Source organism: Streptomyces sp. NPDC002690, from assembly GCF_053592415.1.
In genome coordinates, this window is the sequence record NZ_JBSFVR010000018.1 from 1 (window position 1) to 50,254 (window position 50,254).

A 50,254-nucleotide genomic window follows, 5' to 3' on the forward strand; every position below is an offset into this window, starting at 1 on the left:
ACCCGACCTTCCTGCTGGACGGGCTCAGCGCTGAGCCTGCCCACCGGATCCTCTGTCGTGGGTACGCGTACCGAGCAGCGGTCAGCCGGAGAGGCGGACCGGCATGATCAGGTACTTGTACGCGTCGTTCGCCTCGGCGTCGACGGCCGGACGGCCGCTGAGCAGGGCGGGCTTCGTGGAGGTGGTGAAGGAGAGCTGGGCGACCGGGGAGTCGATGGCGCTCAGCCCGTCCAGCAGGAAGGTCGGGTTGAAGGCGATCGAGATGTCGTCGCCTTCCAGCACCGCGTCGACGCGCTCCACAGCCTGTGCGTCGTCCGAGGAACCGGCTTCCAGGATGAGCACACCCTGCTCGAAGCTGAGCCGCACCGGGGTGTTCCGCTCGGCGACGAGGGCCACACGCTTGACGGCCTCGACGAACGGAGCGGTCTCGATCACGGCGACGGAGTTGAACTCGGTCGGGAAGAGCGTGCGGTACTTCGGGAGGTCGCCTTCGAGCAGACGGGTGGTCGTACGGCGGCCGGCCCCCTCGAAACCGATCAGCCCCTCGCCCGCACCGGCGCCGGAGAGCGCCAGGGTGACCGTGTCGCCGCTGGTGAGCGCCTTGGCGGTGTCCAGGAGCGTCTTGGCGGGCACCAGGGCCACGGCGGAGGCGTCCGGGTTCTCGGGCTTCCACTGGAACTCGCGGACGGCGAAGCGGTAACGGTCGGTCGAGGCCAGCGTGACGGTCTCGCCCTCGATTTCGATGCGGACGCCGGTGAGCACCGGGAGGGTGTCGTCGCGGCCGGCGGCGATGGCGACCTGGGCGGCGGCGGAGGCGAAGATCTCGCCGGGCACCGTGCCGGTCGCGGTCGGCATCTGCGGCAGCGCCGGGTACTCCTCCACAGGCAGTGTGTGGAGGGTGAAGCGCGAGGAGCCGCAGACCACGGTGGCGCGCACACCGTCGGTGGAGATCTCCACCGGCCGGTTGGGCAGAGCGCGGCAGATGTCGGCGAGCAGGCGGCCGGAGACCAGGACCGTGCCGTCCTCCTCGATCTCGGCGTCGACGGAGACCTTCGCGGAGACCTCGTAGTCGAAGCTGGAGAAGCTGAGGGCACCGTCCTCGGCCTTCAGCAGAAGGCCCGCGAGGACGGGCGCCGGCGGACGGGCCGGGAGGCTGCGGGCCACCCAGGCCACCGCCTCCGCGAGTACATCGCGCTCCACCCGGATCTTCACCGGAACCGCCTCCTGCTGTTGCTCGCTCGCCCTGCTGGCCTCGTCGTCGATTCGGGTCCGTCGGCCGAGGGGCCGGGGCGGACGCCGGGGTCCAGTCTGACGTACGGCGCCGACACTCGTCGCTGCTCGGGGTCAAGTCGCCCGAAGCGGTCCGAGAGCTCGGCGGGCAGAGTTGTGCACAGCCCCCACTTCGAAGCTGATTCCTGGCTAACTCTGAGGGGTAGTAGTAGTAGGCCCTGTGGAAACCGTGGATAACGTCGTTTTCGCAGGTCAGAACCTGTTTTTTGTCCACCGCCCCTGTGGGTGCGGTCCGTGGATAACCAGGCACTTCTGTGGACACACGGAAGTTCTGCACACCCGATGCACAGGACAGGGGTACTTCTCCCCAGGGCCGTCCCCAGCTTTACCCCGGTTCCCCACAGCCCAATCGACCTCCTTGGTGTGACGGCTTTCACTCTCGACAGTGAGGAGGGGTGTCGTGTTGCCGAACAGTGGACAGAGGTGTGGAGAAGAGGGTTCCTCCTGGGGACAAGAGCACTGATCCTGTGAGTTGGCGGTGGACAACCGGGAGGGGGTGCTGTGGACGGAATTCTTATCCACAGGCTGTGGATCACGGTTGACCACAAATCCCCAGGCAGCTGACCTGGCCTGATGGAGTATCGACAGCGCGCCCTGTGGACGCAATCTGGACAACTTCCTGGTCCCCAGGCTGTGGAGGGAAAATTCCCCGCAGATCTGTGGAGAAGCACCGTGTCTGCGCTTCTGTGACCTGCTGTTCGAACCGCGACAAGCGCCGCACTCGCCCGGAACGATGGTTCCGGACACCCCTGAAACGCCGGAAACGCTCCCTGAGGAGCCCCTCCGGGGGCGGTAAGAGGGGCGCGGAGAGTCGTCGGCGGCTCTCCGCGGACGCTCTGGAGGCCGCTGGGAGAAGCGGGAGTCTCCGGCCGGCCTCCCGCCGGCCTCCCGGGACGAGATCCTGAACGAGACCGCGAACGAGACGGCGAACGAGACGGCGAACGAGACCGCGAACTACGAAGAGGCGCCCCGCCGGACCCTGAAGAGGTCTGGCGGGGCGCCTCGTTGTTCGTTGTCCACTCCCTGTGGGCGGAGTACGCCGGGAGCGGGTGCTCGTACCGCGACTGCCGGCGGGACAGGCGGGACAGACGCTCGGGCGTTCCGGGCGTTCGGGCGCCCGAACGGGGGCGGGACTGCGGGTGTCAGCCGTTCTTGATGCGGTTGGTGAGCTCGGTGACCTGGTTGTAGATGGAGCGGCGCTCCGCCATCAGTGCGCGGATCTTGCGGTCCGCGTGCATGACCGTGGTGTGGTCACGACCGCCGAACTGCGCGCCGATCTTCGGCAGTGAGAGGTCCGTCAGCTCTCGGCAGAGGTACATGGCGATCTGCCGGGCCGTCACCAGCACCCGGCTGCGCGACGAGCCGCAGAGGTCCTCGACCGTCAGCCCGAAGTAGTCGGCGGTGGCCGCCATGATCGCCGGTGCGGTGATCTCCGGAGCGGAGTCCTCCCCGCCGGGGATGAGGTCCTTCAGCACGATCTCGGTCAGGCCGAGGTCCACCGGCTGCCGGTTGAGGCTGGCGAAGGCCGTCACCCGGATCAGCGCGCCCTCCAGCTCACGGATGTTCCGCGAGATCCGGGACGCGATGAACTCCAGCACCTCCGGCGGGGCGTTCAGCTGCTCCTGCACCGCCTTCTTGCGCAGGATCGCGATCCGCGTCTCCAGCTCGGGCGGCTGCACATCGGTGGTGAGCCCCCACTCGAACCGGTTGCGCAGCCGGTCCTCCAGCGTCACCAGCTGCTTGGGCGGCCGGTCGGAGGAGAGCACGATCTGCTTGTTCGCGTTGTGCAGCGTGTTGAAGGTGTGGAAGAACTCCTCCTGCGTCGACTCCTTGCTCGCCAGGAACTGGATGTCGTCGACGAGCAGGATGTCCACGTCGCGGTACCGCTTGCGGAAGGTGTCGCCCTTGCCGTCGCGGATCGAGTTGATGAACTCGTTGGTGAACTCCTCGGAGCTCACGTACCGCACCCGCGTCCCCGGGTAGAGGCTCCGCGCGTAGTGCCCGATGGCGTGCAGCAGATGGGTCTTGCCGAGTCCGGACTCCCCGTAGATGAACAGCGGGTTGTACGCCTTCGCCGGCGCCTCGGCCACCGCCACCGCCGCCGCGTGCGCGAACCGGTTGGAGGCGCCGATGACGAAGGTGTCGAAGAGGTACTTCGGATTCAGCCGGGCATGCGGCTCGCCCGGACCTGGGGCGGGGGACGGCTGCGAGCCGGGTCCCGGCATCCCGCCCCCGTTCCGCCCGGGACGGTGCTGCTGGTCCTGGAGGTCGTGGCGCTCGGACCGCTGGGACTCGTACCCCTGACGCTCCGGAGGCTGCGGGCGGTAGTCGTGCGAGGGCTGCTGCGGACGTCCGGTGCCGTACGGCTCGCGCCACTGGTCCGCCGGCTGTTCGCGGTCCTGGTAGCCGCCGTGCCGCGGTTGCTGCCAGGACAGGTCCTCCTGGGTACGCGGCCAGGCGCCCGGCTCGGGGCGCTGCTGGTACTCCGGGTACGCGGGGCGGGCCGTCGGCATCCCGTCGTCCTGCGGGCGGTGACCGTACGTGTCGTACGGGTCGACGTGGTTCTGCTCGTCGTGCGACGGGTTCGGGTACCGGTGGTTCTGCCGGCCCTGCTGGGTCTGGTGCAGCGGCGGCGCCGGCGGGGTCGGCTCGCCGACCGAGTCGTCGACGGTGATCGCGATCCGGATCGGCCGGCCGCACTCGCGCGTCAGCGTTTCACTGATGAGCGGCGCGAGCCGTCCCTCAAGGACCCGCTTGCCCCACTCGTTGGGTACGGCGAGCAGCGCGGTGTCGGCGACCAGCGCGAGTGGCTGGCAGCGCTCGATCCACTGTTTGTCCTTCGGCTCGATGCCCTGCTGGCCCTCACCGAGGAGATGTTCCAGCACGCGTGGCCACACTGCGGCAAGATCGGCAGGTACGTCAGCCACAAGGCACGCTCTCTCGCATGTCCCACGAATATGTGGTTCCCGGGACGGAATGGGTCGGGTCGGGTCAGGCCCGGCAGGGGGGAACGAAAAGAAACCGGAGTTCAGCCACGGTAGTCACCGCGACCCGCCCGGTTCAAGTTGTTGTCCACAGCCTGTGCATAGCGGGGGGTCGCTCGCGCCGAGTTTGACCGGATGGCGTAGCCGCGCGTACCGTGACCAGGTCGAGTTGTCGATGGCTGCTGCCGCCTGCCTCCGATGGGCAAAGATCACGATCTGTGATTGTGAAGCGGTGCACTAAGGCGTTTACGCGAGTTCCTCGTGGGCGCACGGTGACAGCCAGGCGATGTCCCGCCATCACCCGATTTATTCTGGAGCCCCCGAGTGAGCAAGCGCACCTTCCAGCCGAACAACCGTCGTCGCGCCAAGACCCACGGCTTCCGCCTGCGTATGCGTACCCGTGCCGGCCGCGCGATTCTCGCGAACCGCCGTGGCAAGGGTCGCAGCGCCCTGTCCGCCTGATCACCCACAGGTCATGACGTGCTGCCTACCGAGAATCGGCTGAGGCGGCGCGAGGACTTCGCGACCGCGGTACGACGAGGACGCAGGGCTGGTCGCCCTCTGCTCGTCGTCCATCTACGCAGCGGTACTACGGACCCGCACGTGTCGGGGGAGACCCCTCCCCCACCGCGTGCGGGTTTCGTCGTCAGCAAAGCCGTGGGTGGTGCGGTCGTCCGCACCGCTGTGAAGCGCCGGCTTCGCCATCTGGTCCGGGACCGGCTGGCTCAGCTGCCCCCCGGTAGCCTGGTTGTGGTGCGAGCGTTGCCCGGATCGGGTGACGCCGACCACGCTCAGCTGACCCGAGACCTGGACGTCGCCTTCGAGCGGCTGCTGGGAGGGGGCGCGCGATGAAGTACCCGCTGCTGGCTCTCATCAAGCTGTACCAGTGGACGATCAGCCCACTGCTGGGCCCTGTCTGCCGTTATTACCCGTCGTGCTCGCACTACGGGTTCACGGCGATAGACCGGCACGGGGCGATCAAGGGAACAGCGCTGACCGCCTGGCGCATTCTGCGATGCAATCCGTGGTCGCCGGGCGGTGTGGACCATGTCCCACCGCGCAAGCGTCCGCGCTGGCACGAACTGCTGCGCAACGCGCTGCGCGGTGACAAGGGCGGGGACTCCGCCACTGATGTGCCCCCCGGGGACGCGGCAGCCGCCACAGCGGCGTCGGCCGCGCTGCCGGGCCCGGCCACAGAGACCTCGCCCAAAGCTCAAGGAGCCTGATTAGTGGACACGATTGCCAGTCTGTTCAGCTTTATCACCACACCCGTCTCATGGGTGATCGTCCAGTTCCACAAGGTCTACGGGGCGATTTTCGGTGACGACACGGGCTGGGCCTGGGGCCTGTCCATCGTGTCCCTCGTGATCCTGATCCGTATCTGCCTGGTCCCGCTTTTCGTGAAGCAGATCAAGTCGACGCGGAACATGCAGGTGCTCCAGCCGAAGATGAAGGCGATCCAGGAGCGCTACAAGAACGACAAGCAGCGTCAGTCCGAAGAGATGATGAAGCTGTACAAGGAGACGGGTACCAACCCGCTCTCCTCGTGCCTTCCGATCCTGGCGCAGTCCCCGTTCTTCTTCGCGCTCTACCACGTGCTCGCGGCCATCGCCAACGGCAAGACGATCGGCGTGATCGACCAGCCGCTGCTCGACAGCGCGCGCCAGGCGCACATCTTCGGTGCTCCGCTCGCCGCCAAGTTCATGAACAGCTCGGCCGAGGTGGAGGCTCTCGGTGCCTCCCTCGTCGACGTCCGGGTCGTCACCGCGGTCATGATCGTCATGATGTCGGCCTCGCAGTTCTTCACCCAGCGCCAGCTGATGACGAAGAACGTCGACCTCTCGGTCAAGACCCCGTACATGCAGCAGCAGAAGATGCTGATGTACGTCTTCCCGCTGATCTTCGCCGTGATGGGCATCAACTTCCCCGTCGGTGTCCTCGTGTACTGGCTGACCACCAACGTCTGGACCATGGGTCAGCAGATGTACGTGATCAACCAGAACCCGACGCCGGGCAGCAAGGCCCAGGACCAGTACCTCGGACGACTGCTGAAGAGCGTCACCCAGCACGGCGAGGTCCGCGGCCGGACGCGTCGCAACACCGTCAAGCGCATCTACGCCAAGGGCACGGAGCGCAACGACATCGAGCGCAAGTTCATCAACGGACTCTCCAAGCTGGGCCTCGCCGCCCAGGAGGACGGGACCGTGGCGAAGAGCGAGTCGGCGGTCGCCGAGGCCGAGGGCACCGCACAGCGGCGTCACCAGCCCAAGCGGCAGAGCAAGGCACAGCGGGCTGCCACCGCCGGTCAGACCGAGGCGACCACCGAGCCTGCTGACGGCGACACCCCGGAGGCCAAGACCTCGCTCCAGAAGCAGGACGACAAGTCGAAGCCGGCGGGCAAGCCCGCGTCGGGCTCCTCACGCCAGGCAAAGTCCGGACCGCGCAAGGGCCCGCAGCGGCCCAAGCACCCGTCCAAGAAGTAAGGAGTCCATCCGTGTCGGAAGGCACCATCTCCACGGCCGCCGAGGGCAGCGACACCCTGACCCGCCTTGAGCAGGAGGGCGAGATCGCGGCCGACTACCTTGAGGGTCTCCTCGACATCGCCGATCTCGACGGCGACATCGACATGGACGTCGAGGCGGACCGGGCGGCGGTCTCGATCATCAGTGAGTCGGCCCGTGAACTCCAGAAGCTGGTGGGTCGCGACGGTGAGGTGCTGGAGGCGCTCCAGGAGCTGACCCGGCTCGCGGTGCACCGGGAGACCGGTGACCGCAGCCGTCTGATGCTGGACATCGCGGGCTTCCGGGCCAAGAAGCGCGAGGTCCTGGCGGCGCTCGGCGCGAAGGCGGCGGACGAGGTAAAGAGCTCCGGTGAGCCGGTGCGGCTGGAGCCGATGACGCCCTTCGAGCGCAAGGTCGTGCACGACGCGATCGCGGCGGCCGGTCTGCGGAGCGAGTCCGAGGGCGAGGAGCCGCAGCGCTTCGTCGTCGTCCTTCCGGCCTGACCGGAACGTGTTCTGTCGGCCCCGTCTGTTCGCAGGCGGGGCCGATCTTTGTCAGCCTGATAGTCAGCCATCCACAGTGCGGTAGGGAAGGACGGTCCCCGTGACGGAGGAAGCAGCGCTCCCTCAGGCACCTGAGGCGGCCCAGGCGGTTTTCGGCGAGTTCTTCCCGGAGGCGGTCCGGTACGCGGAGCTGCTCGCGGACGCAGGCGTCAAGCGTGGGCTGATCGGTCCTCGTGAGGTCCCACGTCTGTGGGAGCGGCACCTGCTGAACTGTGCCGTGCTCTCCGAAGTGGTTCCGCAGGACGTGACGGTGTGCGACGTGGGCTCCGGCGCAGGGCTGCCGGGAATCCCGTTGGCCCTGGTGCGGCCCGACCTCAAGATCACGCTGCTGGAACCGCTGCTCCGGAGGACGAACTTCCTCCAAGAGGTAGTGGAGCTGCTCGGGCTCGATCATGTGACGGTCGTCCGGGGTCGGGCCGAAGAGGTCCTGGGCAAGCTTCAGCCGGTCCATGTCGTGACGGCACGGGCGGTCGCACCACTGGATCGTCTGGCCGGCTGGGGTGTGCCTCTGCTGCGCCCGTACGGCGAGATGCTGGCGTTGAAGGGTGACACCGCTGAAGAGGAGATCAACGGCGCGCGTGCCGCGCTGAGCAAGCTGGGCGTCGTGGAGACCGAGGTGCTGCATGCCGGGGCGGGTGTGGTGGACCCCACCACGACAGTGGTCCGAGTGGTCGTCGGTGAGAGCCCGGGCGGTGTGAGGTTCGCCGCAAAGCGGGCCAAGGCGGCGAGGGTGAGCCGGACGCGCCGACGCCGTTGAGTCGGCTTCCCTTGCCGGGATCGGGGCCCGGCAAGGGAAGGAACATCGGCGGGGTCCGGTCTGTCGGCTTGCGAGCGATGCTCCACAGAAGTAGCCCTGCCCCTCTCACGCGGAGTGTCGATGCTGGGTAGTTGCCCCGCAGAGGCATCGTGTTTCACGTGAAACGTCGCTCTCTGTTGCAGGGAATCATCGGCCGTGGCCGTGCGGCTGCCACGCCGCGGGACCGCAACCCCGAACGAGCTACCAAGTTGTCCACATCGGTGGTGCCATCCACAGAACAGCGGGCCTCGCTGGTTCACAACCCCGAAAGCATGGCAGGCTCTGCCTATTGCGAGCCTGAAGTCGAGGAGAGTGAATCCTTGCGGTCCGACGCCAACATCGCGGGACCGATGACCGATCCGGTCCCCGGTCCCCGTACCGAATCCCTGGGGGACGGTGTTTCACGTGAAACACCGCCGCCGATGGATGACACTCCTATTGGTCGTGCGGCCCAGCTGGCGGTGGAGGCCCTCGGCCGTGCCGGCGAGGGGCTGCCACGGCCTGACCGGACGCGCGTCATGGTGGTCGCCAACCAGAAGGGCGGTGTGGGCAAGACGACGTCGACCGTCAACCTTGCCGCCTCGCTCGCTCTGCACGGCGCCCGCGTTCTGGTGATCGACCTCGATCCGCAGGGGAACGCCTCGACGGCACTGGGGATCGATCACCACGCCGAGGTCCCCTCGGTGTACGACGTCCTGGTGGAGAGCATGCCGCTATCCGAAGTCGTGCAGCCCGTCCCGGACGTGGAAGGTCTCTTCTGCGCCCCCGCCACCATCGATCTCGCCGGTGCTGAGATCGAGCTGGTCTCCTTGGTGGCGCGCGAGAGCCGTCTCCAGCGCGCCATTCAGGCTTACGAGCAGCCCCTCGATTACATCCTCATCGACTGTCCGCCCTCGCTGGGCCTGCTGACGGTCAATGCGATGGTCGCCGGCGCCGAGGTCCTGATCCCCATTCAGTGCGAGTACTACGCGCTGGAGGGCCTGGGGCAGCTCCTGCGGAACGTCGAACTGGTGCGTGGTCACCTCAACCCGGACCTCCACGTGTCCACGATTCTGCTCACCATGTACGACGGCAGGACTCGACTCGCCTCCCAGGTCGCCGAGGAGGTGCGCAGCCACTTCGGTAAGGAGGTGCTGCGGACGAGCATTCCGAGGTCCGTACGTATCTCGGAGGCACCCAGCTACGGGCAGACCGTCCTGACGTACGATCCGGGATCGAGCGGATCGCTGTCCTACCTTGAGGCGGCGCGTGAGATCGCGCTGCGCGGCGTGGGCGTGCGGTACGAGCCCCAGCCCGCCCACTTGGGCAATCAGAGCACCCAGCGGAGCATTTCGGAGGGCATCCAGTGAGTGACCGTCGTCGAGGGCTGGGGCGCGGGCTCGCTGCGCTGATTCCCGCAGCTCCTTCGGAGAAGCAGGTGGCGCCCACGGGTGCCGGACAGGTACTGGCGGCGGAGCGAGGAGTGCCGGCCGCGAAGCTGCCCGCTCTGCCGAGCGGGCGCTTGGTCCCCGAGCCGAAGTCGGCGGAATCGTCGGCGGACCCGGAAGTTGTCGGCGCCTACTTCGCCGAACTGCTGCCGGACTCGATCCGTCCCAACCCTCAGCAGCCTCGTGAGGTGTTCGACGAGGCGGCGCTCGACGAGCTGATCGTCTCCATCAAGGAAGTGGGCCTCCTCCAGCCCGTTGTCGTGCGCCAGGTGGGGGCCGACAGCTACGAGCTCATCATGGGTGAGCGGCGTCTGCGCGCCAGCCGGGAGGCGGGACTCGAACGTATCCCCGCGATCGTCCGGGAGACCGACGACGACAAGCTGCTGCTGGACGCGCTCCTGGAGAACCTGCACCGGGCTCAGCTCAACCCGTTGGAGGAGGCAGCCGCGTACTCCCAGCTGCTCAAGGAGTTCAACTGCACTCAGGAGCAGCTGGCCGACCGGATCGGACGTTCGAGGCCCCAGGTCTCGAACACTCTGCGCCTGTTGCGTCTGCCTCTTTCCGTGCGGAGCCGGGTGGCCGCTGGGGTTCTCTCGGCCGGTCATGCGCGCGCTCTGCTCTCGCTGGAAGATCCCGAGCAGCAGGAGGAGCTCGCCCGTCGCATCGTCCGTGAAGGGCTCTCGGTCCGCTCGACCGAGGAAATCGTCAAGGTCATGGAGTCGAAGGGCGACCGCCCCGCGAAGTCGAAGGGGCCGAGGGCGGGAAGCCTGGTCTCACCCGCGCTGAGTGATCTGGCGTCACGACTTTCCGACCGGTTCGAGACACGGGTGAAGGTCGACCTCGGCCAGAAGAAGGGGAAGATCGTCGTCGAGTTCGCCTCGATGGAGGATCTCGACCGCATTCTCGGCAGCCTCGCGCCGGGCGAGGGCCGTGTACTGGACCGCGGCACCTCCGCGAAGCCGGCTGAGGACGAAGCGGCGAGCTGACGGCTTCCCCTCTCCGGCAGCGTGCAGAAGGACGGGCCTCAGGGCCCGTCCTTTGCTCTTTCCCGGGTATGCGCTCCCTGCCTGCGTGGATACGATGCGTTCTGGTAGGGCGCATCTCCCGGGATCGAAGGAAGTGAGGGATCGCCTTCATGGGGCGTCGGCTCGTACCGCTCACCCTGGACAATCTTCCGGATCTCCCCCGGCGCTGTCGGTCGTGTGTCTTCTGGGAGCTGGACCCGGTGAGGGCAGACGCCGCGATCAAGGCGGGTACGACGGATTCGGCCAAGGAATCCTGGCTCTCCGCCGTTCTCCTGGAGTGGGGTTCCTGCGGTCGTCTGGTCCAGGTCGACGACGTGCCGGTGGGCTATGTGCTCTACGCGCCCCCGGCCTATGTACCGCGTTCCATCGCCTTTCCCACCAGTCCGGTCTCGCCGGACGCCGTTCAGCTGATCACCGGGTGGATCGACCCCGCGTACCAGCGGCAGGGGCTGGGGAGGGTCATGGTCCAGACAGTGGCGAAGGATCTATTGCAGCGAGGCTTCAAAGCCATCGAGGCTTTCGGCGAGGCGCGCTGGAAAGAACCCGCCTGCCTTCTTCCGGCGGATCACCTGCTGGCGGTGGGTTTCAAGACGGTGCGTCCCCACCCCGTCCATCCGCGTCTGCGGCTGGATTTGCGTACGACGCTCTCCTGGAGGGAAGACGTCGAGCTGGCATTGGACCGATTGCTGGGAGCGGTGCAGAAGGAACCCGTGCTCCGGCCGCTGTGAAGTGGGGCGGAGGGGCGGGGGTACAGCGAAACGGGTCGGCCTCTTGAAGAGAGGCCGACCCGTTTCACGTGAAACATGTGTCGCGCGCGTGCTGCTCGGCAGCACGGAGCGGGGGTGCTTACTTCGAGACGATGAAGTCCTCGAGGTCGCGGAGGATCGCGGCCTTGGGCTTGGCACCGACGATGGTCTTGGCGACCTCGCCACCCTGATAGACGTTGAGCGTCGGGATGGACATCACACCGTACTTGGCGGCGGTGTCGGGGTTCTCGTCGATGTTGAGCTTCACGATCTCGATCTCGCTGTGCTCAGCCGCGATGGCCTCCAGGGAGGGGGCGATCTGGCGGCACGGGCCGCACCAGGCAGCCCAGAAGTCCACGAGAACGGGCTTGCCGCTCTTCAGGACCTCTTCCTCGAAAGTAGCGTCGGTAACGTTCTTCAGCGCGCCGGCCACGGCGGCCTCCTTTGATGCACAGCGGGTTGGGGTGGGGGTGGAGCAGTTCAGACGGCCGGGGTCTTCTCCGGCTCGGCGAGCTTCTCGTCCGCCAGGGCGGCCAGGAAGCGCTCGGCGTCGAGTGCGGCCGAGCAGCCCGTACCGGCAGCGGTGATCGCCTGACGGTAGGTGTGGTCGACGACATCGCCCGCACCGAAGACGCCCGTGATGTTGGTGCGCGTCGACGGAGCCTTGACCTTGAGGTAGCCCTCCTCGTCGAGGTCGAGCTGGCCCTTGAAGAGTTCGGTCCGCGGGTCATGGCCGACTGCGATGAAGAGGCCGGTGACCGCCAGCTCGGAGGTCTCCCCGGTCTTGGTGTTGCGCAGGGTCAGGCCGGACAGCTTCTGCTCCCCGTGAACCCCGGCGACCTCGCTGTCCCAGGCGAAGTTGATCTTCGGGTCGGCGAAGGCGCGCTCCTGCATCGCCTTGGAGGCGCGGAGGGTGTCACGGCGGTGGACGATCGTGACCGACTTCGCGAAGCGGGAGAGGAAGGTCGCCTCCTCCATGGCGGTGTCGCCGCCGCCGATCACCGCGATGTCCTGATCCTTGAAGAAGAATCCGTCGCAGGTGGCGCACCAGGAGACACCGCGTCCGGAGAGCGCGTCCTCGTTCGGCAGGCCGAGCTTCCGGTGCTGGGACCCGGTCGTCACGATGACGGCCTTGGCCCGGTGGACCGTACCGGCCGTGTCGGTGACCGTCTTGATCTCACCGGTCAGATCCACGGCGACCACGTCGTCGGGGATCAGCTCCGCGCCGAAGCGCTCGGCCTGGGCGCGCATGTTGTCCATGAGGTCGGGACCCATGATCCCGTCCTGGAAGCCGGGGAAGTTCTCCACGTCAGTGGTGTTCATCAACGCACCACCGGCGGTGACGGCACCCTCGAAGACCAGGGGCTTCAACGAGGCGCGAGCGGTGTACAGGGCGGCCGTGTATCCAGCCGGCCCGGAGCCGATGATGATCACATTACGGACGTCGCTCACGGGTGTCTTCCTCGTCTCTGCGGTCTGCCTGCTGTCTGAGGTGGTCGGTTCAACGACTCTCACCCCACCCAACGGATCCTACGGGGCGTGCATTCCCGATCTCCCCGTGTGGCACAGGGCATCTCCGGTCAGGAGCGGGGGTAGGCGTGGGAGAACATCAGGGAGCCCGTTCCTGAGGGATCGGAAGTGGCGCAGCGGGCATCGACGAGGTACGCGGTCACCTGGGCGCTGTCGGTCGGGTGAGGAAGCACGACGAGGTAGGACTCGGTCCCCTCGTATTCACCCGGCTCCGATCCGAGGACGGTGCTGGTGCGTCCGAGCGCCCGCTGGACGCAGGGGGGCACGGCGGGCCCCGCCAGCGGCTCGCCGACCAGAGGCGTTCCGGAGGGCTGGGCCTCCGAATCCGAGCTGTCGGTCCCCTCCGTACGCTCCGTGGGCGCACTGGCATCCAGGAGGTCGCGTACCTGTCCGGGGAGTCCGGCCACGGTGAACTCGCCGGCTGTTTTCGAGTCTGCCGAGGGCTGGGAGTGCGCGGCCGCGGCATCGGAAGCGGCGCCCTTGTCGGACGTCGCGTCGGCCGTCTGGAAGAGGAGGGCGCCCAGGCCCAGGAGCCCTGCGCCGAAGGCAGTCCCGAGGACAATGCGACGGCGAGACCCCGAGGAGCGGCGGCCTGGACCCGTGGAGTCGGGCGACGGGCGGGTGGAGCGGGACGCCGACGGGCCGCTGCGCTGCCGCTGAGCCGCGGTACCCGCACCCGTGACCCGCTCCGCGGGTCGTCCAGCCGACTGCACAGCCGACTGCTCAGTCGTTCCACGGCTCGATGTTTCACGTGAAACATCGAGGCTCTCCGGAGGAGCGACCACGGTGGTCCGGTCCTGGGTACGCATCTCAGCGGCCAGAGCCGCGTCGATACGCGCCGCGACATCGGTCGGCATGGGGGCGGGTGCCGAGAAGGAGCCGAGCAGGGACTCAATCTCGTCGAGGGAGGACCGCACCTCCTCGCAGGGCACGCACGACAGGAGATGGTTGCGGATCTCTGCGGCTCGGGAGGGGGAGAGGAGGCCTTCGCCCAGATCTGCGATCTCCGAGACGTCCGGATGCCGAGTCGTGCCGGTCGTCGATGTCATACGTGTCCTCCTCCCTGCACTGCGGCAGGGTCATGGGCTCCCGCGTCCCTCGGCCCCGCTGCCCGTGGGACGGATGGATCTTGCGACAGGTTCCGTCCGGTGTTCGGCGGGCCCTTGCTCGTCTCTTGCGTGTTCTCGGTGTCACGGCCGCGCAGATGGGCCAGCAGTGGCAGGAGTCTGGCCCGACCGCGGGCGCAACGGCTCTTCACCGTGCCGCTCGGAACGTCGAGGATCAGGGCGGCCTCCGCGACCGGATACCCCTGCATGTCCACAAGGATCAATGCCGCGCGTTGGTCCGGGGGGAGAGTCGCGAGCGCGGCCAGCAGCTCACGGTGCAGATCCTGACGTTCGGCGGGCGCCTCGGCCGATTCGTGCGGCTCCAGGAGCTGATCGAGACGCTCCGCGGTGTCCACCGGCGACGTTCTGCGGGAAGCGGCTTTGCGGGCCCGGTCGAGGCACGCGTTGACGGTGATCCGGTGCAGCCAGGTGGTGACGGCGGACTGTCCCCGGAAGGTGTGGGCGGACCGGAACGCGGAGATGAGGGCGTCCTGGACCGCGTCAGCCGCTTCCTCCCGGTCTCCGAGGGTCCGCAGCGCCACCGCCCACAAGCGGTCCCGGTGGCGCCGCACCAGCTCACCGAAGGCGTCCGGTTCGCCCGCCACGTGCAGCGCCAGAAGCTCCTGGTCACCGGTGTCGGCGAATATGGCCTCGTCCAACGGTGAGCCCCCCGTCCCCCTGCTTACGTCAGCTCGTGACCTTGATCTCGGAGATCTTGCCCCGGTACTGCTTTCCGCCGCCGGGCAGCTCGGTGAGCCAGACGAGAAGGTACCGCGCCTGGACGGGGTTCTCGGGCTTGAGCGTCACGTTCGTTCCCGAGCCTCCGGCCACCTTGGTGAAGCCGTCGGGCATGGACGGTGGGGTGGCGTCTTCCGTGCTGCGTAGTTCCACCGAGGTGGTGCCGTCGAGGAAGGACACGTCGACGGAGCCGACCTGCTGCACCTTGCCGAGGTCGAGTACGACCCCGACGCCCGTCTTGAGGGCGCCGAACTTCGCGGTGTAGTAGCTCTGCGTGGACCAGTAGGTGCTGGAATCACCGTCGTAGGCATTCTTTATCGCCTCGGGCTTCTCGCCGCCGTCGGTGCCGAGCGGGTCGTAGTCCTGGGCTTTCACGATGGTGACGGGCTTGCCGGAGACGAGAGCGTTCTTGTCGGTACTGCCGTTGTCCGTCGTCCGGGTGGTGGCCGGCTCCTCGGCCTTCTTGTTGTCCAGGAGCGTCTCGGCGAGCTGCCAGCTGCCAAGACCCAGGGCAGCGATGAGAAGAGCGGAGACGGCCCACTTCAGGGCCCGGCCGGTGCGGCTCTCCAGCGGGGCCGGAGGCACGGCCATGACGGTCGGCGCCGTCAGTACGGGACGCGCGGACGAGCGTCCGTAGGTCCCTTGCTGGTAGGTGGTCCGCTGGTACTCGGGCGGAGCGGTGAAGGTCGGTTCGGGCGGCAGGATGCGCGGCATCGCGGCGACAGCCTTGGCCAGCTCGTCGGGCGTGGTGCAGGGCGGTTCCTGGCGTGAGGCCGTCGCACCGTCGTTGGCGAGCGCGCGCATGGCGAGCTCCGACAGACCGCGATGAACCCCGGCCCGCACCTGGTCGGGGGCGATGAGGCCCATTCCCTTGGGCAGGCCGGTGAGTCCGTAGGCGTCGCTCTCGTAGGGCCACCGCTGAGTCAGCGCCGCGTACAACAGAGCGCCGATCGCCTCGGTGTCCGTACGCAGCGGACGCTCGGCCGTGACGCCGCGCAGCGCGGCGTCCACGGCGAGGCCACGGATGCGGTACTGCCCCGTGGAACTGCGCAGGACGGCGCCGGGTGTCAGGCGCAGGTGGGCGAGGCCCTCGCGGTGCGCGGCGGCCATGGCCTGGGAGAGCTGGCCCACGAGCTGGAACGCGTCGTGAGCCTCCATGGGGCCGGCGGCGAGCAGAGCGGTGAGCTCGACGGCGTCCGGAAGCCACTCGTGGACGACGTAGACGAAGTCGCCCTCCTCCACGGCGTCCAGCACTTGCACGAAGCGCGGGTCGCCGAGAAGGGCGGAGGAGCGGGCCGCGGCCAGCACGGGCCGGGCGCGGGGATGGTTCGCCGTGAGCAGGTGGACTCCCACCGCGCGCCGCAGCTTCTCGTCCATCGCGCGCCAGCTGCTGAAACCGTCCAGTCGGGTGACGCACTCTTCGAGCCGGTAGCGCTTGGCCAGCTTGTGGCCGCTGTGCAGGTCTGGTGCCGGTGGTTCCGCGGGGGAGCCGGCGTCTTTGTCGTCCACGCCGTCCGGGCTCTCGCCCGCCGCGTTCTTGGCTTCAGCCGTCCCGTCGGTCGTGGCCTCGTCCGCCTTGGCGGCCAGCGGCTCGTCACCGCTGTTGTCGGCCACGTCGACGGCAGCCGTGCTACGTTCCGCCACCGTCGTTCCTGCCTCCCCATCCGTTGCACGATGCCAGCCGGCTCTGCTCACAGTCACGCCAATTGTGCCCACACTCCGGCGCTATGCACGACACACGGAGACCGGCGATGGTTGTGTGCTGCGGCGCTCGCTCAGCGGCCGAGTCGTCCCCGGACCATACCCATCAGCCCGTTCACCTCCTCGATCCGCATCTTCTTGGCCGCGGCGAAGAAGACGCCGAGCAACAACAGCCCGCCACAGATCAGCGCGACGACCGAACCGAGTACACCTTCGCCGAGAAGTTCGAGGAGGGCGACCCCCACCACACCTCCGACGAGTGCGGCAGGGATCGCCGCCAAGCAGAGGCGGGCGTACGTACGGACGACGCGGGTGCCGTCCAGATCACCGCCGAGGCGGTTGCGCAGCCGGCGCCAGGCGACGCCGACTCCGACCGCGTAGGCGAGGCCGTAGGACGCCGCCATGCCGACCACCGCCCAGCGGGCCGGGAGGACGAGGAAGCAGACGACCGAGGCGGCGGCGTTGACGGCCGCCACGATGACCGTGTTGTAGAAGGGGGTGCGGGTGTCCTCGTACGCGTAGAAACCGCGCAGCACGACGTACTGCACGGAGTACGGGATGAGGCCGAGGGCGAAGGCCATCAGGATGAAGCCCATCGACCGGGCGGCCTCGGATCCGCTCGCTCCGTAGAGCAGGGTGCACATCGGCAGACCGAGCGCGAGGAATCCGAAGGCCACCGGCACGATCGCGACGGCGGAGTTCCTCAGCCCCTGGGAGATGTCGTCGCGGACCGCGCCGGGATCGTTGTCGTGCGCGGCCCGTGCGATGCGGGGCAGCAGCGCGGCCATGACGGAGACGGTGATGATGGCCTGCGGCATGCCCCAGATGAGCTGGGCGTTGGAGTAGGCGAGGAAACCGGTGCCGTTCTGGCCGGAGGACTTGCCGGCCGAGGTGGCGAGCTGCGTGACGACCAGGACGCCCGCCTGGTTGGCGAGGACGAACAGCACGGTCCACTTGGCCAGCTTGATCGTCTTGCCGAGGCCGTGGCCCCTCCAGTCGAAGCGCGGCCGGAACCGGAAACCCGCTTCGCGCAGATACGGGATCATCGCCAGTGCCTGCACCGTGAGACCGAGCAGAGTGCCGATGCCCAGCAGGCGCACGCCGTCCGGCGGGATGGTCCGTACACCCATCTGGGATTCTGCCGCGGTGCCGTAGACCCAGATGAACAGACCGAACGTGGTGATCATGACGATGTTGTTGAGGACCGGGGTCCACATCATCGCGCCGAACTTGCCACGAGCGTTGAGGATCTGCCCCATCACGACGTGCACGCCCATGAAGAAGATCGTCGGCAGGCAGTAGCGCGCGAAGGTCACGGCCACACTGTTGGCGTCGGGATCGTTGGCGATGGGCAGGGACATCAGCCGGATGAGCAGCGGGGCGGCGAACACCGCCGCGGCCACGATCAGGCCGAGCGCGACCATCACCAGGGTGAGCAGACGGTTGGCGTACGCCTCGCCGCCGTCCTCGTCGTCCTTCATGGAACGGACGAGCTGAGGGACGAACACGGAGTTCAGGCCGCCGCCGACGGTGAGGATGTAGATCATCGTCGGCAGCGTGTAGGCGATGGTGAAACTGTCGCCGAGCAGGACCGCGCCGAGCGCCGCCGTGATGACGAGGCTCCGGACGAATCCGGTGAGCCGTGAGACAAGGGTTCCGGCGGCCATCAGCGCGCTGGACTTGAGCAGTCCCGACGCCCGTCCTCCGGACTTCTGCGGCGCGGGTGCCTTGGCGGGCTCGGGTTCGGGACTGCCGGCGTGCCGGCCACCGCCGGAGCCTTCCTGGTCCCGGAAGAGGTGGGCGAACGCGTCCGGCTCCACCTCGTCCTCCGAGGCGCGAGTGACGAGGTCGTCGACACCGACGAACTGGGTCGTCAGCGCGTCCTCGCCGTAGGGAAGGTGCCGGGAGGGCCCTGCGGGCTCCGGTGCGGGCGTCTGGGCCCAGAACCGGGGGTCCGGGGGGTACTGGGCCGCGGGAGGCTGCTGGTAGAGCGGCTGTGGCTCCTGATACGTGCCCGGGGGCGGCGGCGGATGGGAGGCCCGGTCGTACAGGGCTTCACCGACCGGGTCCTGGGCTTGGAGGTCCCGCGCCCGGTAGGGGTCGTGGTCGTAGGCGTGCTGGAGGTACGGGTCGACCGGGGCCATCCCGTCCGGTCCCGTCTCCGGGGGCACACGGTCGGCGCCCGTCCCGCCCGCGCCATGCACGCGGTCACCGTCGTACGGCGCGTTCATCGAAACCCCACCTCATCGTCCCCGGCCGACCGGCCTCGACAGACATCGCTCAACGGTCCACTTTCTCACCCGTCCCGGACGGGTCCCCGCTTTCCGGCCCGGTGTCCGGTGTCGGGTCACTCGGCTGCTCGGGTTCGCCGCCGCCGCCTTCCGACGTGTCGCTTGCGACGGCGCGCTTCCGGTGGTTGTACATCCTCACACCTGCCAGGACGAGAAGCAGCAGGCCGCCGGCGATCACCAGCAGAACGGTCGGCGTCAGCTCGGAGACCTTCACGGTGAAGGTCATCTCGTCGCCGTAAGGAGTCCCGTCCTGCGTGAAGAGGCGGGCCTTGATCTGGACCTGACCGTTGACGTTGGCGTCCGCGTCGAACTTCACCGACTGGCTGTGTCCGCCCGCGATCGCCACCGGCTGCTGCGCGACCGCGCCCCCGTCGTTGAGCTTGAGACGCGTGGCGTTGTCCGAGGTCAGCCGGAGTACCAGATGGTCGACCCCCTGCAGCAGCTGGTTCTGCACGGTGACCGGGATCGTAGCGCTACGTCCGGAGAGGGTGACGTCCGACTTGGTGATCAGGTTCACCTGGCCGACGAGTCCCTGGAGGTAGGTCCGTACCGCGTCACGGTATTTCTGGGCCTCCAGAGGCTTTCCCCGCCAGGAGGTCGACATGGAGCGGTTGATGGCGTTGCCGAACGGGGTCACCACCCGTTCGGGCTGGGTCAGGATCACCTGGAAGCTGTTCAGCGAGTCCTGGGTCCCCCTGATGTCCTGGAATGCCTGAGTGGGCAGTTCCTGACTGCGGAGCTTCTTCGGGTACGCCGACGAGCCGGGCACCTTGGTGGTCGCGTCGGCGTCCGGTTTCACCTCGGCGGCGGCCACCAGGTCCAGCGGCTCCGTCCAGCGGTCGTCGTCCAGCGCCTGGAGGGCTCGCGCCATGGTCTGCGCCTGCGCGGCGGTGGGCATCCGCTGAGGGGCCACCACGATGCTGCGTTCCTTGTCCTCGTCCTGCTTGGTGAGAGCCAGGGTCTGGGAGAGGAAGTTCTGGACGGCGAGAGTGGAACGTTCGCCCCCCGTCATGTCGCCGCCGAAGACGGTGGAGAGACGGTAGTCGGCCACCACGGCGCTCGTACCGCCACCGATGGGCCGGGCCGCTGTCGGCGTGTAGAGCAGGTTGGCGGTCTCTTCGAGGCTGTCGCTGCGGGCGATCACCTTGTGGGCTCCGGCCGAGGTGGCGACGTCGACGATCGACGGATCGATGGCACCGTCCACGGGCCATGCGAAGTCGGTGGTCGGCGTGGTGTGCAGGACCGTCTCCACCGTGGTCGTCGCCGCTTCGGTGGCGGTCTGCAGATGGCTGAGGGTGCCCGAGACGTTCTTGCCCCGGTGCGCGATGGACGCGAGGTCGGGGTCGGCGAACGGGAGGGCGACGATCTTGTCGCCGTTCACGGCCTTCTGCAGGGCGTCGAGCCACTTCTTCGCGACGTCCTGGTGGGTGCCCGGGACCGTGGTGTCCCCGGACTTGACCCGGTAGGTCCCCGCCATCGCGTCGACGCTCGCCAGCAGGTCCGGATCGATCACCCAGGTCACCGGCAGATCGCTGCCCAGGGAGACGAGCTGTTCCAGCCGGCCTCCGGGCTCCAGTTCGTCCGCCAGCTCGTCGTCCTGGAACACCGGGGTCTGCTGCTCGTCCGAAGCGGTCTCGGCCGTGATGTGCGCGGAGGCGATCAGCGGCCAGAGAAAGGTGAGCTTGGACTTGGCGTCACTCTCCTCCGGCTCCCAGGGGAGGAACGTGCGCTGAATGCCGAGGACGCGCTCGTAGGAGCTGCTGGACGTCTGGCCCGTCAGGGAGACGGCCAGCTGGTAGACGCCGGCGGAGTCCAGCGGCAACTTGTCGACGGGGACGGAGATCGAGAAGTCCTGGCTGACGCCCTTGCGGAGCGAGGACACGTCGAGGGTGTACGGATCACCGAGCGGTTCCGCGTCCACACCCGGCAGATAGCCGGTCCGCTTGGCGTTCGCATCGATGGAGGAACGCCCGGAGAGCCTTGGACCGACGCGGAGGTCCACCTCGGCGTCGTCGATCGTCTCGCTTCCCCTGTTGGTCAGAGTGCCGGAGACGACCAGTGTGTCCCCGTCCACCGGAGCGCTGGGGGAGAGCGAGTTCAGTGAGACGTCGACCGTGCTGGAGACGGCGGGGGCCTTCTCCGCCGGGCCGGTGGGCGGAGCCGCTGCCGCCGGACCGGCCAGCAGACCGGTCACCAGGGGCACCCCCAGCATCACGGACGCTGTACGCCTCATCCACCGGCGAGCAGGAGAGGGAGGTGTCCCCTGAGAGTCTGCCGCCTCGGCCACGCGTGTACCCGTCCCTCGTCGTCGTCAGCTGGGGTGTCGATCGCTGTCGGTTCTGCGTCCCCGCATGGTAACGAGGTGCGCTGTGGCGGAGTGCTCCGGACCGCCCCTCATGATCGGCAGAGTCTCGCAGGGCTCCCGGAAACGATGACGCCCGGGCCGGTCGGTGCACGTACCCTTTTCTGTTGTGCCGAACGCCAACGAAGACAAGTCCAGCGCCCTGAGCCAAACGGAGCCCCGTGGGGCGGGCGAACCGCTGCGGGTCTCCCCCGTCGCCGATGAGCTCGCCCGCCGCTTCGAGGAAGCGGGGTTCGCCCTCGCCCTGGTCGGTGGCTCGGTCCGGGACGCGCTGCTCGGGCGGCTCGGGAACGACCTCGACTTCACCACCGACGCGCGCCCGGAGGACGTACTCAAGATCGTCCGCCCCTGGGCCGACTCGGTCTGGGAGATCGGGATCGCGTTCGGCACGGTGGGCTCGCAGAAGGACGGTTACCAGGTCGAGGTCACGACCTACCGCTCCGAGGCGTACGACCGGGCCTCCCGGAAACCCGAGGTCTCCTACGGAGAGTCCATCGAGGACGATCTGGTCCGCCGGGACTTCACGGTCAACGCGATGGCCGTCGCGCTTCCGCAGAAGGAGTTCATCGACCCGCACGGCGGAATGAAGGACCTCGCCGACCGGGTCCTGCGTACTCCTGGAACCCCGGAAGCTTCTTTCTCCGACGACCCGCTCCGCATGCTGCGGGCCGCACGGTTCGCCGCGCAGCTCGATTTCGAGGTGGCTCCCGAGGTCGTCGAGGCCATGACGGAGATGGCGGAGCGCATCGAGATCGTCTCGGCGGAGCGCGTCCGGGAGGAGCTCAACAAGCTGCTCCTCTCCGAGCACCCCCGCAAGGGGCTGGGGCTGCTGGTCGACACGGGACTGGCCCGGTACGTGCTGCCGGAACTGCCGGCGCTCCGGCTGGAAAGTGACGAGCATCACCGTCACAAGGACGTCTACGAGCACTCCTTGACCGTGCTGGAGCAGGCGATCGACCTGGAGGAGAACGGCCCGGACCTCGTACTGCGGCTGGCCGCCCTTCTCCACGACATCGGCAAGCCCCGGACCCGGCGCTTCGAGAAGGACGGCCGCGTCTCCTTCCACCATCACGAGGTGGTCGGCGCCAAGATGGTCAAGAAGCGGCTGACGGAGCTGAAGTACTCCAACGACATGGTCAAGGACGTCTCACGGCTGGTCGAACTCCACCTGCGCTTCCACGGCTACGGCGACGGTGAGTGGACCGATTCCGCGGTCCGCCGGTACGTGCGCGATGCGGGTCCCCTGCTGGAGCGCCTCCACAAGCTCACGCGTTCGGACTGCACCACCAGGAACAAGCGCAAGGCGAACGCGCTCTCGCGGACGTACGACGCTCTGGAGGAGCGCATCGCACTGCTCCAGGAGCAGGAGGAACTGGACTCCATCCGCCCCGACCTGGACGGCAACGCGATCATGCGGATTCTGGATGTCGGCCCGGGGCCCGTCATCGGTCAGGCGTACGCGTTCCTGCTGGAGCTGCGACTGGAGAACGGCCCGATGGGCGAGGAGGCCGCTGCCGCGGCTCTCGTCGAGTGGTGGAGGACCCAGGGCTGAGCCCACGCCCCGCCTTCGTGGCTGTGTTTCACGTGAAACATGAAACGTGAGACACAGCCACGAACGGTGAGGCCGGTCGGACGGCGATGTTTCACGTGAAACACGAGCTGGACGCGCTCTGTCAGGAGGCGGTGGCGGTAGTGCGTCGCCATCGGAACATCGTCACGGCGACGACCGCGTACAGCACCGCCACTCCGGTCACCACGAGGACGGACCTGCCGTCGGGCGGCAGCAGGAGCGCGGAGACGCCCGCCGCGCTCACGAATGCCACGTTGAACAGCACGTCGTAGAGGGAGAAGACGCGCCCTCGGTACGCGTCGGCCACCGACGTCTGCACCACCGTGTCCGTCGCGATTTTGGAACCCTGAGTCGCCACGCCGAGCACGAACGCGGCGACCATCATCGGAGCGAGAGCGAAGGGCAGGCCCAGAGCGGGCTCCAGAACGGCTGCGGCTCCCGCGCAGGCGACGATCCATCCGTACCGGCCAAACCGGCTCACGGCCCAGGGCGTCACGACCGCGGCGATGAAGAACCCCGCTCCGGAGATCCCCAGCGCCAGCCCGAGCAGCGCCAGCCCCTCGGACTCGTCGTCCGACCAGGTGTAGCGGCAGAGCATGAGCACCATGACGGTCAGCGCCCCGTAGCAGAAGCGGAGAACCGTCATGGCGATCAGCGCACGGCCCGCGTCTTTGCGATCCACCAGATGCCGCATCCCCGCGACGAGCCCGCGTGCGGTCACGCCCATCGCAGCGCGCAGGCGCATCACGCTCTCCCGGGCGTCAGGTCCCAGTAGCTTCCGGGGCAGGGTCAGGGAGACCAGAGCCGAGAACAGATAGAGCAGCGCGCCCAGCAGGACCACCGCGGCGTCGGAGTCGTCGGCCAGCAGACGGACGGCGAAGGCCAGTCCGCCGCCTGCCGTGGCCGCCAGCGTTCCGGCGGTCGGGGAGAGCGAGTTGGCGAGGACGAGGCGGTCGGCGTCGACGACGCGGGGCAGGGCGGCGGAGAGCCCGGCCAGGACGAAGCGGTTGACCGCCGTGACGCAGAGCGCCGACGCGTAGAAGAGCCACTCGGGCACCGAGCCGAGGATGAGCAGCGCGGTACAGCAGGCGAGGGCGGCTCTGAGCAGGTTTCCGTGGAGGAAGATCTGGCGGCGCGGCCAGCGGTCGAGCAGTACGCCGGCGAACGGACCGACGAGGGAGTAGGGAAGGAGCAGGACCGCCATGGCCGAGGCGATGGCACCGGCCGACGCCTGCTTCTCGGGTGAGAAGACGACGTGTGCGGCCAGCGCGACCTGGTACACGCCGTCCGCGGCCTGGGAGAGGAGCCGCACGGCGAGGAGGCGACGGAAGTTCCGAAGGCGCAGGAGTATGCGCAGATCACGCGCGACAGCCATGTGAGCAAGGGTCACATACGCCGAAGGTCCCCGAGCGCGCGGGCTCGGGGACCTTGTACGTCAGGCGTGTGAGGAGGCGTTACCGCACCCGCTCACGGCCGCGCTGTCAGCCGTTCGGCCGGATCAGCGCTCGACCTCGCCGGCGATGAACTTCTCGACGTTCTCACGGGCCTCGTCGTCGAAGTACTGGACCGGCGGGGACTTCATGAAGTACGAGGACGCGGAGAGGATCGGGCCACCGATGCCCCGGTCCAGGGCGATCTTCGCGGCACGGACGGCGTCGATGATGACACCGGCCGAGTTCGGGGAGTCCCACACCTCGAGCTTGTACTCGAGGTTCAGCGGGACGTCGCCGAAGGCACGGCCTTCGAGGCGGACGTACGCCCACTTGCGGTCGTCCAGCCACGCCACGTAGTCCGAAGGACCGATGTGGACGTTGTCGGCACCGAGCTCGCGGTCCCGGATCTGCGAGGTGACGGCCTGCGTCTTCGAGATCTTCTTGGACTCCAGGCGCTCACGCTCGAGCATGTTCTTGAAGTCCATGTTGCCGCCGACGTTCAGCTGCATCGTGCGGTCCAGGACGACGCCCCGGTCCTCGAAGAGCTTCGCCATCACACGGTGCGTGATGGTCGCGCCGACCTGCGACTTGATGTCGTCACCGACGATCGGGACACCGGCCTCGGTGAACTTGTCCGCCCACTCCTTGGTGCCGGCGATGAAGACCGGGAGGGCGTTGACGAACGCGACCTTGGCGTCGATGGCGCACTGGGCGTAGAACTTCGCCGCGACCTCGGAACCGACGGGGAGGTAGCAGACGAGAACGTCGACCTGCTTGTCCTTGAGGACCTGGACGATGTCCACGGGGGCCTCGGTGGACTCCTCGATCGTCTGGCGGTAGTACTTGCCCAGACCGTCGTGGGTGTGGCCGCGCTGGACGGTGATGCCGGTGGTGGGCACGTCCGCGATCTTGATGGTGTTGTTCTCGCTGGCACCGATGGCGTCCGCGAGGTCGAGGCCGACCTTCTTCGCGTCGACGTCGAAGGCAGCGACGAACTCGACGTCGCCGACGTGGTACTCGCCGAACTGGACATGCATCAGACCGGGCACCTTGCCGGCCGGATCGGCGTCCTTGTAGAACTCGACGCCCTGCACCAGTGAGGCGGCGCAGTTGCCCACGCCGACGATGGCTACGCGAACCGAACCCATTCCGGTTGCTCCCTGTGTGTAATGGTGGTCCCGACGAAGTCTCCCGCGATGTGCGGGGACTTCATCAGGCGGTGTCATCGGACGGATCCGGCGGGGTGTCAGCCCGGCGCCGGGGCAGGCCGCCCGTTTCCTCTGCTGTGTCCTGCTGAGGGAAGCCCCCGGGGGCGGACCGTCGCCGGTCCCGTCCCGAGCGCTCGCTCTCGATGAGCTCGTTCAGCCAGCGCACTTCGCGCTCCACGGACTCCATGCCGTGTCGCTGCAGCTCAAGTGTGTAGTCGTCGAGTCGTTCACGGGTGCGGGCGAGAGAGGCTCGCATCTTCTCCAAGCGCTCTTCCAGCCTGCTGCGCCGGCCTTCCAGGACGCGCATCCGTACATCGCGTTCCGTCTGGCCGAAGAAGGCGAAGCGAGCGGCGAAGTGCTCGTCTTCCCAGGCGTCCGGCCCGGTGTGCGAGAGCAGCTCCTCGAAGTGCTCCTTGCCCTCCGCCGTCAACCGGTACACGATCTTCGCCCTGCGCCCCGCGAGTGAAGAGGCGGGCGCCGCGAGATCGGCCGGGGCGGTGCTCGGCTCCTCGATCAACCAGCCACTGGCGACAAGCGTCTTGAGGCAGGGATAGAGAGTGCCGTAGCTGAAGGCACGGAAGATACCCAGCGAGGTGTTGAGGCGTTTGCGCAGCTCATAGCCGTGCATCGGGGACTCGCGGAGCAATCCGAGGACAGCGAATTCGAGGATGCCGGAGCGCCTGCTCATCTTCGCCTCCTCCGCTGCCGGGTGGTCCCGTGATGTCCGACCGGCTTACTTATGCCGCCCTGATGTATCGACTCGATACATCAGCACGATAGATCGGTCCGCAGGGTTCGACAAGGGCTACCTTCGTGAACGGCGTCACATCGCTAATTCGTAGCAAGCGACTTGCGTCATTTGGGGTGAAGTTCGGCCCTAGATGGGTTTTGACCGTGCGTAGTCTGTCCGGCATGCAGATCACCGGAACCGTGAGGCGTCGCCGTGCGTCAGTCTTCGCGGACTGCCGGATGTACTGCGGGTGAGCCTTCCGCAGGGCCTGTCCGCAATTCGGGGGGACCGGATCTCACCTGCCGCTTCCAGGCGCTCTCGCCTGCCCGAGGAGTAGTCGTTCGATGAGCGAGCACCGTCGTAAAACGCCTCAACCGCAAGACGGGGGGCGTGCCGCGGCCCGACGAGCCGCGCCGCAGTCAGCAGGACGCCGCACCGAATCATCACACAGAGTGACGGACGAGTCACCTTCCGGCTCATATCCCGAAGAACGACCGCCAGGCGGCCGCGCCGAAGCGCGTCGTGCCGCTCAGCGTGGGGGCCGGCGGCGCGGGGCCGAGGGGCCCGGTACCGGAGGTCCGGGCGGAGGAGGAGGTGGCCGACGCCGCGGCGGAGGTGCCGAGGGCGGCCCCGGTCGAGGCCGCGGGGACGGGCGGCCGGGCAAGAAGCGGATCATCGACTACCCGCGCTACGGCAAGTACGGGTTCAGGCGTTGGGTGCCGTCCTGGAAGCTGGTCTCCGGCCTCTGCCTCGGTTTCCTCGGGATGCTCATGGGCATTGCGGGCGTCTCGTACGCGCTGGTGGAGACCCCCGAGGTCAGCTCGGCGGCCAAGGCGCAGAACAACGTCTACTACTGGGCCGACGGCTCGCAGATGGTCGCGACCGGCGGTGAGGTGAACCGCCAGGAGATCAGCTACGCGCAGATCCCGGCGGCGATGCGCAACGCCGTGATCTCCGCCGAGAACAAGTCGTTCGAAACGGACCACGGCATCGACCCGATGGGTATCGCCCGAGCCCTGTTCAACATGGCCAAGGGTGGTGAGACCCAGGGCGGGTCGACCATCACCCAGCAGTTCGTGAAGAACTCGATGCTCACCCAGGAACAGACGGTCAGCCGCAAGTTCAAGGAACTCTTCATCACGCTCAAGGTGGGCAGCAAGATGAAGAAGAACGACGTGATGGCGGGGTACCTCAACGTCTCGTACTACGGCCGGGGAGCCTCCGGACTCCAGGCAGCGGCACGCACGTACTACGGCAAGGACGCCACCGAGCTGAATCCGAGCGAGTGCGCCTTCCTGGCCACCCTGCTCAAGGGCGCCAGCTACTACGATCCTGCCGGTGCTCCCGAGGTGGACTCGGTGCAGGCGACCGCCGAGAAGAACCTTGAGCGCGCCACGAAGCGCTGGAGCTGGATCCTCGACGAGGAAGTCAAGGACGGCAGCCTTGCCGCGGCGGAGCGGGCCAAGTACACGAAGTTCCCGATGCCGGACGAGCCGAAGAAGAGTGCGCAGCTCAGCGGTCAGACCGGCTACCTGGTGGACCTCGCCAAGAGCTACTTCCTGAGCAACAACACGAGGGGCATCGACTCCGACACCCTGGCCCAGGGCGGCTTTGAGATCCACACGACCTTCGACAAGAAGAAGGTCCAGCAGCTCAACACCGCCGTCAAGAAGGTCTACGACGAGAACATCGACCCCAAGAAGCGCCCCACGAAGGACAGCCACGTCCAGTTCGGCGGCGCTTCGGTGGACACCGCCACCGGTGCCATCATCGCCATCTACGGCGGTGAGGACGCGACCAAGCACTACACGAACAACGCCAACCCCACGGGTGCGCAGGTCGGCTCGACCTTCAAGCCGTTCGTGCTCGCGGCCGCCATGGAGTACGGCAAGCGAGACCCCGATCTGGGGGAGCAGCAGAGCGACGCCGAGCGCACCCCGGTCTCCCCGAAGAGCATCTACAGCGGCAAGAACGAGCTGAAGATCGAGAACTACAAGGGGACGCCCTGGGAGGACGAGGACGGCAAGCAGTGGCTCCAGACCAACGACGACCACATCTCCTACGGCGACGTCGACCTGCGGTACGCCATGCAGGAGTCGATCAACTCCCCCTTCGTCCAACTCGGCATGGACGTCGGTGGGGACAAGGTGAAGGAAGCCGCCATGGCGGCGGGCCTGCGCGACGACGAGTACATGGCCAACGACAGTGTTCCGTCGTTCTCCATCGGTACTTCCTCGCCGAGCGCGATCCGCATGGCCGGTGCGTACGCCACGTTCGCCACCAGCGGCAAGCAGAACGAGCCGTTCTCGGTCACTGAGGTCAAGCAGGGCGGTGAGGTCGTCTACCAGCACGCGAAGAAGACCAAGACCGCCTTCGAACCCGCCGTCGCCGACAACGTCACCGATGTCCTGAAGAACGTCGTCGAGAGCGGCACGGGTACTTCCGCGCAGCTTCCCGGCCGTGCGGTGGCGGGTAAGACCGGCACCACCGACGACAACGTCTCGGCCTGGTTCGTCGGCTACACCCCGCAGATCTCGACCGCCGTCAGCATGTACCGCCTGGACGACAACGAGAAGCACAAGGACCGTACCTTCGAGTCGATGTTCGGCACCGCCGGCAAGGAAAAGATCCACGGAGCCTCGTTCCCGGCGCAGATCTGGCACGACTACATGGTCGGCGCGGTGAAGGGCACGAAGGTCGTGGACTTCCCCAAGCCCGACCCCATCGGTGAGAAGGTCTACGGCGGCGGCGCGAGCCCCAGCCCGACCCCCTCGCCGAGTGCCAGCAGCGCGTCGCCCACGCCGTCCGAGACGCCGACGGTGGAGCCGACGCCGTCGACCATGTCCCCCACGCCGTCGCCCAGCGACACCTGTACCACCTGGGGCTGGAACACCTGCGCTCCGGACGCGGCGACCGGAACGGGGGCGGACGGCGGTACGGACACGACCGGTACGACGGACGGCAGTGATACCACCGGGACGACGGACGGCAACGCCGACACCGGCACGAATTCCAGTTCCAACGGCAATGGCAACGGCAACAACTCCAGCAGCTCCACCGGGTTCATCACCACGGGAGGCGGCGGATAGCCGAACCCGCCTCCGGGCCCGGACCCGGGCCGTGTGCGAGGGCCGTCCTCACCCAGCCGGTGCGGGCGGCCCTCCGCCGTGTCCGGCGGTCTCCCGCCTCCCGCACAGCCCGGTACGGCAGGATGTGGCGCATGCCAAGCGCAGAAGAGACCACCGAGGACCAGGAGCGTCCCGTCGCACCCACCCGGCAGGACGAGATCGCCGCCGCCGGGGCCGGGTTGATCGGCGGACCGGCGGGCCGGTTCGCGCGGTTCGGCGGTGGAGGACTGACGGCCGTGCGGGTGGTCGCCCTGGTGGCGATCGGGATGTTCGCGCTCGGCATGGTGCAGAAGCTCCCCTGCTACAACTGGGCGTGGTTCAGAGGCACCAGCTCGCAGTACACCCATGCCTGCTACTCCGACATCCCCCACCTCTTCGTCGGCCGGGGCTTCGCGGACGGGCTACTGCCGTACTTCGACCAGTTCGGCGGCGACATGCAGTACCTCGAATACCCGGTCCTGACCGGGTTGTTCATGCAGGTCGCCTCGTGGCTCACGCTCACCCCGGACAGCGACCCGATGCAGCAGCGCGAGCAGATGTACTGGCTCGTCAACGCCGGCCTGCTGATGATCTGCGCGGTCGTGGCGGCCGTGTGCGTCGCGCGCACCCACCGCCGCCGTCCCTGGGACGGGCTGCTGGTCGCACTGGCGCCCGCCTTCGCGCTCACCGCCACGATCAACTGGGACTTGCTGGCCGTCGCCCTGACCGCGGCCGCGATGCTCATGTGGTCGCGGGGGAAGGTGGTCGCCTTCGGTGTCCTGATCGGACTGGCGACGGCGGCGAAGCTGTATCCCGCCCTGCTGCTCGGACCGCTTCTGTTGCTCTGCTGGCGCGCGGGCAAGTGGCGGCCGTTCCTCGTCGCCGCGTTCTCGGCCGCGGTCGCCTGGCTGGTGGTGAACCTGCCGGTGATGCTGTACGCCTTCGACGGGTGGAAGAAGTTCTACACGTTCAGCCGCGAACGCGGCATCGACTTCGGGTCGTTCTGGCTGATCATCACGCAGCGCGCCGGGCGGCCCATCGAAGCCCCCGTCGTGAACGTGGCCTCGGTGGTGCTGATGGGGCTCTGCTGCCTCGGCATCGCGTCCCTGGCGCTGGTCGGGCGACGCAGGCCGAGGTTCGCCCAGCTCGCGTTCCTCGTGGTGGCGGCCTTCGTCCTGACGAACAAGGTCTACTCGCCGCAGTACGTGCTCTGGCTGATTCCGCTTGCCGCGCTGGCACGACCGCGCTGGCGCGACTTCCTGATCTGGCAGGCGTGCGAGGTGCTGTACTTCCTCGGCATCTGGATGTACCTCGCGTACACGAGCAGCGGGGACAAGCACCAGGGACTGCCGCAGGACGGCTACCAGTTCGCCATCGCCCTGCACCTGCTGGGCACGCTCTACCTCGTCGCCCTGGTCGTGCGGGACATCGTCCTGCCGGACCGGGACGTCGTACGGCAGGACGGCGCGGACGATCCCTCGGGCGGAGTGCTCGACGGGGCGCCGGACGTGTTCGTACTGGCGCCCATGGGCACTCGGGAGATCGAGGACGAGGCGTTCTGGGGCGAGCCGGCCGACTGGGGAGCGGTACGCGGCGGCGGGTCCGGCGACTGACCGGTCCCGCCGCGGAGGACCGCCGGCGCTCAGGCCGTGTCTGAACCTTTCCCGTCGGGCGGGCGGTGCCCGGCACGGCCCGGGCCGTGCCGGGGGTCCGTCAGCGCTCGACGAGACGGTCGAACTGCGTGGTGGTGTGCCGCAGGTGCGCCACGAGTTCGTCGCCGACCCGCGGTTCCTGGGCGTCCGACGGCACGAACAGGATCGACACCTGCATGTGCGGCGGCTCGGCGAACCAGCGCTGCTTGCCCGACCAGACGAACGGCGACAGGTTGCGGTTGACCGTGGCCAGTCCGGCCCGGGCGACGCCCTTGGCGCGCGGCATCACGCCGTGGAGTGCCTTGGGAGCCTCGAGGCCGACCCCGTGCGACGTGCCGCCGGCGACGACCACCAGCCAGCCGTCCGACGCCGCCTTGCCCTGCCGGTAGCCGAACCGGTCGCCCTTGACGACGGGCGTCACGTCCAGCACGGCACCGCGGTACTCGGTGGCCTCGTGGTCGCCGAGCCAGAGCCGGGTGCCGATACGTGCGCGGAAGCGGGTCTGCGGGAACTGCTGCTGCAACCGGGCCAGTTCCGCCGCCTTGAGGTGGCTGACGAACATGGTGTGCAGGGGCAGCCGGGCGTTGCGCAGCCGGTCCATCCAGCCGATGACCTCTTCCACCGCGTCCGACCCGTCGGTGCGGTCCAGCGGGAGGTGCAGTGCGAAGCCTTCGAGACGTACGTCCTCTATGGCGGAGTGGAGCTGTCCCAGCTCTTCCTCCTTGACCCCGTGGCGCTTCATCGAGCTCATGCACTCGATGACGACCCGGGCGCCGACGAGGCCGTGCACCCCGTCGACGGAGGAGACCGAGCGGATCACGCGGTCGGGCAGCGGGACCGGCTCCTCGCCCCGCCGGAACGGCGTGAGGACGAGCAGGTCGCCGCTGAACCAGTCCTTGATCCGGGCGGCCTCGTACGTCGTCCCGACCGCCAGCATGTCCGAGCCGAAGCGGATGGCCTCGTCGGCCAGACGCTCGTGCCCGAAGCCGTACCCGTTGCCCTTGCAGACCGGCACGAGCCCCGGGAACTGATCGATCACGGACTTCTGGTGCGCCCGCCAGCGCGCGGTGTCGACGTAGAGGGAGAGCGCCATGGCCGGCCCGGAACCTTTCTGGTGGCTGCGGTGTGTCTGAGATCGCAGAACGTACGGAGATGTCAACGGAGCGGACGGGGCCGGTCGTTCGCCGGGCCCGGGTGCGTCAGCGGCGCGACATGTAGATGTCGAGTGCCTTGTGCAGAAGCTTGTTGAGCGGGAAGTCCCACTCACCGACGTACTCGACGGCTTCCCCGCCCGTACCGACCTTGAACTGGATCAGGCCGAAGAGGTGGTCGGTCTCGTCCAGGGAGTCGCTGATGCCGCGCAGGTCGTAGACGGTCGCGCCCATCGCGTACGAGTCGCGCAGCATGCGCCACTGCATGGCGTTGGAGGGCCGGACCTCGCGGCCGATGTTGTCGGACGCGCCGTAGGAGTACCAGACGTGTCCGCCGACGACGAGCATCGTCGCGGCGGAGAGGTTGACCCCGTTGTGGCGGGCGAAGTACAGCCGCATCCGGTTGGGGTCCTCGGAGTTGAGGACGGACCACATGCGCTGGAAGTACGAGAGGGGGCGCGGACGGAAGTGGTCGCGCACGGCGGTGATCTCGTACAGCCGCTGCCACTCGGCGAGGTCCTCGTAGCCGCCCTGGACGACCTCGACACCGGCTTTGTCGGCCTTCTTGATGTTGCGGCGCCACAGCTGGTTGAAGCCCTTGAGGACGTCCTCCAGGGAGCGGTTCGCGAGAGGCACCTGGAAGACGAAGCGGGGCTGCACGTCGCCGAAGCCGGCGCCGCCGTCCTCGCCCTGCTGCCAGCCCATCTTGCGCAGCCGGTCCGCGACCTCGAAGGCACGCGGTTCAATGACCGTCGCCTCGACGTCCCGCAGGCGCTTCACGTCCGGGTCCTGGATGCCGGCCTTGATCGCGGTGGAGTCCCAGCGTCGGATGACGACCGGCGGCCCCATCTTCACCGAGAAGGCGCCCTGCTGCTTGAGGTGGGCGAGCATCGGCTGGAGCCAGTCGTCCAGGTTGGGCGCGTACCAGTTGATGACCGGGCCCTCGGGGAGATAGGCGAGGTACCGCTTGATCTTCGGGAGCTGTCGGTACAGCACAAGTCCGGCGCCGACGATCTGACCGTTGTTGTCGAACCAGCCGAGGCTCTCCGACCGCCACTCCGTCTTCACGTCAGCCCACGCCGGGACCTGGCAGTGACTGGCCGCGGGCAGGCTCTGGATGTACGCCAGATGCTGCTCGCGGCTGATGGTCCTCAGGGTCAGGCTCATGCGGGGCGCTCCTCGGCAGGTGTGTCCCCATCGGTCAGGGGCTCCGGCTCTCGCGCCGAAGCCTACTGTGAGCGGGGAGCGCCCGTTCTGGCCCGTACGGCACTTGGCCGCGAGCCGGTGGCGTACGGGCCCCGGCGGAGCTGCCGCCGGGGCCCGGGTACGACGTGACGGGTCAGCTGATCACGCTGCCGAAGAGGCCTCCGTGGGCCATTCCGAGGTAGAAGCCCACCGCGGAGGAGCCCAGCCCCATGATCAGGGCGAACCGCTCCCAGGTGGTCCTGGACACCCACATCCCGTAGCCGCCGGTCAGAATGCCGATGAGCCCGGCCCACGAGCTGAGCAGGTGCAGGTTGTGGAACATGGCGGTCACGAAGGCGAGGACACCGAGAACCCCGGTCACCACCATCAGGGCGTCCTGGAGGGGATGGGGCCTGCCGTCCGTGGCGAAGAGGGAGCCGGTGGGGCGGTTCCGCGGGCGGGTATGCGCTACCTGGGCCATGAAAATGCCTCCTGCCGAAGGGGCGGCGCGCTGAGACGCCGCTCACATCCGATATGTACAGATTGCGCATCCTTGGCCCAGGATTTCAACCCGGGGGTTCATGGCAGGTAGTCTGTACGGTCTGCACCGGTGTCTGCCTTGAGCCTGCCCGGCGGCCCTCCTTCCGAGGCGCCTGTCGAGCTCGCTGTTTCACCCGACGGACACCGATGCGTACGCATCACGACCCTCCTGCCACGGAACGACCGTGGCCGCTGAGTCCAAAGGAGGTGGGTTCCACATGCGTCACTACGAAGTGATGGTCATCCTCGACCCCGATCTGGAAGAGCGCGCTGTCTCTCCCCTGATCGAGAACTTCCTCTCCGTCGTCCGTGAGGGCAACGGAAAGGTCGAGAAGGTCGACACCTGGGGCCGTCGTCGGCTCGCCTACGAGATCAAGAAGAAGCCCGAGGGCATCTACTCGGTCCTCGACCTGCAGGCCGAGCCTGCGGTCGTCAAGGAGCTCGACCGACAGATGAACCTGAACGAGTCGGTCCTCCGGACCAAGGTCCTCCGTCCCGAGACCCACTGAGCTTCTAGCTCAGCGGTCATCGGGTTCGAGTAGCAGCCAGCAAGCAATCCCCGCCGAGAGGTTCATCCATGGCAGGCGAGACCGTCATCACGGTCGTCGGCAATCTCGTCGACGACCCCGAGCTGCGCTTCACCTCTTCCGGTGCGGCGGTCGCGAAGTTCCGTGTCGCGTCCACACCGCGCATCTTCGATCGGCAGACCAATGAGTGGAAGGACGGCGAAGGCCTGTTCCTCACCTGCTCGGTCTGGCGTCAGGCGGCGGAGAACGTCGCGGAGTCGCTTCAGCGAGGCATGCGCGTCATTGTGCAGGGCCGGCTGAAGCAGCGGTCCTACGAGGACCGTGAGGGCGTCAAGCGCACGGTCTACGAGCTGGATGTCGACGAAGTCGGCCCCAGCCTGAAGAGCGCCACGGCCAAGGTCACCAAGACCGCCGGTCGCGGTGGTCAGGGTGGCCAGGGCGGCCAGGGTGGATACGGCGGCGGCCAGCAGGGCGGCGGCAACTGGGGCGGCGGTCCCGGTGGCGGTGGCCAGCAGGGCGGCGGCGGCGCTCCCGACGCCGACCCGTGGGCAACCGGCGCACCCTCCGGCGGCCAGCAGGGCGGGGGCCAGGGCGGCTGGGGCGGAAGCTCCGGCGGTTCCAGCGGCGGCGGCTACTCGGACGAGCCTCCTTTCTAGGTCCGGCTCGTACCCCCACTTCTTGATCACACAGGAGAAACACCATGGCGAAGCCGCCTGTGCGCAAGCCTAAGAAGAAGGTCTGCGCGTTCTGCAAGGACAAGACCCAGTACGTGGACTACAAGGACACGAACATGCTGCGGAAGTTCATTTCCGACCGCGGCAAGATCCGTGCCCGCCGCGTTACGGGCAACTGCACTCAGCACCAGCGTGACGTCGCCACGGCAGTCAAGAACAGCCGTGAGATGGCGCTGCTGCCCTACACGTCCACCGCGCGATAAGGGAAGGGTGACGCAAAAATGAAGATCATCCTCACCCACGAGGTCACTGGCCTCGGTGCCGCCGGCGACGTCGTCGACGTCAAGGACGGATACGCTCGCAACTACCTGGTCCCGCGTGGCTTCGCCATTCGCTGGACCAAGGGTGGCGAGAAGGACGTGGCGCAGATCCGCCGCGCCCGCAAGATCCACGAGATCGCGACGATCGAGCAGGCCAACGAGATCAAGGCCAAGCTCGAGTCCGTGAAGGTTCGTCTGGCTGTTCGCTCCGGCGACGCCGGCCGCCTCTTCGGCTCCGTCACCCCGGCCGACGTCGCTTCGGCGATCAAGGCTGCCGGTGGCCCGGAGGTCGACAAGCGTCGCGTCGAGTTCGGTTCGCCGATCAAGACGCTTGGCGGACACCAGGTGTCCGTGCGCCTGCACCCTGAGGTTGCGGCGCAGCTCGGCGTCGAGGTCGTCGCTGCCTGAGGCAGTGCTCGTACGAGTTAGGTGAAGGGCCGTACCCCGCGGGGTACGGCCCTTCGTCGTCCCACGTCTCATGGCTCACGTTTCATGTTTCGCGTTTCACGTGAAACGTGCGCTTCTGCGTGGGCTGCCGGTGTTTCACGTGAAACATGGCGTTTCACCCGTGTGTCCGGCGCTCCCCCGTGCACCCGGTATCTCCTGCGTCCCGCGCCCTGGATCAGCGGGTGGCACCGGTGACCAGCCACCGACCCGAGCGGGCTCGCAGCCACAAGGTGATGAGCCGCACGGCCATCATCAAGTCCATGGCCCACCAGAGTGCGGTGAGCCCGCCCCCGAGGGTGGGGATCAGCAGGGCGACCGGGGCGAAGACGGCCAAGGTGACGAGCATGGCCAGAGCCAGATAGCGCCCGTCCCCGGCGCCCATGAGGACGCCGTCCAGGATGAAGACGACACCGGCGATCGGCTGGGAGACCGCCACCACCAGCAGTGCGGGCAGCAAGGTGTCCCGTACCGACGAGTCGCTGGTGAACAGCGGGATGAAGAGCGGCCGGGCGAGAACGATGAGCGCGCCGAGCACCACCCCTGCGGCGAGGCCCCACTCCACCATTCGCCGGCATGCCTCCCTCGCGCCCTTCGTGTCGTCGGCGCCGAGGTAGCGCCCGATGATCGCCTGGCCGGCGATGGCGATGGCGTCCAGGGCGAAGGCTGTGAGGGTCCAGAGCGAAAGGACGATCTGGTGGGCCGCGATGTCCACGTCCCCGAGTCTTGCGGCGACCGCGGTGGCGATGACCAGGACCGCGCGCAGGGAGAGCGTACGGATCAGCAGCGGAACCCCGGCCCGAGCGCTCGCGCGGATGCCCGCCGCATCCGGGCGGAGCGATGCCTTGTGCCGATGGGCGCCCCGGACGACCACGACCAGATAGGCCGCGGCCATGGCCGTCTGCGCCATCACAGTGCCCCAGGCCGATCCCGCGATGCCCAGGTCGGCGCCGTAGACCAGGACTGCGTTGAGGATCGCGTTGGCGGAGAACCCGCCGATGGCGACGTACAGCGGAGTCCGGGTGTCCTGGAGTCCGCGCAGGACCCCGGTTGCCGCCAGAACCACCAGCATGGCCGGTATCCCGAGAGTCGAGATGCGGAGATAGGTGGTCGCGTAGGGAGCCGCTGTCCCGGAGGCGCCGAAGAGGTCGACGATCCATGGTGCGGTGGGAAGTACGGCGGCGACCACCAGGGCGCCGAGGAGGAGGGCGAGCCAGATACCGTCCATGCCCTGCCTGATGGCGGAGGCGAGATCACCTGCTCCGAGGCGGCGGGCGACGGCGGCGGTGGTGGCGTACGCGAGGAAGACGAAGACGCTGACGGCGGTCGACAGAAGGGCGGCTGACACCCCGAGCCCGGCCAGTTGCCGGGTGCCGAGATGACCCACGATCGCGCTGTCGACCATGAGGAAAAGAGGCTCGGCCACGAGCGCGCCGAAGGCGGGCACGGCGAGTGCGACGATCTCTCGGTCGTGGCGTCTGCGGCCTGATGTCGGTGTCGCGGGGGCCTTGGTCATGAGAGCCAATCCAATCTTCCACAGGTAATACACGCAAGCCCTTTGTGATCCTTACTATCGCAGGGTCTGTGCGCTGGACCACGCGCCGTTCGCGGTGATCTTGATCGAAGCGGGAAAGTTTTTCTCCCCCACAGTCAGTGGACGGAGAAATGCCAGGTCAGGGGTGTGTGTATGCCGATGCTATGAGTTTGTCCACAGTGCTGTCCCCCGGTCCGTGCACAGGATCGGCGGACTTCTCCACAGCATCTGGTCCGTCATCCACATGCCCTGTGGATAACCAGATTGGCTGACGGTGCGGAGCGGCCTACCGTGGACCGTCGCCCGTAGTCCGGCCGTCCCTCGAAACGCGCTGAAGTCGAAGCTCCGGAAGCGGAGTCGGGTGTCCTGTTTGTCGGTGCTGTGCCGTAAGAAAGAGTGGCATGGCTAGGTCCGCGAAGCGGACGGGAGGAGGTGGCCCGGTGAGCATTCCGGAGCCTTTGGACGAGCCCTGGGCCGACGTCGGTCCCAGCGACCGTCTGCCTGTTTCCCGTCAGCGCCGCGGTGACCGCGGTGACCGCGGCGGTCGGGACGACCAGCACGACCGTGACCGTGACAACGGCTGGGACGGTGGCTCGCCGGGATTCGAGCGGGTCCCTCCGCAGGACCTGGACGCCGAGCAGTCGGTGCTCGGCGGCATGCTGCTCTCCAAGGACGCGATCGCGGAGGTCGTGGAGGTCATCAAGGGGCACGACTTCTACCGCCCCGCCCACGAGACCGTCTACACGGCCATTCTCGATCTCTACGCCAAGGGCGAGCCGGCCGACCCGATCACGGTCGCCGCCGAGCTCGTCCGGCGCGGAGAGATCACCAAGGTCGGTGGCGCGCCGTACCTCCACACCCTCGTCCAGTCGGTGCCGACCGCCGCGAACGCCTCGTACTACGCCGAGATCGTCCATGAGCGTGCCGTGCTGCGCCGCCTGGTCGAAGCGGGTACGAAGATCACACAGATGGGCTACGCGGCCGACGGAGACGTCGACGAGATCGTCAACTCCGCCCAGGCCGAGATTTACGCCGTCACCGAGCAGCGCACCAGCGAGGACTACCTGCCGCTCGGCGACATCATGGAGGGGGCGCTCGACGAGATCGAGGCGATCGGCTCCCGCAGCGGGGAGATGACCGGCGTCCCCACCGGATTCACCGATCTCGACGCGCTGACCAACGGCCTGCACCCCGGCCAGATGATCGTCATCGCCGCCCGTCCCGCCATGGGTAAGTCGACCCTGGCACTGGACTTCGCCCGGGCGTGCTCGATCAAGGGCAACCTCCCGAGCGTGATCTTCTCCCTGGAAATGGGGCGGAACGAGATCGCGATGCGTCTGCTCTCGGCGGAGGCGCGGGTGGCGCTGCACCACATGCGCTCGGGCACGATGACGGACGAGGACTGGACGCGACTGGCCCGCCGGATGCCGGACGTCTCCGCGGCCCCGCTGTACATCGACGACTCGCCCAACCTCTCCATGATGGAGATCCGGGCGAAGTGCCGACGTCTCAAGCAGCGCAACGACCTGAAGCTGGTCGTCATCGACTACCTGCAGCTGATGCAGTCCGGTGGTTCGAAGCGTGCCGAGAGCCGTCAGCAGGAGGTCTCGGACATGTCCCGAAACCTGAAGCTCCTCGCCAAGGAGTTGGAGCTGCCGGTGATCGCGCTCTCCCAGCTGAACCGAGGTCCCGAGCAGCGTACGGACAAGAAGCCGATGGTCTCCGACCTCCGTGAGTCCGGTTCCATCGAGCAGGACGCCGACATGGTGATCCTGCTGCACCGCGAGGACGCGTACGAGAAGGAATCGCCGCGCGCCGGCGAGGCGGACCTGATCGTCGCCAAGCACCGTAACGGTCCGACCGCGACCATCACGGTGGCGTTCCAGGGCCATTACTCCCGTTTCGTGGACATGGCCCAGACCTGATCCCCGCGCCTTGCGGGTGTCCCGGTCCTGTGGCCACTGTCCACCGGCGATGGCCACCGCGTGGCCAACAGGACACGGGGCCGGCAAACATGCCGAGTGAGCGGGTAGTTCCCCTCTTCGTGTACAGGTCCTCAGCTTGTCTTTTAACCCGCAGCGTGCAGTGGTCCGAGGCCAGAGTGTCAGTGCCCGGTGATACCTGTAGGGCGTGGAGGATGCGATTTCGGGTGCGATAGCCGTCCTGAGTGAAGCCTTTCCGGCAGAGGTCCGTCACTGCCCTTTGGACAGGGAAGAGCTTCGGGTGTGGGAGCGCAGGCACGGGGTGGTGTTGCCGGAGCCGTATCGCACTTTCGTGACTGAGATCGCGAACGGTACCGACGACGGTCCGTCTGACGAAGGTGGTCTGCTGCCACTGGGAGAGAAACCGGACAGCTGGGCCGTCTGGGAAGCGGACTGCTGGATGAGCCCGGAGCCGTTCGATGGCGCTGCCGTACGCGTGCCCGGCCAACCCTTCCCTCTTGAGGAGGAGTGGCAGTGGGAGTACGACTACTACGACCACACCCGCCACTCGTCTCTGTTGCACCAGACCTACCAGCACGGCTCCGTGCTGCTGGGCAGCGACAGACCCGGTGAGTACTGGACGCTAGCGGTGACCGGGCCGCAACGCGGCCGGGTGTGGTGGCTCAGAGACGGATGCGCCGCACCCTATGTCGACCGCACGTCCGATCAGCCGGGGGGCGATTTCCTGCACTGGGTGAGGGACTGGCATGTCGGACAGGGCTGGTGGCGGGCCGAGTAGCGCTTCCACACCCAGGTCGCGGACTCGACCGCTCGAACGCTCCCTCGAACTTGATCGCAAAATCGGATCTGCGCGACAGCGCGGCGGCCGTCGCTTGATGCTGAACTCCGGCGCAGAGACGCAGGACAGGCGAAGGCTGCGGGGTGGGTTTGCATCAAGATGTAGAGGGAGAGCCGTTCCTGGTGACGTCACGCTACTGGGACGACCTATTCGACTGCCTGACCGCACGCGGGGACGAACTGTTCGAGCTGGTGGACGCGTTGCTGTGCGCGGACGGGCCGGTGACGGCGCTGGTGGACCTGACGCTGGTGGCTGAACATCGGCGTGGGCACGGTGCCATGTACGACGCGCTGAACCGCGGGAACGTCGACGTGCCCCGGCTGCGCCAGGTGCTGGCCGGCCTGCCCATGCCGCAGGCAGCCGACGGGCGCCTGGTCCTCGCGGTCGACATCAGTCACTGGTTCCGCCCGGACGCACCCACCAGCGCCGACCGCCTGTTCTGCCACGTCTACGGCCGCAGCGGCCGGTCCTCGGACCAGTTCATTCCCGGCTGGCCCTACTCGTTCGTCGCCGCCCTGGAATCTGGCCGGACGTCCTGGTGTCAGCTCCTGGACGCCGTCCGCCTTGGTCCGGACGACGACGTCGCCGAGGTCACTGCCGCCCAGGTCCGCCGGGTGATCGTGGACTTGATCGAGATGGGCCGGTGGCACGTCGGCGACCGCGACATCCTGGTCGTGTTCGACGCTGGCTACGACGCCCCGCGCATGGCGCACCTCCTGGCCGGGCTGCCGGTGGAGGTCCTTGGACGAATGCGCACGGACCGGGTGATGCGCAAGCCGGTCCCGGTGCCCTGGATCTCCCCGCCGCAGGGCGGACGGCCGCCGAAACACGGCAAGGAGTTCCGCTTCGCCAAGCCGGAGATCTGGGGCGAACCCGAAGCTGCAACGACACAGGTCACCGACCGGTACGGCACCGCCCGAGCAATGGCCTGGGACCGAATCCACCCCCGGCTGACCGATCGCTCCGCCTGGATCGACCACACCGGTGAACTTCCCATCATCGAGGGCACCTTGATCCGCCTCCAGGTCGATCGCCTGCCCGGTGGCGGGGAACCTCTCCCTGTCTGGTTGTGGTCCTCTGCCACTGGCCTGACCGGCGAGGGCATCGATGTGCGCTGGCAGGCATTCCTGAGGAGATTCGATCTGGAGCACACCTTCCGACTGATGAAGCAGACCCTCGGATGGACCCGGCCGAAGCTCCGCACCCCCGAGGCTGGCGACCGCTGGACGTGGCTCGTGATCGCCGCCCACACCCAACTCCGGCTCACCCGCGAAGCCGCGGCGGATCTCCGCCGGCTCTGGGAGAGGCCAGCTGAGCCCGCACGACTCACCCCGGCCCGTGTCCGCCGAGGGTTGCGGAACCTCCGCCCGCACCTGGCCTGTCCGGCCCGTGCACCGAAACCATCTGCCGAGATCCCGGCGATCGAGCAGCTTCTTGGGTGGTCGTGGCCGGAGTGGGTCACTGCCCCCTTGAACGATGGCGTTGAGGTGTTCGCTCTGCCACCGCGGTTGACCCGGGCGCTGGCCAACGCCAGTTACACCGAGTTGGAGGAGCTGGCGGATCGCTGGACCGCGAGGCTCAGGTCTGCCGACGGGGACGACATGACCGACGAAGATCTGTCGGCGGTCCTGCACGGAGTGTCCCGGCTCGCGGCGTCCGCGATGAGCACGGGCGGCGGCCTCTACAGCTGGAGTTACTGACCGCCGGCCCTCGGAGGCCGGGCCTGCCGCAGGAGACACGGGGTGCTGGTCCAGCATGCCGCGGTTCTTTCACCCGGCGGCCTGTTCGCCTTCCGGGTACGGGCTGATCATGGTGTCGAAGAAGCCGTCCGAGGGCCCGTCCAGGTAGGTCGAAAGGTTCTCCAGGAAAGCGCGCAGCGGGGGCGTCGCGTTGTGACGGTCAAGATCCTCCCTCGAGCGCCAGACCTCGTAGAGGAAGAAGCGGCCGTCCTCGTGCTCGTGCAGGTGGTACTGCAGGTTGCCGGGCTCCTGCCTGGTGGGTGCGACGAAGGAGAGGAGGACGCGCCGGACCTCGTCCGCGCGCTCCGGCCGGGGCCGGAGGAATCCGTAGAGGGCGATGGGGCGGGTGTTCGCCGTGTTGGTCATGGCAGCGACAGTAGGATCTCTCATCCGTGTGAGGTTCAAGGGGATGTGAGGAGCACCACATGAGGATCGGTGAGCTGTCCGAGGCCACGGGCACCTCCGTCCGGCTGCTGCGCTACTACGAGGAGCAGGGCCTCCTGGAGTCCGAGCGCCTCGCGAGCGGCCACCGCCGCTACGGGGAGGGCGCCCTCGTAGCGGTCCGCCGTATCCGCTCGTTCCTGGACGCGGGCCTGCCGACCCGGGTCATCCGGGAACTGCTGCCGTGCGTCGTTGGGGACGGCACGGTCGACGGCTGCAAGTTGGACGCCCTCCAGGACCACCTGCGAGGTCTGGACGACCGGATCTCCGCGCTGTCTCAGGCGCGCACCTCGCTGACCGGACTCATCACCGCGACCCGGGCCCGCGAGGGTTCACCCGCGAACTGACCGGTGCTGGAGGCCTGAGCGCCTCGGCGCGGAATGGATTCGCAGGGTGGTGCTCTTTTCCACCATTCTTCGTTCCATGACGTCATGGAACGAAGAACTGCTTCCGGCCACCCGTCGGGCCCTGCTGCACCGCACCGCCACCGCCCAGCGGGAGGGGCGCACCCCCTCGATGGTGGCCGGAGTGCTGCGGGACGGGCGGATCGGGTGGAGCGGGGGGCGCAGTTGTGTCGACGGACATGAGCCCGACAGCGATACGCAGTACAGGATCGGCTCGATCACCAAGACCTTCACCGCCGTCCTGGTGCTCCGGCTGAGGGACGAGGGGCTGCTCGATCTGGACGACCAGGTACAGAAGCACCTGCCCGGCTCCGGGGTCGCAGGGGTGAGCATCCGCCAGCTTCTCGGCCACGGCGCCGGGATCACCGCCGAGACGCCGTCCCCGTGGTGGGAGCGGACGCCTGGTGAGACCCGCCCGGACCTGGCCGCCGTCCTGGGCGAGCAGCCCTTCCGGTACCCGGCCGGTCTCCGGCACCACTACTCGAACCCCGGATACACCGTGCTCGGTTCCCTCGTCGAGGCTGTTCGCGGGGACTCCTGGGAGTCGGTACTGCGGCGCGAGATCCTGGAGCCTTTGGGGATGCTCCGTACGAGCGTGGGGCCTCAGGCGCCTCATGCGGGAGGCTGGGCGGTGCACCCCTGGGCCGACGTGATGCTGCCCGAACCGAGCCACGATCTGGGGCTGATGGCCCCGGCCGGCCAGCTCTGGTCGACCGTGGAGGACCTCCTCGGCTTCGCCCGCTTCCTCGCCGAAGGGGACGACCGGGTCCTGAGCGCCGCGTCGGTCCGGGAGATGCGTGCTCCCTCGGTGCCGCTGGAGAGTGGCGACTGGACGGGCACGTACGGGCTCGGGCTCCAGGTCGTGCGCCGGGACGGACGCACCCTGTTCGGGCACTCCGGCTCCCTGCCCGGTTTCCTGGCCTGCCTCTGGGTGTGCGCGGAGGACGACGTGGCGGCTGTCGTGCTCACCAACGCGACCTCAGGCCCTCCGATCACCGAGGTGGCCCAGGACCTCGTTCGGATCGTCGCGGAGGCGGAGCCCTGCATCCCGGAGCCCTGGCGTCCGCTGCCCGAGGTCGACCAGGACCTGCTGGCCCTGACCGGGCCCTGGTACTGGGGGACCCAGCGGTACGTGGTGAAGCTGCTCGAGGACCGTGGTCTGGAACTGGCCCCGCTGGCGGGGACGGGCAGGGGGGCGAAGTTCCGGGCGGAGCGGGACGGCGGTTGGACCGGGCTCAGCGGCTATCACGCGGGGGAGCGGCTGCGGATCGTTCGGGACACCGACGGAGCGGTAGCCCACCTGGACCTGGGTTCCTTCGTCTTCACCCGTGAGCCGTACGATGCCGCGGCGGACATCCCCGGGGGCGTGGACCCGGAGGGCTGGCGAGGGCTGGCTCGCTGAGTGGTGCTTCCGGCGGCGCGGGCCCGGGCGCGTTTCACGTGAAACACCGGACCGTCAGCCGTGAGTCCTGCTGGGTGCCTCGTCCGACGGTGCCCAGCAGGGGAGGTGGCCCGGTGAACCTCGTCGGAGGGACCGTGCGGGAGGGCACGATGGCGAGCGGAACCGTGCGGGCGGGCGCGAGGGTGGGCGGAACCGTGCGGGAGGGCACGAGGGCGAGCGGGAACATGGGGGTGCACGACGCACGGAACGATCAGAGCGCGAGCTTGAAGCCCACGTGGCTCGGGGTGAAGCCGAGTCGCTCGTAGAAGCGGTGAGCGTCTGTCCGGGAGACGTCGGAAGTCAGCTGGACCAACTGGCACTCCTGGCGGCGGGATTCGTCGACGGCCCACTGGATCAGCCGCGTTCCGAGCCCGTTGCCGCGCTCCTCGCTGTGCACCCGGACCCCCTCGATGACGGAACGGGTGGCGCCACGCCGTGACAGACCGGGGACGATGGTGAGTTGGGCCGTACCCACCACCCGGTCGCCGCGCACGGCGACCATCAGATACTGATGTGCGTCGTCCGCGAGCCGGTGGAACGCCTTCTCGTACGGTGACAGGTCGTCGGGAGACTCTCGCTGTGCGCCCAATGGGTCGTCAGCGAGAAGCGCGACGATGGTCGGGATGTCGGCCAGAGTCGCGGGCCGTATCAGCAGTTCCTTCATGATCAACACCCTATGCAGCGCCTGCCCGGAGGGACACCGTGCACCGTCTGTCCGCAGGGAATCCGCCTACGCCGGGACCTTGAGCCCTTCGACCGCCCTGACGAGCGGCGCCAGTTCGGGGAGTTCGGCCGCTTCGTCCAGGGCGGCCCGCAGGGCGGTGTCATTGGTGGGACGGGCCTCGGCGAGCAGGGCGGTGCCCGCCTCGGTCACGTCGGTGTAGATGCCCCGGCGGTCCGTGTCGCAGAGGTACCGGGTGAGCAGTCCCCTGTCCTCCAGTCGGGTCACCAGGCGCGTGGTGGCGCTCTGGCTCAGCACGACCGCGTCGGCCACCTGCTTCATCTGGAGATGGCCACCAGGCCCCTGGTGCTGTCGGCTCAGTACGTCCAACAGGGAGTACTCGCGGACGCTGAGGTCGTGACCGGCCTGCAGGGCCCGCTCGATGTGCGCCTCGATCTTCCCGTGCAGCAGGGAAAGAGCGCACCAGCCCTGGGAAAGGGCGGTCAGGGCGGGGTCGGTGGCGGTCATCGTCTCTCCTCCGTAGGGAGCTGCTTGCCTCCAGGATAGGGGACGCATGCAATAGCCCGCGCTTGCAATTAACCAGCGCCTGCAATTATTGTGGACGCTCGTAAGGCGCAGACGCAATCTTCAGGAGAGGTGAACCCATGCCGCTAGCGCTCCTCGCCCTCGCCATCGGGGCTTTCGGAATCGGGACCACCGAGTTCGTGATCATGGGGTTGCTCCCCGAGGTGGCCGCGGACTTCCAGGTGTCCATCCCGGCCGCGGGCTTCCTGGTCACGGGGTACGCGCTCGGTGTGGTCGTGGGCGCCCCGCTCATGACGCTGCTGGGCACCAAGGTCAGCCGCAAGCGCATGCTGATGCTGCTGATGGGCCTCTTCATCATCGGCAACATCGTGTCGGCCCTGGCCCCCGTCTTCGGTGTCATGATCGTCGGACGCGTGATCGCCTCGCTCGCCCACGGAGCCTTCTTCGGCATCGGATCGGTCGTCGCGGCCGATCTGGTGGCCCCGCAGAAGAAGGCCGGTGCCATCGCCATGATGTTCACCGGACTCACCGTCGCCAACGTGGTCGGTGTTCCGCTGGGCACGTACATCGGTCAGACCGCCGGCTGGCGGGTCACCTTCCTCGTGGTCGCCGCCCTCGGCGTGCTCGGCCTGCTCGGCGTGGCGAAGCTCGTACCCGAGCAGCCCCGTCCCGAAGGCGTACGGCTCCGTCATGAGCTGGCGGCCTTCCGGAACGTGCAGGTCCTGCTGGCCATGGCCATGACCGTGCTGGGCTTCGGCGGCGTCTTCGCCGCGATCACCTACATCACCCCGATGATGACCGGGATCGCCGGCTTCGCGCCGTCCTCGGTCACCTGGCTGCTGGTCCTTTTCGGGATCGGCATGGTGGCCGGCAACCTGCTGGGCGGAAAGTTCGCGGACCGGCATCTGATGCCGATGCTCTTCGTCACGCTCGGGGCCCTCGCGGTCGTGCTCGCCCTGTTCACCGTGACCGCGCACAACAAGGTTGCCGCAGCCGTCACCGTCGTCCTCATCGGCGCCCTGGGATTCGCCACCGTGCCGCCCCTGCAGAAGCGGGTGCTGGACCAGGCTTCGGGTGCTCCGACGCTGGCCTCGGCGGTCAACATCGGCGCCTTCAACCTGGGCAACGCGCTCTCCGCCTGGCTCGGCGGCATGGTGATCGCGGCCGGCTTCAGCTACACCGCGCCCAACTGGGTCGGTGCCGCACTCGCGGCAGCCGCCCTGATCCTCGCCGTGGTCTCCAGTCTGCTGGAACGCCACCGGGCGCGGGACGGCCGGATCGTCGCCACCCACATCCCCGAACCGGCCGCCGTGCCCGCCCCGGCCCAGTCCTGACTTCTCTCCCCCGGCCGTCCCCACGGCCGCCCGTACCACTCACCGCATCACGCATCACGTCATTCACCGCATCACGCATCACGCAGGAGAACACCTTGAGCACCACCACCCGTACCGCCGTCTCGCCGCTCACCATCGAGGACGCGGAGGCGCTGATCGAGGCGGCCCGTACCGCCGCCGAGGCGGCCGGTGTCGCAGCCGCCGTCACCGTTCTCGACGCCGGTGGGCACCTGCTCGCCTTCCGCCGGGACGACCGTGCCGTCCTCATCGCGGGTGAGACCAGCACCCGCAAGGCTTACACGGCCCTTCAGCTCAACTCACCCACGGCCGACCTCGTGGACGCGGTCCAGCCCGGCGGGATCTTCCACTCGCTGACGACCGCGCTCGACCGTCCGCTGCTCTTCATCGCGGGCGGGGTGCCGGTGCACCGTGACGGTCAGTTGATCGGCGCCGTGGGTGTCGGTGGCGGTGCGCCCGAGCAGGACCACGGATTCGCCAGCGGCGCAGTGGCCTCGCTGGTCTGACGGCTCCTTCCCGACGCTCCGCGGCCGGTCCGGCCGCGGAGCGTTCCGCTGACCCGGCAGTCGTGGCGGAGCGGCTGACCCGTCAGCCCGTCGCGACGGTCAGCGGTGCGAATCTGCGGCTCCAGTCGCCGGGCACGTCCGGGCACCCCTTGGCCATCAGCGTCGTGTTGGACACGGCCGTCAGGCCGTGCTCGGTGAGCCAGCGGCGCAGCTCGGTGTGGCGGATGTCGATCTCCGCCCGCAAGGTGAGCTCCGTATCGGAGGCGAGCGAGGCCACCAGCGCCTTCGCGGTGTCCGTGTCCGGTGCGATGAGCGGCCCGATCACATGGCTCCCGTCGCTGGGCCAGAGCGCCGCGAACCCCACCAGCTCACCCGCCCGCTCGGCGACCCGGAAGTGATCCGAGAAGGCGGGCAACCGGGCGAGCATCTGCGTCCGCTCGCTGCCGAAGACCGAGGCGTCGAGCGCCATGACCGCCGGCAGATCCCGGGCCGCCGCCCGACGCGTCGTTGTCACGGACGAGTCGTCCGCGCCTCCGTCGGCCTCGGCCCGTACGTCCTCCAGGAACCGTCCGACCAACCTCTCCACACTCCCCACGACGGCGAAACCGAGCTCCTCGTAGAGGGGGCGGCCCTGATCCGTCGCGAAGAGGGTCAGGGGTGTCTCGTCGTGTGCTGCCAGAACGTGGACGAGCAGACGACGGCCCGCGCCCTGTCGTGCGAACCGTTGCGCGACCAGCATCATGCCGAGCGCGGCGTGGGTCGGCCCGTAGGAGGTCACCACACAGGCGGCCGCCAGCCCCTTGCCGGTGGGGTCGTCGATGCCGTAGCCCGTACCCGCCGCGAGGAGCAGGCCCCATCGGTGTTCGTCCCGGGGCCAACCCCGGTCCTCGCTGAGATCGGCACAGGCGACCAAGTCGCCCCGGGTGAGAAGCCGGATGGGCAGGGTGTCGGGCAGGGCGGGCCGGGTGCTGGGCATGTGAGCCAGGCTGTCCGACTTGGCGGCGGCCCGTCCACCTTTTTGTCTCTTCCTTCGCCAAGGTTTTTCCGTGCCTGTTCCGGGTGGCTCGGCTTCCCTCCGCGTGCCGGTGTGAGGTGCTGGGTGCGAGGCGGTGTCGGTGCCGCAGCGGACGAGCCCAGGGGGACGGCGCCCGCGCCGCGTGTTTCACGTGAAACACCACCGAGTACCGAGTAGCGGCGGCTGGGCGTGCCGGAATTCCCGTTATGTGTCCGTTGTGGCGAAGAATCCGGCAGACTTCGAGCTGGGGAGTCGCGAACAGTGTCGGGCCATTCAGTCGACCGAGAGACAGTTCGAGGCGAGGCACAGTCATGGACGCTCCGACCGGTGATCCGGCTGCCGGATCTCCGCAGCCGCCCACTCCACCCCGGCCGCTCCGTGCGGCTCGGGCCGCGGCCCCCCATCGCGCCGGCTTCCACCGGCCGGCCCTCCCGCCGCACGGCGAACCCGCCGCCCCTGCGCAGCACGGCGAACCGTCGGCCGACGCGGTACTGATCCGACGGAATCTGGCGGAGATCGGTCCGCGCGCAGACCGGGCGACGGCGCACTTCTACGCGGTGCTCTTCCTGGGCCGTCCCGAACTGCGAGAGATGTTCCCGGCGGCCATGGACGCGCAGCGTGAACGGCTCTTCCACACTCTGCTGACCGCGGCCCACCGTTTCGACGACCGGGTGGCGCTGACCGCGTACCTGTCGGACCTGGGGAGGGGGCATCGTCGGTACGGCACGCAGCCCACGCACTATCCCGCTTTCGGAGAAGCCCTGCTGGCCGCGGTGCGCCGCCACGCTCCCGTCACCTGGGACAGCGAGAGCGAGGCCGCCTGGGTCCGGGCCTACACGGCCATTTCGCAGATCATGATCGACGCGGCGGCCGAGGAGGAGACACGTTCTCCGGCTTGGTGGCAGGCCGAGGTGGTCGCGCACGAGCGGAGAACCCCGGACATCGCGGTGATCACCGTGCGGCCCGACCGTGCCTACGCCTTCCGCGCCGGGCAGTACACGGCGGTGGAGACACCCTGGTGGCCGCGTGTCTGGCGGCAGTACTCCTTCGCTTCCGCGCCGCGCCCCGACGGCCTGCTCACCTTTCACGTCAGAGCGGTCCAGGCCGGCTGGGTCTCCCAGGCCCTGGTGCACCGGGCGGCCCCCGGCGACATGCTGCGGCTCGGCGCACCGGCGGGGTCGATGACGGTCGACCACACCACCCACACCGGGCTGCTCTGCCTCGGTGGCGGCACGGGCATGGCGCCCATCAGGGCGCTGGTCGAGGACGTCGCCGAACACGGCGACCGCCGGCGCGTCGACGTCTTCTGCGGGGCGCGCAACGAGCGTGACCTCTACGACCTCGACGCCCTGCTGCGCCTCCAGCGGACCTACCCCTGGCTCGCTGTGCACCCGGTCGTCGAGAGCGGCCCGACCCGTGGCCGGACCGGAGAGATCCCGCAGGCGGTACGGGAGACCGGGCCGTGGGACGAACGGGACGCCTATCTGGCGGGTCCGCCCGGCATGATCCGTAGCGGCGTGCGCGCCCTGCGGGACGTGGGCATCCCGGCGGAGCGCATTCACCACGACACCGTCGAGGAGCAGGTACGGACCGACCCGGCCTGAATCAGCCCAGGTCGGGTGCGTGCATGGCCCGTACGCCCTCGATGTTGCCGTCCAGGTAGTGGCGGAGGGAGAGCGGGACGAGGTGGACTGCCGCGATCCCGACCCGGCTGAAGGGGATGCGGACGATCTCGTACTCCCCGCAGGGGGCCTCGATCTCGGGGCCGTGGCGCTTGGAGAGGTCCATCGACGCCAGTCGGCAGACGAAGAAGTGCTGGACCTTCACCCCGGCCGGCCCGTCGTCCGCGATGTGTTCGACGGTGTCGACGAAGCAGGGCACCACATCGACGATCTTGGCTCCCAGCTCCTCGTCGATCTCCCGGTGCAGGGCATCGACGACGGTCGCGTCCTCGGGTTCGACCCCGCCGCCTGGTGTCACCCAGTAGGGGTCCACCCCTGGCTTGGTCCGCTTGATCAGGACGAGTCGGTCGCCGTCGAGCAGGATGGCGCGTGCGGTGCGCTTGACCACAGGGCGTTCGGTCATGGCAAGAGAGTGGCCCGCCCGCACCCATCCGAAACTCCTGGCGGCCGTTTCGCAGGTGGCGGGCGCCGGCACCCATCCGCCTCCCGGACGCGCCCGCGCCCACGCGGAAGCGGGAAAGGCTCCGGTGCGCACGGAGAGTTCCTCCGTG

The 50,254-nt window shown here is 68.3% G+C and carries 44 protein-coding genes and 1 pseudogene; 24 read left to right on the forward strand and 21 right to left on the reverse strand.

Features of this window, described 5'->3' with window-relative positions:
* Positions 1–81 precede the first annotated feature (81 nt).
* Positions 82–1,212 carry a DNA polymerase III subunit beta gene (gene dnaN, locus ACWD3D_RS04565; protein WP_451459446.1) on the reverse strand — a complete coding sequence of 377 codons (1,131 nt, stop codon included), beginning with the start codon at positions 1,210–1,212 and terminating at the stop codon, positions 82–84.
* Between the two features lie 1,220 nt (positions 1,213–2,432).
* Positions 2,433–4,217, reverse strand: a complete 1,785-nt coding sequence (gene dnaA, locus ACWD3D_RS04570) for a chromosomal replication initiator protein DnaA (protein WP_451459447.1) — start codon at positions 4,215–4,217, stop codon at positions 2,433–2,435.
* Between the two features lie 381 nt (positions 4,218–4,598).
* Here dnaA and rpmH point away from each other — a divergent pair, with 381 nt between their 5' ends.
* From rpmH to ACWD3D_RS04615, 9 genes are all read left to right on the forward strand, one after another.
* A complete protein-coding gene (gene rpmH / locus ACWD3D_RS04575; protein ID WP_112448007.1) occupies positions 4,599–4,736 on the forward strand; it encodes a 50S ribosomal protein L34 in 138 nt (45 codons plus the stop codon).
* A gap of 18 nt (positions 4,737–4,754) precedes the next feature.
* Positions 4,755–5,126 carry a ribonuclease P protein component gene (rnpA, locus tag ACWD3D_RS04580; RefSeq protein ID WP_451459448.1) on the forward strand — a complete coding sequence of 124 codons (372 nt, stop codon included), beginning with the start codon at positions 4,755–4,757 and terminating at the stop codon, positions 5,124–5,126.
* Complete coding sequence (gene yidD, locus ACWD3D_RS04585) at positions 5,123–5,500, forward strand: membrane protein insertion efficiency factor YidD (RefSeq protein ID WP_451459449.1); 378 nt, start codon at positions 5,123–5,125, stop codon at positions 5,498–5,500. The genes rnpA and yidD overlap by 4 nt, the downstream gene beginning before the upstream one ends.
* A gap of 3 nt (positions 5,501–5,503) precedes the next feature.
* Positions 5,504–6,757 (forward strand): membrane protein insertase YidC, encoded by a 1,254-nt coding sequence (yidC, locus tag ACWD3D_RS04590; protein WP_451459450.1) that lies wholly within the window; start codon positions 5,504–5,506, stop codon positions 6,755–6,757.
* Between the two features lie 11 nt (positions 6,758–6,768).
* Positions 6,769–7,278 carry a Jag family protein gene (locus ACWD3D_RS04595; RefSeq protein WP_266706608.1) on the forward strand — a complete coding sequence of 170 codons (510 nt, stop codon included), beginning with the start codon at positions 6,769–6,771 and terminating at the stop codon, positions 7,276–7,278.
* Positions 7,279–7,378: 100 nt separating this feature from the next.
* Complete coding sequence (gene rsmG, locus ACWD3D_RS04600; RefSeq protein WP_451459451.1) at positions 7,379–8,095, forward strand: 16S rRNA (guanine(527)-N(7))-methyltransferase RsmG; 717 nt, start codon at positions 7,379–7,381, stop codon at positions 8,093–8,095.
* Positions 8,096–8,406: 311 nt separating this feature from the next.
* Positions 8,407–9,483, forward strand: a complete 1,077-nt coding sequence (locus tag ACWD3D_RS04605; protein ID WP_387368162.1) for a ParA family protein — start codon at positions 8,407–8,409, stop codon at positions 9,481–9,483.
* A complete protein-coding gene (locus ACWD3D_RS04610; RefSeq protein WP_451459452.1) occupies positions 9,480–10,547 on the forward strand; it encodes a ParB/RepB/Spo0J family partition protein in 1,068 nt (355 codons plus the stop codon). Before ACWD3D_RS04605 ends, ACWD3D_RS04610 begins: the two co-directional genes overlap by 4 nt.
* A 149-nt stretch (positions 10,548–10,696) precedes the next feature.
* Entirely contained in the window at positions 10,697–11,314 is a 618-nt protein-coding gene (locus ACWD3D_RS04615; RefSeq protein WP_451459453.1) for a GNAT family N-acetyltransferase, read from the forward strand.
* A gap of 118 nt (positions 11,315–11,432) precedes the next feature.
* On the opposite strand, the gene trxA is transcribed toward ACWD3D_RS04615, so the two are convergent.
* The 7 genes from trxA to ACWD3D_RS04650 form a co-directional block, all read right to left on the reverse strand.
* The gene (gene trxA / locus ACWD3D_RS04620) at positions 11,433–11,765 is read right to left on the reverse strand and encodes a thioredoxin (RefSeq protein ID WP_451459454.1); all 333 of its coding nucleotides are present in this window, start codon (positions 11,763–11,765) and stop codon (positions 11,433–11,435) included.
* Between the two features lie 47 nt (positions 11,766–11,812).
* The gene (gene trxB / locus ACWD3D_RS04625; RefSeq protein WP_451459455.1) at positions 11,813–12,784 is read right to left on the reverse strand and encodes a thioredoxin-disulfide reductase; all 972 of its coding nucleotides are present in this window, start codon (positions 12,782–12,784) and stop codon (positions 11,813–11,815) included.
* Between the two features lie 128 nt (positions 12,785–12,912).
* Positions 12,913–13,911 carry a hypothetical protein gene (locus ACWD3D_RS04630; RefSeq protein WP_451459456.1) on the reverse strand — a complete coding sequence of 333 codons (999 nt, stop codon included), beginning with the start codon at positions 13,909–13,911 and terminating at the stop codon, positions 12,913–12,915.
* A complete protein-coding gene (gene sigM / locus ACWD3D_RS04635) occupies positions 13,908–14,627 on the reverse strand; it encodes an RNA polymerase sigma factor SigM (protein WP_451459457.1) in 720 nt (239 codons plus the stop codon). The genes ACWD3D_RS04630 and sigM overlap by 4 nt, the downstream gene beginning before the upstream one ends.
* Before the next feature lie 28 nt (positions 14,628–14,655).
* The gene (locus ACWD3D_RS04640) at positions 14,656–16,350 is read right to left on the reverse strand and encodes a protein kinase family protein (RefSeq protein ID WP_451459458.1); all 1,695 of its coding nucleotides are present in this window, start codon (positions 16,348–16,350) and stop codon (positions 14,656–14,658) included.
* 131 nt (positions 16,351–16,481) lie between these two features.
* Positions 16,482–18,638, reverse strand: a complete 2,157-nt coding sequence (gene murJ / locus ACWD3D_RS04645) for a murein biosynthesis integral membrane protein MurJ (RefSeq protein WP_451459459.1) — start codon at positions 18,636–18,638, stop codon at positions 16,482–16,484.
* 49 nt (positions 18,639–18,687) lie between these two features.
* Entirely contained in the window at positions 18,688–20,985 is a 2,298-nt protein-coding gene (locus ACWD3D_RS04650) for a DUF6049 family protein (RefSeq protein ID WP_451459460.1), read from the reverse strand.
* A gap of 184 nt (positions 20,986–21,169) precedes the next feature.
* Here ACWD3D_RS04650 and ACWD3D_RS04655 point away from each other — a divergent pair, with 184 nt between their 5' ends.
* Positions 21,170–22,612 (forward strand): CCA tRNA nucleotidyltransferase, encoded by a 1,443-nt coding sequence (locus tag ACWD3D_RS04655; protein ID WP_451459461.1) that lies wholly within the window; start codon positions 21,170–21,172, stop codon positions 22,610–22,612.
* Positions 22,613–22,733: 121 nt separating this feature from the next.
* On the opposite strand, the gene ACWD3D_RS04660 is transcribed toward ACWD3D_RS04655, so the two are convergent.
* From ACWD3D_RS04660 to ACWD3D_RS04670, 3 genes are all read right to left on the reverse strand, one after another.
* Positions 22,734–24,005: an MFS transporter gene (locus tag ACWD3D_RS04660; RefSeq protein ID WP_451459462.1), complete on the reverse strand. Its 1,272-nt coding sequence runs from the start codon at positions 24,003–24,005 to the stop codon at positions 22,734–22,736.
* A gap of 123 nt (positions 24,006–24,128) precedes the next feature.
* A complete protein-coding gene (locus ACWD3D_RS04665; protein ID WP_451459463.1) occupies positions 24,129–25,211 on the reverse strand; it encodes an inositol-3-phosphate synthase in 1,083 nt (360 codons plus the stop codon).
* 64 nt (positions 25,212–25,275) lie between these two features.
* Positions 25,276–25,959: a helix-turn-helix transcriptional regulator gene (locus tag ACWD3D_RS04670; protein WP_451459464.1), complete on the reverse strand. Its 684-nt coding sequence runs from the start codon at positions 25,957–25,959 to the stop codon at positions 25,276–25,278.
* 386 nt (positions 25,960–26,345) lie between these two features.
* On the opposite strand from ACWD3D_RS04670, the gene ACWD3D_RS04675 reads away from it, so the two are divergent.
* Positions 26,346–29,090 carry a transglycosylase domain-containing protein gene (locus tag ACWD3D_RS04675; RefSeq protein ID WP_451459465.1) on the forward strand — a complete coding sequence of 915 codons (2,745 nt, stop codon included), beginning with the start codon at positions 26,346–26,348 and terminating at the stop codon, positions 29,088–29,090.
* 131 nt (positions 29,091–29,221) lie between these two features.
* Positions 29,222–30,721, forward strand: coding sequence for a glycosyltransferase family 87 protein (locus tag ACWD3D_RS04680; protein ID WP_451459466.1), 1,500 nt, complete (start codon positions 29,222–29,224; stop codon positions 30,719–30,721).
* Between the two features lie 100 nt (positions 30,722–30,821).
* Here the strand turns inward: ACWD3D_RS04680 and ACWD3D_RS04685 are convergent, their stop codons facing one another.
* The 3 genes from ACWD3D_RS04685 to ACWD3D_RS04695 all read right to left on the reverse strand — a co-directional run bounded on the left by ACWD3D_RS04685 (position 30,822) and on the right by ACWD3D_RS04695 (position 33,577).
* On the reverse strand, positions 30,822–31,853 hold the full coding sequence (locus ACWD3D_RS04685) for an alanine racemase (protein ID WP_451459467.1): 1,032 nt from the start codon (positions 31,851–31,853) through the stop codon (positions 30,822–30,824).
* 106 nt (positions 31,854–31,959) lie between these two features.
* A complete protein-coding gene (locus tag ACWD3D_RS04690) occupies positions 31,960–33,078 on the reverse strand; it encodes a lipid II:glycine glycyltransferase FemX (protein ID WP_451459468.1) in 1,119 nt (372 codons plus the stop codon).
* Between the two features lie 172 nt (positions 33,079–33,250).
* Positions 33,251–33,577: a hypothetical protein gene (locus ACWD3D_RS04695; RefSeq protein ID WP_451459469.1), complete on the reverse strand. Its 327-nt coding sequence runs from the start codon at positions 33,575–33,577 to the stop codon at positions 33,251–33,253.
* A gap of 277 nt (positions 33,578–33,854) precedes the next feature.
* Here ACWD3D_RS04695 and rpsF point away from each other — a divergent pair, with 277 nt between their 5' ends.
* The 4 genes from rpsF (at position 33,855) to rplI (ending at position 35,565) form a co-directional block, all read left to right on the forward strand.
* A complete protein-coding gene (gene rpsF, locus ACWD3D_RS04700; RefSeq protein ID WP_266706588.1) occupies positions 33,855–34,145 on the forward strand; it encodes a 30S ribosomal protein S6 in 291 nt (96 codons plus the stop codon).
* A 68-nt stretch (positions 34,146–34,213) separates the two neighbouring features.
* The gene (locus ACWD3D_RS04705) at positions 34,214–34,819 is read left to right on the forward strand and encodes a single-stranded DNA-binding protein (RefSeq protein ID WP_451459470.1); all 606 of its coding nucleotides are present in this window, start codon (positions 34,214–34,216) and stop codon (positions 34,817–34,819) included.
* Positions 34,820–34,863: 44 nt separating this feature from the next.
* A complete protein-coding gene (gene rpsR / locus ACWD3D_RS04710; RefSeq protein WP_003967857.1) occupies positions 34,864–35,100 on the forward strand; it encodes a 30S ribosomal protein S18 in 237 nt (78 codons plus the stop codon).
* Positions 35,101–35,118: 18 nt separating this feature from the next.
* The gene (rplI, locus tag ACWD3D_RS04715; RefSeq protein WP_266706586.1) at positions 35,119–35,565 is read left to right on the forward strand and encodes a 50S ribosomal protein L9; all 447 of its coding nucleotides are present in this window, start codon (positions 35,119–35,121) and stop codon (positions 35,563–35,565) included.
* A 214-nt stretch (positions 35,566–35,779) separates the two neighbouring features.
* Here the strand turns inward: rplI and ACWD3D_RS04720 are convergent, their stop codons facing one another.
* Positions 35,780–37,117: an MATE family efflux transporter gene (locus ACWD3D_RS04720; RefSeq protein ID WP_451459471.1), complete on the reverse strand. Its 1,338-nt coding sequence runs from the start codon at positions 37,115–37,117 to the stop codon at positions 35,780–35,782.
* Between the two features lie 476 nt (positions 37,118–37,593).
* On the opposite strand from ACWD3D_RS04720, the gene dnaB reads away from it, so the two are divergent.
* The 3 genes and pseudogenes from dnaB to ACWD3D_RS04735 form a co-directional block, all read left to right on the forward strand.
* Positions 37,594–39,060 (forward strand): replicative DNA helicase, encoded by a 1,467-nt coding sequence (dnaB, locus tag ACWD3D_RS04725; protein WP_328723743.1) that lies wholly within the window; start codon positions 37,594–37,596, stop codon positions 39,058–39,060.
* A 205-nt stretch (positions 39,061–39,265) separates the two neighbouring features.
* Positions 39,266–39,856: an SMI1/KNR4 family protein gene (locus ACWD3D_RS04730; RefSeq protein WP_451459472.1), complete on the forward strand. Its 591-nt coding sequence runs from the start codon at positions 39,266–39,268 to the stop codon at positions 39,854–39,856.
* A 149-nt stretch (positions 39,857–40,005) separates the two neighbouring features.
* Positions 40,006–41,334 (forward strand): annotated as a pseudogene (locus ACWD3D_RS04735) (NF041680 family putative transposase); the annotation flags it as partial.
* 351 nt (positions 41,335–41,685) lie between these two features.
* On the opposite strand, the gene ACWD3D_RS04740 reads toward ACWD3D_RS04735, so the two are convergent.
* Complete coding sequence (locus ACWD3D_RS04740; protein ID WP_451459473.1) at positions 41,686–42,021, reverse strand: putative quinol monooxygenase; 336 nt, start codon at positions 42,019–42,021, stop codon at positions 41,686–41,688.
* A gap of 59 nt (positions 42,022–42,080) precedes the next feature.
* Between ACWD3D_RS04740 and ACWD3D_RS04745 the strand changes: the two genes are divergently transcribed.
* Together ACWD3D_RS04745 and ACWD3D_RS04750 are read left to right on the forward strand one after the other, a co-directional pair.
* A complete protein-coding gene (locus ACWD3D_RS04745; protein WP_451459474.1) occupies positions 42,081–42,443 on the forward strand; it encodes a MerR family transcriptional regulator in 363 nt (120 codons plus the stop codon).
* Positions 42,444–42,519: 76 nt separating this feature from the next.
* Positions 42,520–43,902 carry a serine hydrolase domain-containing protein gene (locus tag ACWD3D_RS04750; RefSeq protein ID WP_451459475.1) on the forward strand — a complete coding sequence of 461 codons (1,383 nt, stop codon included), beginning with the start codon at positions 42,520–42,522 and terminating at the stop codon, positions 43,900–43,902.
* A gap of 250 nt (positions 43,903–44,152) precedes the next feature.
* Here the strand turns inward: ACWD3D_RS04750 and ACWD3D_RS04755 are convergent, their stop codons facing one another.
* The gene (locus tag ACWD3D_RS04755; protein ID WP_451459476.1) at positions 44,153–44,605 is read right to left on the reverse strand and encodes an N-acetyltransferase family protein; all 453 of its coding nucleotides are present in this window, start codon (positions 44,603–44,605) and stop codon (positions 44,153–44,155) included.
* 66 nt (positions 44,606–44,671) lie between these two features.
* Positions 44,672–45,130 carry a MarR family winged helix-turn-helix transcriptional regulator gene (locus ACWD3D_RS04760; protein WP_451459477.1) on the reverse strand — a complete coding sequence of 153 codons (459 nt, stop codon included), beginning with the start codon at positions 45,128–45,130 and terminating at the stop codon, positions 44,672–44,674.
* A gap of 137 nt (positions 45,131–45,267) precedes the next feature.
* Between ACWD3D_RS04760 and ACWD3D_RS04765 the strand changes: the two genes are divergently transcribed.
* Both ACWD3D_RS04765 and ACWD3D_RS04770 read left to right on the forward strand, forming a co-directional pair.
* Positions 45,268–46,482 (forward strand): MFS transporter, encoded by a 1,215-nt coding sequence (locus tag ACWD3D_RS04765; protein ID WP_451459478.1) that lies wholly within the window; start codon positions 45,268–45,270, stop codon positions 46,480–46,482.
* Positions 46,483–46,577: 95 nt separating this feature from the next.
* A complete protein-coding gene (locus ACWD3D_RS04770) occupies positions 46,578–47,006 on the forward strand; it encodes a GlcG/HbpS family heme-binding protein (RefSeq protein ID WP_451459479.1) in 429 nt (142 codons plus the stop codon).
* An 82-nt stretch (positions 47,007–47,088) separates the two neighbouring features.
* On the opposite strand, the gene ACWD3D_RS04775 is transcribed toward ACWD3D_RS04770, so the two are convergent.
* Positions 47,089–47,982, reverse strand: coding sequence for a GNAT family N-acetyltransferase (locus ACWD3D_RS04775; RefSeq protein ID WP_451459480.1), 894 nt, complete (start codon positions 47,980–47,982; stop codon positions 47,089–47,091).
* A gap of 350 nt (positions 47,983–48,332) precedes the next feature.
* Here ACWD3D_RS04775 and ACWD3D_RS04780 point away from each other — a divergent pair, with 350 nt between their 5' ends.
* Complete coding sequence (locus ACWD3D_RS04780; RefSeq protein ID WP_451459481.1) at positions 48,333–49,625, forward strand: globin domain-containing protein; 1,293 nt, start codon at positions 48,333–48,335, stop codon at positions 49,623–49,625.
* Between the two features lies 1 nt (position 49,626).
* Here the strand turns inward: ACWD3D_RS04780 and ACWD3D_RS04785 are convergent, their stop codons facing one another.
* Positions 49,627–50,106 (reverse strand): NUDIX domain-containing protein, encoded by a 480-nt coding sequence (locus ACWD3D_RS04785; RefSeq protein ID WP_451459482.1) that lies wholly within the window; start codon positions 50,104–50,106, stop codon positions 49,627–49,629.
* Positions 50,107–50,254 lie beyond the last annotated feature (148 nt).

Coding starts and splice junctions, on each gene's coding strand:
- ACWD3D_RS04695 (WP_451459469.1), bottom strand. CDS start 33,577: ATGGCCCAGGTAGCGCATACCCGCCCGCGGAACCGCCCCACCGGCTCC.
- ACWD3D_RS04765 (WP_451459478.1), top strand. CDS start 45,268: ATGCCGCTAGCGCTCCTCGCCCTCGCCATCGGGGCTTTCGGAATCGGG.
- ACWD3D_RS04615 (WP_451459453.1), top strand. CDS start 10,697: ATGGGGCGTCGGCTCGTACCGCTCACCCTGGACAATCTTCCGGATCTC.
- ACWD3D_RS04670 (WP_451459464.1), bottom strand. CDS start 25,959: ATGAGCAGGCGCTCCGGCATCCTCGAATTCGCTGTCCTCGGATTGCTC.
- ACWD3D_RS04755 (WP_451459476.1), bottom strand. CDS start 44,605: ATGAAGGAACTGCTGATACGGCCCGCGACTCTGGCCGACATCCCGACC.
- rpsF (WP_266706588.1), top strand. CDS start 33,855: ATGCGTCACTACGAAGTGATGGTCATCCTCGACCCCGATCTGGAAGAG.
- ACWD3D_RS04720 (WP_451459471.1), bottom strand. CDS start 37,117: ATGACCAAGGCCCCCGCGACACCGACATCAGGCCGCAGACGCCACGAC.
- murJ (WP_451459459.1), bottom strand. CDS start 18,638: ATGAACGCGCCGTACGACGGTGACCGCGTGCATGGCGCGGGCGGGACG.
- ACWD3D_RS04760 (WP_451459477.1), bottom strand. CDS start 45,130: ATGACCGCCACCGACCCCGCCCTGACCGCCCTTTCCCAGGGCTGGTGC.
- ACWD3D_RS04630 (WP_451459456.1), bottom strand. CDS start 13,911: ATGACATCGACGACCGGCACGACTCGGCATCCGGACGTCTCGGAGATC.
- rplI (WP_266706586.1), top strand. CDS start 35,119: ATGAAGATCATCCTCACCCACGAGGTCACTGGCCTCGGTGCCGCCGGC.
- ACWD3D_RS04605 (WP_387368162.1), top strand. CDS start 8,407: ATGGCAGGCTCTGCCTATTGCGAGCCTGAAGTCGAGGAGAGTGAATCC.
- ACWD3D_RS04660 (WP_451459462.1), bottom strand. CDS start 24,005: ATGGCTGTCGCGCGTGATCTGCGCATACTCCTGCGCCTTCGGAACTTC.
- ACWD3D_RS04685 (WP_451459467.1), bottom strand. CDS start 31,853: ATGGCGCTCTCCCTCTACGTCGACACCGCGCGCTGGCGGGCGCACCAG.
- ACWD3D_RS04750 (WP_451459475.1), top strand. CDS start 42,520: ATGACGTCATGGAACGAAGAACTGCTTCCGGCCACCCGTCGGGCCCTG.
- ACWD3D_RS04680 (WP_451459466.1), top strand. CDS start 29,222: ATGCCAAGCGCAGAAGAGACCACCGAGGACCAGGAGCGTCCCGTCGCA.
- ACWD3D_RS04775 (WP_451459480.1), bottom strand. CDS start 47,982: ATGCCCAGCACCCGGCCCGCCCTGCCCGACACCCTGCCCATCCGGCTT.
- ACWD3D_RS04740 (WP_451459473.1), bottom strand. CDS start 42,021: ATGACCAACACGGCGAACACCCGCCCCATCGCCCTCTACGGATTCCTC.
- ACWD3D_RS04705 (WP_451459470.1), top strand. CDS start 34,214: ATGGCAGGCGAGACCGTCATCACGGTCGTCGGCAATCTCGTCGACGAC.
- ACWD3D_RS04665 (WP_451459463.1), bottom strand. CDS start 25,211: ATGGGTTCGGTTCGCGTAGCCATCGTCGGCGTGGGCAACTGCGCCGCC.
- ACWD3D_RS04785 (WP_451459482.1), bottom strand. CDS start 50,106: ATGACCGAACGCCCTGTGGTCAAGCGCACCGCACGCGCCATCCTGCTC.
- ACWD3D_RS04690 (WP_451459468.1), bottom strand. CDS start 33,078: ATGAGCCTGACCCTGAGGACCATCAGCCGCGAGCAGCATCTGGCGTAC.
- rpsR (WP_003967857.1), top strand. CDS start 34,864: ATGGCGAAGCCGCCTGTGCGCAAGCCTAAGAAGAAGGTCTGCGCGTTC.
- ACWD3D_RS04780 (WP_451459481.1), top strand. CDS start 48,333: ATGGACGCTCCGACCGGTGATCCGGCTGCCGGATCTCCGCAGCCGCCC.
- ACWD3D_RS04745 (WP_451459474.1), top strand. CDS start 42,081: ATGAGGATCGGTGAGCTGTCCGAGGCCACGGGCACCTCCGTCCGGCTG.
- ACWD3D_RS04675 (WP_451459465.1), top strand. CDS start 26,346: ATGAGCGAGCACCGTCGTAAAACGCCTCAACCGCAAGACGGGGGGCGT.
- yidD (WP_451459449.1), top strand. CDS start 5,123: ATGAAGTACCCGCTGCTGGCTCTCATCAAGCTGTACCAGTGGACGATC.